Below are 57,671 nucleotides of genomic sequence, written 5' to 3'. Positions count from 1 at the left end.
AGCGCCGTTCGCATCAGAAAGGCTTCGGGTTGCTCGACAGGCTGCCTTTCGTCTTCATAGCAAGCCAGGCGTAACCACGCTTCCTGAACCAGGTCCTCTGCCTCGTTCTCGGTACGCCCGCGACGGCGCAATGCACTGCGCACCGTTGCCAGGACCTCCTGACAGTTCTTCAGGAGCCGGACCGACATGGCGATCCGGCGGCGCCTGCCAAAGAAGCAACAAAAGCGTCTTGACCGAATGGCGCCAGACGCTTGCGATTCCAACGGTCATGCAACAGGTCGCGATCGGCTCTCTGGAATGCCTGGGCGATGAAGTCAGCAGCTGTGACTTGATCAGCAAAAGGGGCTTGGCACTTGGCCACGCGCCCCACGCGATCCTGAAGGTGCCGTCCCGCGGCGTCGGTCCATCGGATCGCACGTTGCATGCGGGGGCCGAAGGCGCCGGACTCAACGAGCGCAGTCGCGCTGCTTCTGCCGGCCTTAGGCCGCAAGCTCGCCATAGCATCGACAACGGGGTCGTCAGCCAAGACGGCCCGGATGCGCTCGATGCCTCTCTCGTGCAGATCCATGGCGATCCTCCCGGGCGTCTCAGCGCAGTCGTCCTGCCACGCCCCGATCACCTTGGACCGGCCGTCCGCAAAGAACCCGAGCGCCCAGTGCCATTCGGACGCCTTGGCGGTACCGTTTTCCAGCATGGGGATCCGCAGCTTCCCGAACCGGACAACGAGGTACCGGCAGCAGAGCGCGCCGCCAAACCATCGATTGGATTCCCAGAAGAAGTTAGACATGGATGGCTCCTTAGTTCATCAACTCGAACTGACTTGCCGCGGACCGCATACGCGGTGCTGACGCAATATGTGAAGCAAACTCCGTAGATGCAAATCTAGCACATCGGCACGCTGGCGGCATGTCAGCGAAGCCCAAGCCGCCAGATGAACTGCCCTCTCCCGACGACGTCCGAGGGGTGCTGGCCTACAACGTTCGGCTCTTACGCGTTCAGAGGGATTGGTCGCAGGAAGATCTGGCGATCGAAAGCGAGCTTGATCGCACCTACGTGTCTGCCGTGGAACGTTCACGCTGGAACGTATCGCTAGCCAATATTGAGCGATTGGCTTTAGCACTTGGTACCGCACCTTGGTGTCTCCTCAAGCCCCCGGATGGCACACGCGGCGGCAAGCGCTGACCGCATCTCTGAATCAGCTGCTGCGGCTCGCTCAGCTAGCCGAGCCTGACTCGTCGCCACGGGAAGCATGTGGTCCTGCAGATGCCGTCCCGCGGCGCCGGACTCATTGAGCGCAGTCGCGCTGCTTCTGCCGGCCTTGGACCGCAAGCTTGCCAGCACATCGCCAACGGGGTCGTCACCCAAGACGGTCCGGATGAGCTCGACGCCTTCCTCGTGAAGATCTGTGGCCATCCGCTTGGCCGCCCAAGCGTGGACGTCTTGCCACGCCCCGACTACCTTAGACCGGCCGTCCGCAAAGAACCCGGGTGCCCAGCGCCATACGGAAGCCCTGGCAGAACCGTTTTCAATCATCGGAACGTGAAGCTTGCCGAACCGGACAACCAGGTACCGGCAGCGGAGCGCGCTGCTAAACCATTGGTTGGATTCCAAGAAGAAGTAGGACATAGGCCTCCAAGCTTGCCGACTCAGATCCAAACCGCCGCCCCCGGTGTGGGAGCAGCGCGCTACAGAGGGTAGCTACGAAAGTCGTAGTAGTCGCATTCTACAAAAGCTACGACTCTCGTAGCAAGATGGCGACTACAAATGAGGGCACATCGGATGTTTGGAGCAAGCGCCTGAAGGAGGCGAGGCTCGCCCTTGGTCTGAGCCAGAAGCAGTTGGGAATAAAGGCCGGGTTGGATGAGTTCGTGGCGTCGACCAGGATCAACCGCTACGAGCAAGGCGTGCACGCGCCCGACTTTCAAATTGCTATGCGCTTGGCAGAAGTGCTGCAGGTTCCGGTCGCGTTCCTCTACTGCGATACGGACGAGATGGCGCAGATGATCCTGGAGTTCCATCGAGCGCCTAAGTCCATGAGACGGCAGGCCCTCGCCGCTTTGCAAAAGCCGGACTAGCTCGACGTTTTCACCAGGTCCGTTTGCTCGCCGTTGGCGACTCTTCGCGCTTTAAGCACAGCCGCCGACATGTAAGGCCCGTCCTCGCTTCCACCTCTCCAGCCTTGGTAGAAATGCCCATCGGTCGTACAGTTATGGGCCGAGGCGCTGTCGCGCTGCCAGCCGCTTTATGCGCTGCACCCCGAACTGCGTGAACTGGTCCGAGCGGCAGACTGCAAAGCCGCTGAAGTGCGTGGGCAACTGACGTGAGCAATCCTTCGACATGGTCCCTTCATTTCCCAGGCTGCTTGGTACGAATTCGTCGTGGCAGCGCTCGAGCGCGCTGACCGCCGGCTCGGCCGCGATCACGCGGCGGCGCAGGCTTTGCGGGATGCCGATCCAACGGCCACCAGGCACGCCCCGCCCCAGGGCGGCGGGGCGCGCATGACGGCATGGGCGTGAGGGGATTGCCATGAGCATCGACTGGCAAAGGGTATTCTCGAAGGTCAAATCTGCGCTGATGCGGCGGGGCCGGTCGGAGCATGATGCGGACGACCTCGTGCAGGAGGCCTGGATACGATTGGCCTGCTATGAGCGCGACAACACCGTAGAGCAACCCGAGGCCTTCTTGATGAGAGCCGCCATCAACCTGTCAATCGATGCCCACCGCCTGAGCGCAACGCGCGGCGAGCAGGTGACGCTGGAGGATCTGGTGCTGATCGACGGCCGGCCCGGCGTCGAGGACGAGCTGCTCGGGCGGGAACGACTGGCGCGGCTGAGCGAGTGCATCTCGCTGTTGAGCGGCCAGACCCGACAGATCCTGCTGGCCCATCGCATCGATGGGCTGAGCTATCAGGAGATCGCGCGCCGGCATGGCATCAGCATCACCACCGTGCACAAGCACATTGCCAAGGCGGTGCTGCTGATCGCGGGAAGGATGGAAGGCTGGTACCCGTGAACGGTGTCCCTTCGGGCAAACCGGACCGCGGCGGCCCTACCGCGCCGCCGGTGACGCGCGAGATCGCCGCCGAGGCGGCGCTTTGGGTCGCCCGCCTGCACGGGCCAGACCGAGACCCGGCCATGGAACGTGAGTTCCAGGCTTGGCAGGCGCGCTCGTCTGCCCATCGCGAGGCCTTTGGCCGCTGCACGGATGTCTGGATGGAGATACCACGCGTGAAGGTGGCGGACGCGTATGCCGCCGTGGCGGCAGAGCGTCAAAACAAAGAGCGCCACGTCTCGCGCGGCTCGACGTGGCGCTGGGCGAGCGCGGGAGTTCTGGCGGTGGTGTTGGCCGCCGGCGTTTTGCAGCTTCAGGACTGGAACCGGCAAGGCAGCTACACCACCGCGATTGGCGAGCAGCGGTCGGTCGTGCTGGAAGACGGCACGCGCATGCTGCTCAATACCGACACGCATGTGCAAGTGCGCATGCACCCGGACCGGCGCACCGTCGATGTCGATGGCGGCGAGGCGCTGTTCGAAGTGGCGAAGGATGCGTCCCGGCCCTTCGTCGTCCGTGTGGCCGGCAGCGAGGTCGTCGCAGTCGGCACGGCTTTCGCGGTCAAGTTCGTCGATTTGCGCAAGAAGGCGAAGGCGCTGGCCGTGACGCTCATCGAGGGCCAGGTGACCGTGCAGCCCGCCAAGGAACTGAATGCAGAAGGACTAGCGCCCGCAAAGCTCGTGACCCTGCAACCCGGGGACCGGCTGCGGATCGACAACGGCGCCAACGGCGGCCGAGGTTCCGTGATCGCCAGCGTCGACCGGCCGAACGTTGAACAGGCGATGGCCTGGAAGCGCAGCGAGGCCGTGTTCCAGGACGCACCGCTCGACGAGGCCGTGAACGAAATGAACCGATATAACCGAACGCCGGTGGTGCTATTGGGTAGCCTCCCAGCAGCCGGCCTGCGCGTCAGCGGGGTATTCCGAACGGGCGACAGCGCCAAGTTCGCGCGCGCTGTCGCGGCTTTGCACGGCCTTGCCGTGCATGAAACGGGCGGACGTTTGGAACTCGAAAACGTTCGCTAGAGAAAGCACTGCCTAAAAGACTCTCGACAACCCCGTCATCTCGTTGTCACTCCTTCGACAACAAAACAAGGGACCGAGATGTTTGGAAACTTCGACACGATGGGCACCATCGGCTTTCGCGCGCGCTGGCTACCTTTTCCTTTGGCGATCTCGCTGCTGCTGGATTGCGGACTGGCGAGTGCGGCCGAGCCGAGTCCGGCTGCGCGCTACGTGATCGAGCAGCCGTCGCAGGACCTGGGCGACGCGCTGCGCGCGATCGGTCGACAGACGAGCACGTCCGTGCTCTTCGATCCGCGCATCGTCGCGGGGCGGTTGGCCAAGCCTGTTTCCGGTCGCCTGTCCGGCGTCGAGGCCATCACCGCAGCGGTGGCCGGCGCCGATCTGGAGGTGCACGTCACGCCGGATGGCGCCGTGGTCGTGCGGTCGTTGGCGGCACAGAAGGCGGTCCCTGCGGGTCCTTCAGCCACGACGGTTCCCGCGATCCCCGCATCGCCCGGGTCCGCCAGCGCGCCGGCGTCGGTCCGCGCGGGCGCTGCCGATGGCGGCGCCGGGCCGGGCGACACCGACGTCGGCGCACAACCGCCCAACAGCGAATCGGTTTACCAGATCACGCGGGTGGAAGTCACCGGATCGCGACTGCGGCGCGTCGACGCCGAAGGTCCTGCCCCGGTGAATGTCTACACGGCCCGAGACATCGAACGCAGCGGCCAGCCCAACCTGCAACGCTTCCTGGCCGGGCTCAACGAGGTCTCTGCTTCCGCGGGCGAAGGCGGGTTCAGCCGCACCCTCGGGCAGGGCACGGTGCAGTTGCGCGGCATGCCGCTGGGGTCCACCTTGGTCTTGGTCAACGGGCGCAAGCTGGAGGCCGTGGGTTCATCGACCGGCAGCGTCTTCAACCTGAACCTGATCCCATTGGCTGCGATTGAGCGGGTCGAAGTGGTGCCGTCAGGATCGTCCGCCGTGTATGGCGGCGATGCACTGGCCGGTGTGGTCAATATCGTGCTGAAGAAGTCCATCGACGGGTCTTCCCTGGCCGCACGGCTGGGCACAGGCCGGGGCTTTCGTGATGGCAGCGTCTCGATCGCCACAGGAGGACGCGACGCCGATGGCAGCTATCTGCTGCTCGGGTCGTTCAGCCGCTCGACGCCGCTGACCATGGTGGAGCGCTCGCGGTTCGCGAACGTGGACTTCAGGGCCATCGGCGGCGCAGATGAGCGCCAGCCTTACTGCGCGCCGGGCAACGTGAGCAGCATCAGCGGCAACCTGCCGGGCCTGGGCGCCAGCGTCGCGGGGATTCCCCGGCTGGCATCGGGTCAGACACCGACGCTCGCTGACTACCAGGCCACCGCGGGCATGCGCAACCTCTGCAACCGCTACGCAACGGGTGGAGGCGCTGCGCTGATCCACGGTACGCAGACGTTCGCCCTGCATTCGCTCGCGGAGCATCGCCTGTCGGGCAGCTGGTCCGCGTTTGGCGAAGCCATGTTCGTCAAGGACCGCACGGAAGCACCAAGCTACGGCGTGACGCTGGCCAGCGTCAAGGTGCCGGCGGCCAACCTCTTCAATCCGTTCGGCGTCGACGTCCGCGTTTCGTCGGTGTTGGGCAACGACAGTGGCATTCAGGGGCTCCTGCGACAGGGCAGATTCACGCGAGCGCTGGCGGGCCTCAAGGGCCAGCTCGGCGAGGACTGGGACGCTGAGCTGGCGGTTTCGACGAGCAGCGACCATGGCAGCTCGTTGTCGCGCAACGACTCGGTGAACGCGACCGCCCTGGCCGCTGCGCTGGCCTCCCAGAACCCGGCGACCGCCTTCAACCCTTTCACGGCAGGCAAGGCGGCGACCGATGAGGTGCTGCGCGGCATCTTGGCAGACACGATCCGCCGCGACCGGGGGCGCAAGGATCAGGCCAGTGCCATCGTGCGCGGCAGCGTGGGCCAGTTGTGGGCGGGCCCGGTGGACGTCGTCGTCGGCGCGGAGGCCGCACGCGACTGGTACGACATGTCCGTTCCCGGCCAGTCCGAAATCCATGGCAACCGCCGCAGTTCCGCCGCATACGGCGAAGCCCGCGTGCCGCTGCTGGCCGGTCGCGAGGAAGGGCGCGTCACCTGGAACCTGGCCGCCCTGACGCTGGCGGCGCGCCGCGACACCTACAGCGATTTCGGCTCGGCGAACACCTTTCAAGGCGGACTCGAGGTGCGCCCCACACGCAACCTACTGATCCGAGGCTCGGCGGCGGGCTCGTTCAAGCCGCCGACGCTCTTGCAGACCAACGTCAGCGACCTTGTCGACGACGCCTCGTTCTATGGCCTCGTCGATCCGGCACGCGGTGGTGAGGCCATCACCTCGGGCTCGCTGGTGCGCACGACGAACAAGGAATTGAAGCCCGAGCGCGGCCAGGCCCGCGGCATCGGCGCCGTGTGGGAGCCGGAAGGGGGTCTTGGCACGCGACTGAGCGCGAGCCACTGGCAACTGAGGGTCCGCTCGATGATCGCGCTTCTGGCGCCCCAGTCGGCGCTGAACTACGAGAGTGCGTTTCCGACCTTCGTGACGCGTGGGCCCGCCGCCAACGGTCTGCCTGGCGTGGTCACGAGCATCAAGGCCGCCGAGGTGAATTACGGCCGCCTCGATACGGCCGGAACCGACGTCGACGCAGCTTACGCCTGGACGACGTCCGCCGGCCGTGCGACGGTTGCGGCCGGGGCGACCCGGGTGAACGAGTACCGGGTTCAACTGACGCCTGGCGCGCCGGTCGTGGATCGCCTCGGACGTCGATTCATCGACTTCTGGGCGCCACGCTGGAAAGGGCGCCTGTCCGTGGGACTGGACGCCGCCACCTGGAATCTCGGGCTGACGAGCCGCTATCTCGGCAACTACAAGGACGCGGGCACCAGCGAGCGGCGACTGGGCAACTACTGGATCCACGACCTGGCTGGCAGCCTGAACCTGAAGAAACTCTGGCCGGAGCTGCTGCCCGGCTTTCGGGCGGCGACGTTCGGGGTCAGCGTCACGAACCTCGCGGATCGTGAACCGCAGTTCGTGCCGGGTGCCCCGAATTTCGACGTCACGCAGGCGGACTGGCGCGGCCGCTACGTCTCTGCGCGTCTGACGCTCGACTGGTAGAGCGCTGCCAGCGCTTACCAGCGCTGCCGACAGGCCTGCGGCCGCAGGCGTCCCATTGACCTGCGCTCCCCGCCCAGCTTGGGCGGTAGGCAGCGCGCTTGCTGAAACTTAATCATGCGTCTTCCCTGGCTCACAGCGGTGTGCGCGTTCCTTGGGCCGCTGCCGCCTGCATGCGCGGCAGCCGCCGCAGGCCCATCGGTGCGCGACATCGTCGCGTTCACGCGGATCGTCCAGCCCGAAGGCAAGGAGCCTGCCGAGATCCGCCGGCAGATCTCGCCGTACGGCACCCGCGCGTTCATCGTCGTGCGCCGGGCCAACATGGCGACCGACTCGAACCGCTACGAGATCCTGCTGTTGTCCCTGCAGCCTGATGCGCTCAGCGGCGATGACCCGCCCGCACCGCAAGCTGTGTTCTCCTTCGATGCGGCCGAGGATCCCTATGACGGCGACCAGGCCGTCCAGCGTGTCCGCTGGCTCGATGCAAACACGCTGGTGTTCACGGGCCGGATCGGCGCCGCCGTCAACCAGGCATATCGGTTCGACCTGCGGACCCGAACCTTGACACCGTTGACGCACGAGGCCGCGCCCGTCGTTTCCTTCGATGTATCGAAGGATGGGCGCCGCATGGTCTACGCCGTGCAGGTGCCCAATCCGCCCATGACGACGGGCGCGCGCAGCATCGTCATCGGCAACCAGTCGTTCTGGACGGTCAAGTGGGGCCAGCAGCGCTTGCAGTCGCAGCTGCGCAAGTACCGCTTCTATGTTGCCGACCTCGGGACGACGGCAAAGCCCCGGCCGCTCGGAGAGCCGTTCTTCGAAGCGAACTTCGCAAAGCCGCAGGTCAGCATCGCCCCGGACGGTCGCTGGGCGCTGCTGCCCCGCTTCGAACCCGAACGCACGCTCGCCTGGAGCCGGGACTACCCCTTGCTGGCCGAGGTCGTCGACCGGTATGCCCCGGCACTGCTGGCCGACCCCTTGCGGTACTACTCCGGGGCACTCGTCAAGACAGCCCGCCGAATGACGGCCTGGCGGCTGGAGGACGGCCGTGAGCAGACCGTCGTGGACGCGCCGGACGATGCGCTGCCAGGGTGGTTCCAGGGCCGCACGGACAGGCTGTGGCAGGGCGGCGGCGCATCCGTGATCCTCGCGGGGACCCATCTGCCCAAGACGAGCGGCAATGACTCGGCAGCGTCCCATGTGATCGAGTACTGGCCGGACAGCGGACGCTGGCAGGTGGTTGCGCGCATGGACGGCCGGGTCAAGGCGGCCGAGCCCACGGCCGACGGTTTTGTCGTCGTCGACGGTGAACGGCGTCGGAGGTTCCAGCGGCGCGATGCGAGCGGCTGGCGCGAAGTGGCCGACGCCGGGAAAGTGGAGGGCGCCGCCGCGGCCTGGTCATTGCGGTTGCAGCAATCCTTGAACGAGCCCCCAGATGTCGTCGCGAACGGGCCGGCCGGACAGGCGGTGCGCCTGACCCGATTGAACCCCCAGTTCAGCACGACAACCTGGGGCGTCATGAAGCCCTACGCTTGGCGCGATGCCAGGGGGCGGGACTGGGCCGGCGGGTTGTTGGCGCCGAAAGACGCGACCCCGCAGGGCAGGCGACCACTGGTGATCCAGACCTATTTCTTCGATCCCGAGGCTTTCTACCTGGACGGACCGAACTTCAACTTCGGCTTCACGAGCGCCTACCCGGGCCGCGCCTTCGTTCGCGAGGGCATCCTGGTCCTGGCCATGGGGCTGCAGCCCGGCAAGGGCAGGGACCCCGGTAGCGATAACCAGGCGAAGCTGACCCAGTTTTACGAAGGCGTGCGTGGCGCCGTCGACGCGCTGGTCCGTGACGGGCTGGTCGACCCTGACCGGGTCGGCATCATCGGATTCAGCACCACGGGCGAGACCACCCTCAACCTCGTCACCTTCTCCGATCTGGCCATCCGTGCCGCGACGCTGGCGGATGGCGACACCAACACGCTGTTTCAGTTCTCGGTGGCGTACGGCGTTGAAGCGTGGCGGCAGATGGAGGACATGAACCGCGGCCTGCCGTTCGGGCCGACCCGGGACGAATGGGTGCGCAACGACCCCTCGCTGAACACCGACTGCGTGCGCGCCGCCCTGCGCATCGAGTCCTATGGCGTGCCTGTCTATGGCAACTACGACATCTACGCGCTGCTGCGCCGCCAGTACAAGCCGGTGGAAATGGTGCTGATCCCGGGCGGTGCCCATTCGCTGGCTCTGCCCAGCGAAAGGATGCTCTCCCTGCAGGGCAACGTCGACTGGTACCGCTTCTGGCTCAAGGGGGAGGAGCGGACCGTCCCGATCCTGGCGGCCGAGACGCCGGCATCGCTGAAGGCGCAGTACGACGGCTGGCACCAGATGGAGAAGATGAAGGCGCAGGTCGACGCCACGCCCCGGTGCGCTCGCGAACCCAGCCGGGGATAGCTCAGACCTGGCTGCCAGTCTGCTGGCGCCACAGCTGCGCATAGAGCCCTTGCTTGGCGAGCAGCTCCGCGTGCCGTCCCTGCTCGTGCACCTGCCCGCCCTCGAGGACGACGATGTGGTCGGCGTGCATGATGGTCGAGAGGCGATGGGCGATGACGAGGGTCGTGCAGCCGAAGGTCAGCTCTTGCAGGGCAGGCAGGATGGCCGCCTCCGTCTTGCCGTCGAGCATGGAGGTGGGTTCGTCCAGCAGGTAGATCATGGGCTTGCGCAGCATCGCCCGCGCGATTGCCAGGCGCTGGCGTTCACCGCCGGACAAGGTCTGGCCGCGCTCGCCGAGCAGCGTGTCGTAGCCGTGGAGCATTTCGCCGACCAGTTGATGGAGCTGCGCGCGCGTGGCTGCGTGCTCGATGCTCTGCTGTGTCGCCCCTGGCAGGCCGAGCGCGATATTGCTTCTGACGCTCGCCTGCAGCAGTCCCGCGTCCTGAGGCACCAGCCCGATCATGGCGCGCAGATCTGCGGTCGGTATCGACTCGATGGGATGGCCATCCACCAGGATGCGCCCCGCCTGGGGTTCGTGCAGCCGCAGCAGCAGCCGCACCAGCGAGGACTTGCCGGAGCCACTGCGTCCCACGATGGCGGTGGTGCGACCGGCGGCGATCTGCAGATCCAGACCGCGAATGACCGGCCTTTGGGTGTCGTATCCGAAGTAGAGGTCCTCGAAGTGCAGCGATGGCGAACTTGCCGGCGGCGTCCACCTGCTGGCGGCGCGGGCGTCCGGTTCGGTCCAGGCTTCGGACGGCTCGGCGAGGATGTCCAGCAAAGGCCGCATGAATCCAATGGCCCGAGCCAGGTCGCGGGCCGCCATGCCGAGCGTTTCGAGCGGCCGCACCAACTGCAGCATGTAGACGCTGGCCAGCACGAACCCACCCACGCTCAGCTGGCCCCGTGCGACGGCTTCAGCGGCAAGCACGAGGCAGGCCGCCAGCGTCACCGCAAACACTGCCGACGCAGCCAGCGCGCCTTGCACGGTCAGTCGATGGAATCGGAGCCATCGTGACGCCAGCAAGGAAGAAGCCCGGCCCAACGACTGCTCGGCTTCGTTCACGGCGCCAAAGCAGCGCAGGGTCTCGACGTGCGCGATGCCGTCGCTGAGTTGGCCGTGCACTTCCAGGCTCCCTGACGACACTTCGCGGATCGCCGGCTGCTGGCGGAGCAGCCCGACCGCGAAGACCGCCAGGTACAGCAGGGACGTCGTGACGAACAAGACCACGAGCCCGGGCTGCTGGAGCTGGCCCAGGACGACGGACATCAGGACCAGCTCGATCAGCGCTGGAGCGATGCCGTTCGCGACGTGAGACATGATGGCCTGCGCGCCAGCGGCCGCGAGATCGGCGCTGTGAAGCAGTTCGCCGCCACGACGGTTGACGAGGTAGGCCGTTGGCAGGCGCAGCACGTGGGCAAAGAAGCGTTGACGGATGTGGGCCAACACGCGTTGCTCCATCGTGCCGGCCAGGAGCGGCCGAACGTCCGCCATGAGCCGGCCTCCGGCCAACGCCATCAAGTAGATCGCACCGGCCAGCAGCATGGCGTTGCCCGCCGGCTGGTCCGCCGGATCCGTGCTTGCGACCGCGTCGACCAAGTGCTTGAGCGCCAGCGGCGAGCCTGCCGCAAGCGCGCCGCTGAGCGTGACCAGCACCAGCATGCCAAAGGCGGCCAGAAGCAGACGGCGGTCCACGGCCTCACGAATCAGGCCCTGCGCGGCTGCGAGCGTCCCCGGCCGTAGCATCAGCGCACGGCTCAAGGTTCACGGCGACGTGCCGCCGTCGTGGCAACCTGCAGCCAGGCTTCCGTGGCGATGCACGAGTGAATCTCGGTGACATGGCCAGTCTGCGAACCCGGCCTGATGGCAAGCGCCGCCTCGACGCGCTGCCTGTCCAGAAGACCCCGCTGAGCGAGCAGCCCGTCTAGCAGCATCTCCCGCGCGAACGGCAGATTGCGCTGCAGCACCGTTGCGATGTAGTTCGCGGTGCCGCCCTTCGACCGGCGAGTGGCGATTTCCGGCGGGATCTCAGATGCGAAGGCTTTGCGGGCCAACGCACGACCGCGGCCGCCGTGGGTCAGCACATACGTCGGCATTGCCAGGCACAGCTCCAGGAGCGGCTGTGACATGAGTGGCTGGACCCGCTCGGGCGATGCCTCGGCCAGGTAGTGGTTGTAGTACTCGAAAGGACAGATGACCATGCCGAGCTGATTGAACTTGCCGATCGGCAGGTCCTGCGCCGCGAGCCAGCACGGGTGAATGAACCGCGGGGCGGTCTTCAATGCGGCGTCCATGACTGCCGTATCCATCAACGTCAGGTGGCGTCCGACGCCACCCATGGGGTCCCCACGCAAGGACCTGTTCACCACGGCCTGTCGCAGCGCCTGCCATACGGAGACCTCGCCGAGGCGGGCCGCGTCAAGGGCGGCTGAAAGAAATCCCCGGTCGAAGCCGCGCAACTTCAAGTAGTCGGCCGCGGGCCAGGTGCAGCGAACCTCGAAGAAGAGTTGGTCGCCACCAGCGCCGTTGAAGACCGCACCGGCACAGCGGGAGGCGGCAACCTCGGCATCGTTGCGACTGGTCCCCATGAAGCCGAGGTAATTGGCCGGAGTCGCAGTCCGCGCGACGTGCAGCACGTCTTCGAGGCGATAGTCATCGTCGATGTTCCCCTCGATAAGTTCAACGTCGTGGCGCTTGGCAGCAAGGCGTGCATAGGAGCGTTCGTCGCTGTCCGTGCCGGGCGAGTGGTAGTTCAGGCAGACGACGTCGCTGGCGATGCGACCAGCTGCAATGGTGCCAAGCAGGATGGCCGAGTCCACGCCGCCGGATAGCCTGAGCACGATGGCGTCGTAGCAAGAAGCCCAGCTCCGTACGCAAGTGGCGACGGTGTCACGCAGCTGCGCGGACGCCTCAGGCGTGGCGAGAGATGAATTGCGCCGGGCGCAATCGACCGCGTTCCAAAGCTGTTTAGGCCGGCCGCTGCCAGCGGCCATGGGCAGCAGTTCGCCGGCAAGGACCTGGGTGACGCCGGTCAGGAGCGTCTGATGGCCGCTCACCTGACCGAGCACCATGTGGGCTGCAACGCCATCCCAATCCACCGGCGGCGCAGGCATGTCCAGCAGTGAAAACAGGTCCTCGAGCCACGACAGGGCGACGGTGAGGCCCTGGAGCTCGATGCGGTAGCAGGGCAAGGTTCCCGTGGGATCGCGCAGCACGCGCGGCACGCCCGTCCATGAGGGCAGAAAGGCGACGTACCTGCCCCAGAAGTGATCGACGAGGCTGCGCCCATCCGTGTGCACGATGCGCTGTGCCTCGACGTCCGTGAGCTCGATGTCACCTTGCCCGCGCGCCGGCGGCTCGCTGCGCCGGAAGAGCCGTCCAAGGACGACGCCCTGGTTGGCGGTCAACAGGTAGGCGTCGTTGACGCCGCGCGCGTTGCCGGTCATGAAGACGCGATGCCCCGACGTGCGAAACGCTGATTGCCAGCCGTGATCGACCAGGGCCTGCTCCAGTCGGTGAGCAAGATCCGCCTGGTCCGGACTGGCGACCTCCCAGCAAAAGGCGATGTAGCGGAACATGATCTGTTGCTCGGGTCAGACGACGAGGATGGGCGTGTAGGTGCGGACGTGCTCATGCACGTCGTTGAGGACCAGCCCATCGCTCTGCACCCAGGAATGCGCAGCGAAAGGCCGGGTTCGCACGCCAATGACCCATGCCGGAAACATCCCGCGCCGGGCAAGAAAACGGATCAGCGTCAGCGAGTCATGCAGGCATTTGTCATGTGCGGTGAACAGGAAGGGGCGAAGCCGCATGTATGCCGACACGGCGTCGCGCAATGCCGCCGTGCTCGCCCCGTCGTCGGTGCTGCGGCTGTGCGGGCGCAGGCGCGCCACGCGGCTCGCGATGTCAGCCAGGCTCAGACGCCGCAGCCAGAATGCAGCACCCGCAGCGGCCCACGCAAGGCACAGGACCTCTCGCACGGCCGCCGGCGGACGCGCGAGGTCGGCATAGGGGTCGACACAGTCCAGCACTTCGGGAAGCAGCGGCCCCGTTCGACGTGGCATGCGCGCTTGAGAGAGCAGCCGTTGATCGAGCAGGGGCTGCAGCCGCTCCGTGGTGGCCGGACTCAGCGTCAAGGCGTTCCCGTGCGCTGCAGGGCAGGGCCAGTCGACGATCACTTGACCCAGCGCATCCAGCTGCGAACCGGCGAAGCCGAGATACTTGTTGCGCCGCATATCCAAAAGCAGGACCTGCTCATCGACGCGACAGGCTCGGACATGGTCAGCCAGCTGGTACGGTGGTGGTGACGCATGGATGCGTTGCATGGCAACTCCCTTCGTTCGATGTGTATAGCCACAGCTGGCTGCATGCCGTGTAGCCTGGCGTGGAAGCAGGACCTTGGATCCCTCCTCGGTCCTGCTCAGCTCAACGATCACGCGTTGCGCCGTTGACGCGCAGTCGGCCGCCTGCACGCCGGAGGTACAGCGCCGTGATCAGGGCTTGTACGGAGCTGCTTCGTTCAGCTCGGGCTCCACGCCCTGGATGCGACCCTTGGTCTCCTCCTTGGCATCGCCCAGGTCAACGATTTCCAGTTGCAAGTCTTCGTTCATCACGTTCTCCTTCAGGTTGAGTTGCCGTTGAATGCCTTCAGCGAAATGCATCAGGCCGGCCAAAGCTAACGGCGCCTGCGCGGGCCATCCATAGCCTTGCTCGAGCCCTGTCTTGCGTTCGGCCTCGACGGGTTGCATGAAGGCGGCAGCGGCCGTTCAGCCGGGCGCCAACGCGCACGACATCCGGGTGCTGTGGCGTGACGGGTTGTTCGTTCGGTTCCCGTGGCGTCGTGAAGCCGGGCAACTTGCTACATCGACGGCGAGTGGGGTTGCATGCGAGGCCTTGCGGCTCATCGGATCACCCGCGCGCCGCTTCAGTTGCGCATCGCCGCCGGTGTCAACGCCGCGGTCGTCCCAGGGCAGGGCCACGGCACCGGGGACGTCCCTGCGCGGGCCGTGCGATGGGCGCCCCGTGCCGATGGAATACCGAACGTTGGCACTGCCATCCGTAAAAACGCGGAGAAAAGGATCAATTCGCTAACGTCATGGAGAGATGGACGCTTCCATCTTCGACGACCGCGCCTTGCGGACTTGGCACGTTTACTGGCAGGCCGCCGTGGGGCGCAGTTTTCTGAGTGCGCCGACGCTGGCTCGCCGAATCCGAACCCGTTTGCTGGAGGCGCACCGCGCTCCCCAGCGCAAGCTGTTCTTTTATCTGCTGACACCTTCTGAGATCCACCTCCTGACGGCATTGCCCGCCGGCGACAAGCCCGACGCGATTGCGCATGGCGTTGCCAACATCGTTGCGCGTTGGGTGCGTGACGCCGACGGCATCCGCGGGCCCGTCTTCGCCGGCGCTTCTCAGGCCCGCCAAATCGACAGCCTTGAGCAGCTCCTCCAAGAGGTCCGGATGCTGGCGTGGCGCCCCGTCTCTTTGGGGCTGTGTGTCGCGCCGACGCATTTTGCGCATTCAGCGTTGCGATGCGCCGTGGGCTTGGACTGGGTGGAGGGGTTTGACTCCTGCGCGCTGCATCGCCTCCTGGGCAACACGGTGCGGGAGGGGCGATCCGCGCTGCGCTCGCGGATCGCACTGCGTCCGGGCGAGGTGGAGATCCTTCAATGGGAACTTGAGCATGGGATCGCCCTTGCGTCCGGCGCGGTCGGCCCTTTTGGGCCGATGTCCCGAGAGGTGCGCGGCGCTGCGGCCGTGCTCGTGGCTGCCAGCGAGACCAAGAACATCGCCGGAGCGCTGGCACTTCTGGAACGCTGGGTGGAGATCAAGCTGCGGGCACGTGGTGCGCAGAGCTTGGTGGTCCGCAAGGACCATCTGGCCGCAACCGCGCGGGCACTGGTGGCCAACCTGGCCGTGCAGTCAGGCCTGTGCTCCGCCAGCGCGGTGGCACGGCACTACGGGCGGGCGAAGGCGACGCTGAGCGAGCAGATGGCGGCGAGCCGAAACCGGCCGCGTGATCGGCAGATTCTGGCCATGCCTACGTCAAGAATTGTCCAGGAAGCCCTCGCTCTGGCCATCGATGAGAAGAAGGTGAAATGAAACAAGGCTATGACTGAGGCATATGCCCGTCGTGTGTTCCAGGTGGCGTATCGACCGGGGCGCCGCCACGTCGAGCGAGATTCTTTGGCGCCGATTTGGCATGCGGCTGCGCGGCACTGCGTCTCCGCGCATCGCGCGGTGTATCAGCGCACCGCCGCTGCCGGCGGCGAAACAACGATCTCGCCGAGGCTGACGCGGGTGTCGATGCGGGCATCGGGCAGGTCCCAGGGGGCCGCGAGCAGCGGGTTCGGGCCGCAGCTGGTTCCGCAGTTCCACGACGAACCGGCGTCGCTGCTCAAGCCGATCACGTGGACGGCCGTGCGGGTCGCGAGCACCTCGCCCATGGAGGGTGCGCCGATGATGTCCTGGTGGATCTTGGATCCGATGACGGTATGGAAGCTGCCGGCCAGCACCACGGCGCTGTGCTTGGGATGCCGGGCCAGGGCCGCGGTGACCGTGTCGGCCATGCCCCGATCCTCCCGGGCCTGCACGACTTTGGAATCGCTGACGGGCGCGGAGGTGGCGGCATCGGGACTCCAGGGCTGCACCATGGCAATCAGTTCCACGGGCAACCCTGCCAGGCGCCAGCGCCGCACCTGTTCCAGCAGCTTGAGCATCGCCGCGCTGCTGCGACCATCCTGCATGGGCGCTGCCCAGTCATGCTCGCGCAGAAGCGCGCGGACGTCGTCGGCGCGACCGGCCGATGCCAGGTAGCGGTCCAGCGCCGGCTGTTCAACGCTGATGCGTTCCACCGCCAGGATGACGGGGCGATCGAGTGTCAGCAGACCGCAGACGAGCCGGGCCACGAAGGCCGGCGATTGCTCGTTGCCATGGGTCTCGCCGACGAGGATGACCCGTTCGGTGATGCGGTCGAACTGCAGCTGCGGCTCGGCTTCGCAGTTCGGCGCAGCGGCGCGGGCCACCGCAGCGAGCAACGCGAGGGCCGTGGTGCAAAGGATCTTGTGCAGGTGCGAGTTCATTGAGGTCCGAGTTCGCGAACGGCGTCAGTGATGATCCCGTCGATGCCGTCGGCAATGAGCCGCTCGGCGATCGCTGCATCGTTGACCGTATAGACCAGCGCCCGCCAGCCCTTGGCATGCAGGCGGGCGATCAGCGCACGGTCCATCAGCCGGTAGTTGGTGATGACGGCGACAACGCCCAGCGCCTGGGCGCCCTCGGGCCATCCGTCCCAAAGCTTGTCCAGCAGCAAAGCGCGCGGCAGCGCCGGTTCGGCATCACGAGCTGCCGCCAGGGCGTCGGGCTTGAAGCTGCTCAGCAGCGGCGGCAGCGCGCCGGCCCACAGGCGCGCCGCCTCACGGGCCACGGCAGCGCCGGTACGGGCTTCTTCGCCGGGACAGGGCTTGATCTCGACGTTCAGTGCGCAGCCGTTGGCCTGGCAGAAGGCCGCAATCTGGGCAAAGCGCGGCAGCGGTTCGGCGGCAAACGGCGGGCTGTGCCAGCTGCCGGCGTCGAGTCCGGCCAGTTGCGCCCAGTCCGCTGAAGCCGGCGATCCCTGCCCGCTGGTCGTGCGATCCAGCGTGTCGTCGTGCAGCAGGAACGCTTGGCCGTCGCGGCTGAGCTTGACGTCGCACTCAAACGCACGAAAGCCGAACCCGGCGCCCATGCGGAAGGCGGCCAGCGTGTTCTCCGGCGCGAGCTTGCCGGCGCCGCGATGGGCCAGCCACAGCGGATAGGGCCAATGCGCCTTCACAGCCTTTGCCCCGTCTTGGCGTCAAAGCGGTGCAGATGCATGGGGCTGAAGGCCAGGTGCAGCCAGTCGCCCGGCTGGGGCGGGGGCAGGGTGGCGTCCAGTCGCAGCGTGAAGGGCGTGGCGCTGCCGAGCTTGCCGTAGACCAGCCGCTCGGCGCCCAGCATCTCGATCATCTCCACGCGCAGGGGCCAGCCTCTGTCGGCCAGCTGCGCATGCTCTGGGCGCAGGCCGAGCGTCAGTTCACCTTCCACGCCCGGCGGCACGTCGAGCTCGGCGCCGTCGATGAAGAACTGCCCGCCGTGCTGTCGGCCTGGCAGCAGGTTCATCGCTGGCGAGCCGATGAAGCTGGCGACGAAGGTCGAGGCCGGCTGGCCGTAGACCTCTTCGGGCGTGCCCATCTGCTCGATGCGGCCGCCGTTCATGACGATGATGCGCTGCGCCAGCGTCATGGCCTCGACCTGGTCGTGGGTGACGAACAGTGAGGTGACGCCCAGCTCCCGGTGCAGCTTCTGGATCTCGAGCCGCGTCTGCACGCGCAGCTTGGCGTCGAGGTTGGACAGCGGTTCGTCGAACAGGAACAGCTGCGGGTCGCGCACGATGGCGCGGCCCATCGCGACGCGCTGGCGCTGGCCGCCGGACAGCTCGCGCGGCTTGCGCTCCAGCAGGTGGCCCAGCTCCAGGATCTTGGCGGCGCGCTGCACACGCTCGTCGATCTCGGCCTTGGGCATCTTGCGCAACTTCAGACCGTAGGCCATGTTCTGGCCCACGCTCATGTGCGGGTACAGGGCGTAGTTCTGAAACACCATGGCGATGTCGCGGTCTGCCGGCTCGACGTCGTTGACGACGCGCGAGCCGATGGCGATTTCGCCCTCGCTGACCTCTTCCAGCCCCGCCACCATGCGCAACAGCGTGGACTTGCCGCAGCCCGACGGGCCGACGATGACGACGAACTCGCCGTCCTTGACCTCGGCGTCGACGCCGTGGATGACCTGCACGGCCTTAGGCCCGTGACCGTAACGCTTGATCAGTTTTCGAATAGAGATCGCAGCCATTTATTTCTCGGTATCGACCAGACCCTTGACGAACCAGCGCTGCATCAGGATCACCACCAACGCGGGCGGGATCATGGCGAGCAGCGCCGTGGCCATGACCAGGTTCCAGTCGTTGGCGGCCTCGCCGCCGCTGATCATGCGTTTAATGCCGATGACGACGGGGTACATGGATTCGTCGGTGGTCACCAGCAGCGGCCAGAGGTACTGGTTCCAGCCGTAGATGAACTGGATGACGAAGAGGGCGGCGATGCTCGTCCTGGACAGCGGCAGCAGCACGTCCTTGAAAAAGCGCAGCGGTGAGGCGCCGTCGATGCGCGACGCCTCCACCAGTTCGTCCGGCACCGTCAGGAAGAACTGGCGGAACAGGAAGGTCGCTGTGGCCGAGGCGATCAGCGGCACGGTCAGGCCGGCGTAGCTGTTGAGCATCTGCAGATCGGCCACTACCTGGTAGGTCGGGCCGATGCGCACCTCCACCGGCAGCATCAGTGTCACGAAGATGGCCCAGAAGAAGAACTGCCGCAGCGGGAAGCGGAAGTAGACGATGGCAAAGGCCGACAGCAGCGAGATGGCGATCTTGCCGACGGCAATGACCATGGCCGTCACGAAGCTGACCCACATCATGCGGGCCACCGGCGCGCTGGAGCCTGAGCCCGTGCCGCCGCCCAGGGCCGTGGCCATGTTCTCGATCAGGTGGCCACCCGGCACCAGCGGCATGGGCGCATGCAGGATGGCCTCGGCTGTCTGTGAGGCGGCGATGAAGGTGACGTAGAGAGGGAACGCCACCACCGCCACGCCGAGCAGCAGGATGGCGTGGGCCAGCCAGTCCAGCCAGGGCTTTCTTTCGACCATCAGTATTGGACCTTCTTCTCGACGAAGCGGAACTGCAGCACCGTCAGGCTGACGACGATGACCATCAGCACGACGCTCTGCGCCGCCGAGCCACCCAGGTCCAGGGCCTTGAAGCCGTCGTGATAGACCTTGTAGACCAGGATGGCCGTCTCCTTGCCCGGGCCACCCTGCGTGGCGGCGTCAACGATGCCGAAGGTGTCGAAGAAGGCATAGACGATGTTGATGACCAGCAGGAAGAAGCTGGTGGGCGTCAGCAGCGGGAAGGTCACGTCCCAGAAGCGCCGCCAGGGGCTGGCGCCGTCGATGGCCGCGGCCTCGATGAGCGAGCGCGGGATGGACTGCAGGCCGGCCAGGAAGAACAGAAAGTTGTAGGAGATCTGCTTCCACACCGCCGCCATCACGATCAGCGTCATGGCGTGGTCGGGGTTGAGCAGGTGGTTCCAGTCAAACCCCAGGGCGCGCAGGCCGTAGGCCACGATGCCGATGGACGGCGCGAACATGAAAAGCCACAGCACGCCGGCGATGGCCGGCGCGACCGCATAGGGCCAGATCAGCAGGGTCTTGTAGACGCCCGCGCCACGCACCACCCGGTTGGCCATGACGGCCAGCAGCAGCGATATCGACAGACCCAGGACCGCGACCAGCACGGAGAAAAAGGCCGTGGTCTTGAACGAGTCCAGGTAGCTCGCATCAGCCCATAGCGCCCTGAAATTCTCGAGGCCGACCCATTCGGTCGACAGCCCGAAGGCGTCCTGCTGCTGCAGTGACTGCAGCAGCGCCTGGGCCGCGGGCCAGAAGAAGAACACGCCGATGACCGCGGCCTGCGGCGCCAGCAGCAGCCAGGGCAGCCAGCGGGACCGGAATACGACGCGTTTTTCTTGCGCCATGTCAGCGGGTCACAGCTTCGCGGTCTTGGCGAACTTCTCCAACTGCTCGTTACCGCGTTTGACGGCCGCGTCCAGGGCTTCCTTGGCGGTCTTCTTGCCGGCCCAGATCAGTTCGAACTCTTCGTCCACGATGGTGCGGATCTGCGGGTGGTTGCCCAGGCGCACGCCGCGCGACTTGTCGGTGGTCTTGCGGATCATCTGGTTGACGGCCACGTCGCTGCCTGGGTTGGCCTTGTAAAAGCCGCTGGCCTCGGTGGCGGCAAAGGCGGCCTTCGTGGCCGGCAGGTAGCCGGTGCGCTTGTGGCTTTCCGAGGCGACATCGGCGCGCGCCAGGTATTCGAAGAACTTGGCCACGCCCTTGTATTCGGCCGGCTTCTTGCCCGCCATCGCCCACAGACTGGCGCCGCCGATGACGGTGTTCTGCGGTGCGCCGGGCACGTCGGGGTAGTAGGGCAGGGCGGTGATGCCGAAGGCGAACTTGGCGCTCTTCTTGACGTCGCCGTAGATGCTCGACGAGGCGGTCGTCATCGCGCATTCGCCCGAGACGAAGGTCGCGTCCGACGCGTTGCCGCGGCCCTTATAGACGAACAGCCCCTGCTTGGCCATGTTGGCCAGGTTCTCGATGTGACGCAGGTGCAGCGGCGTGTTGAAGGCCAGGCGCGCGTCCAGCCCGCCGAAGCCATTGTTCTTGGTCGCGAACTCGACGTTGTGCCAGGCCGAGAAGCTTTCCAGTTGCGTCCAGCTCATCCAGGACGTGGTCAGCGGGCATTTGCTGCCGTTGGCCTTGAGCTTGGCGGCCGCCGAGGCCACCTCGGGCCAGCTGGTGGGCGGCTTGTCGACGCCAGCGGCTTTGAGCGCGTCCTTGTTGTAGAAGAAGACGGTGGTCGAGCTGTTGAAGGGAAAGCTCAGCATCTGGCCGTTGGGGGCCGTGTAGTAGCTGGCCACCGCGGGCACATAGGCGCTGGGGTCGAAGGGGATGCCGGCCTCCTTCATGATGTCGGCGGCCGGCTTGATGGCCGCCTTGCTGGCCATCATGGTGGCGGTGCCGACCTCGAAGACCTGCAGGATGTGCGGCGCATTGCCGGCCCGAAAGGCAGCGATGGCCGCGGGCATGGACTCGTCGTAGCTGCCCTTGAAGGTGGGCACGACCTTGTAGTCCTTCTGGCTGGCGTTGAAGTCACGCGCCAGGTCGTTGACCCATTCGCCCCGTGCCCCGCCCATGGCATGCCACCACTGGATCTCGGTCTGGGCCCGGGCCGGGCTGGCCAGACCGAAGGCAGCGCCCAGCGCCATGACATAGGCGAACGACTTCATTGCTGTGTCTCCTTGCGATGTTTTGCGGGTCAGCATAGCGCCGCTTGATGAGCCGCGAATGGCGGGCAAATACGGTGGCGCACTGGGGGCACCCCCCCTCGGTTAGGATTCCGACCCTTGCCGCGAGGGGCCGTGGCCACAAGCCGGGTAGTCCTTGCCCGCCCTGCTGCCAACCCGCGCCGCTGCCCGCCCGAACCAGCCTGAGAAGGCTTCTTTTCCGGTCACGCCGGTTGCCATGAACGCTCCGCATCCCCTGATGCCCACCGCTGAAGCGGCTGACAGCGCAGCCCCCCGGTTGCGCGAGATTCCCTACAACTACACGTCGTTCTCCGACCGTGAGATCGTCATCCGCCTGCTGGGCTCCCGGGCCTGGGAACTGCTGGATCAGTTGCGGCTGGAGCGCCGCACCGGCCGGTCGGCGCGCATGTTGTACGAGGTGCTGGGCGACATCTGGGTGGTGCAGCGCAACCCATACCTGCAGGACGACCTGCTGGACAACCCCAGGCGTCGCGGTCAACTGATCGAGGCTCTGCACCACCGCCTCACCGAAGTTCAAAAGCGCCGTGACCCGGCAAGCGACCCGCAGCGCGATGCGGCCGTCGGCGAATTGCTGGAAGCCGCGCGCGGCGCTGTGGCCGAGTTCGCCAAGTTCTTCGACAGCGTGGCCGGATTGCGCAAGCGTGCCGCCAAGACGCTGGCCCGCCACACGGCCAAGGACAACATCAAGTTCGACGGCCTGTCACGCGTGTCGCACGTGACGGACGCGACCGACTGGCGCGTCGAATACCCGTTCGTCGTCTTGACGCCCGACACCGAGGCCGAGATGGCCGGCCTGGTGGGCGCCTGCTTCGAGCTGGGCCTGACCGTCATCCCGCGTGGCGGCGGCACCGGCTACACGGGCGGGGCGATCCCGCTGGTCTGGAACAGCGCCGTCATCAACACCGAGAAGCTCGAAGCGCTGCGCGGCGTCGAGATGCTTCGTCTGCCTGGCCTGGACCGCGAGGTGCCGACCATCTTCAGCGAGGCTGGCGTCGTCACGCAGCGCGTGGCGGACCTCGCCGAGGCCAACGGCTTCGTGTTCGCAGTGGACCCGACCAGCGCCGAGGCCAGCTGCATTGGCGGCAACGTCGCGATGAACGCCGGCGGCAAGAAGGCCGTGCTCTGGGGCACGGCGCTGGACAACCTGGCCAGCTGGAAGATGGTGACGCCCGACGCCAAGTGGCTGGAGGTCATCCGCCTGAACCACAACCTCGGCAAGATCCATGACGTGGAGGTCGCCAGCTTCGAGCTGCGCTATTTCGACGCCTCCGGCACCAAGCTGGAGAAGACCGAACGCCTTGACATTCCGGGTCGCGTCTTCCGCAAGGAGGGCTTGGGCAAGGACGTGACGGACAAGTTCCTCGCCGGCCTGCCGGGCATCCAGAAGGAGGGCTGCGACGGCCTCATCACCAGCGCGCGATGGATCGTGCACAAGATGCCGGCCCATGTGCGCACCGTCTGCCTGGAGTTCTTCGGCAACCCCAAGGACTGCGTGCCCAGCATCGTCGACATCAAGGACTACATGTTCTCGATTGCCGGCACCGGCGTGCTCCTGGCAGGCCTTGAGCACCTGGACGACCGCTACCTGAAGGCGGTGGGCTATGCCACCAAGAGCAAGCGCGGCGGCCTGCCCAAGATGGTGCTGGTGGGCGACATCGTCGGCGATGACGCCGATGCGGTCGCGCGCGCCACTTCAGAAGTCGTGCGCCTGGCCAACGGTCGCTCGGGTGAGGGCTTTGTCGCCGTCAGCGCCGATGCGCGCAAGAAGTTCTGGCTGGACCGCAAGCGCACTGCGGCCATCAGCAAGCACACCAATGCGTTCAAGGTGAACGAGGACGTCGTCATCCCGCTGCACCGCATGGGCGAGTACACGCTGGGCATCGAGCGCATCAACATCGAGCTCTCCCTGCACAACAAGCTGGCGCTGGTGACGGCGCTGCAAGCCTTGTTCCTGACGGGCAAGCTGCCGCTAGGCAAGAGTGACGACGCTGGCGAGATCCCGAGCGCGGAGTTGCTGGAAGACCGCGTGCAGCAGGCGCTGGCGCTGCTGCGCGAGGTGGGGGGGCAGTGGCAGCAATGGCTGGACGGCCTGGACACCCAATTCTTCGACGGCCTGCAGACGCACGAGTTGCGCGCGTCGTGGAAGACACAGATCTTGAAGCCCCTGCAGGGCATCTTCAATGGCGCGGCCTTCGAGCCGCTGATCGCCGAACTCAAGCGCATCCACAAGGAGGTGCTGCGCGGTCGCGTCTGGGTGGCCCTGCACATGCATGCTGGCGACGGCAATGTGCACACCAACATCCCCGTCAACAGCGACAACTACGAGATGCTGCAGACGGCCCACGCGGCCGTGGCTCGCATCATGACGCTGGCGCGTTCGCTGGACGGCGTCATCTCCGGCGAGCACGGCATCGGCATTACCAAGCTGGAGTTCCTGACCGACGAGGAGCTGGCCAACTTCACGGCCTACAAGCAGCGCGTCGACCCCCAGGGCCGCTTCAACAAAGGCAAGCTGCTGCGTGATGCCGCGCACCCAGCCGATCTGCGCAACGCCTACACGCCGTCCTTCGGCCTGATGGGGCATGAGTCGCTGATCATGCAGCAGAGCGACATCGGCGCGATCAGCGACTCGATCAAGGACTGCCTGCGCTGCGGCAAGTGCAAGCCCGTCTGCGCCACCCACGTGCCGCGCGCCAACCTGCTCTACAGCCCGCGCAACAAGATCCTCGCCACCTCGCTGCTGGTCGAGGCCTTCCTGTACGAGGAGCAGACGCGCCGCGGCGTGTCGATCAAGCATTGGCAGGAGTTCGAGGACGTGGCCGACCACTGCACGGTCTGCCACAAGTGCCTGTCGCCCTGCCCGGTCAAGATCGACTTCGGCGACGTGACGATGAACATGCGCAACCTGCTGCGCAAGATGGGCCAGAAGACCTGGCGACCGGGCAATGCGGCGGCAATGTTCATGCTGAACGCGACCAACCCCGAGACGATCAAGTTCATGCGCACGGCCATGGTGGGCATCGGCTTCAAGGCGCAGCGATTTGCGGTCGACCTGTTCAAGCTCGCGGGGCGCAAGCAGACCAACGCGCCGCCGGCGACGCTGGGCGCAGCGCCGATCAAGGAACAGGTGATCCACTTCATCAACAAGAAGCTGCCCGGCGGCCTGCCCAAGAAGACGGCGCGGGCGCTGCTGGACATCGAGGACAAGGACTACGTGCCCATCATTCGCCCGCCGTCGATGGCGAGCGAGACCGAGGCGGTGTTCTATTTCCCCGGCTGCGGGTCGGAGCGCCTGTTCAGCCAGGTGGGTCTGGCCACGCAGGCCATGCTCTGGCATGCCGGTGTGCAGACGGTGCTGCCGCCCGGCTACCTGTGCTGCGGCTACCCGCAGCGCGGCTCGGGCCAGTTCGACAAGGCCGAGAAGATGATCACCGACAACCGGGTGCTCTTCCACCGCGTCGCCAACACGCTGAACTACCTCGACATCAAGACCGTCGTGGTGTCATGCGGCACCTGCTTCGACCAGCTGCAGGGCTACAAGTTCGAGGACATCTTCCCGGGCTGCCGCATCATCGACATCCACGAGTACCTGCTGGAGAAGGGCATCACGCTCGGCTCCAAGACCAGCTACCTGTACCACGACCCCTGCCATTCGCCGATGAAGCTGCAGGAGCCGATGAAGACGGTGAAGGCGCTGGTGGGTGACAACGTCGTGAAGAGTGAACGCTGCTGCGGAGAGAGCGGCACGCTGGGCGTGACGCGACCGGATATCTCGACGCAGGTGCGCTTTCGCAAGGAAGAGGAGCTGCGCAAGACCGAGACGCAACTGCGCGAGGCAGGCAAGGTCGGCGCCAACGACAACCTGAAGATCCTGACCTCCTGCCCGAGCTGCCTGCAAGGGCTCTCCCGCTATGGCGACGACCTGCAGAACGGGCTGCTGGAAGCCGACTACATCGTCGTCGAGATGGCCAACCAGATCCTCGGCCCCAACTGGATGCCGGAGTACGTGGCTAAGGCCAACAACGGCGGCATTGAGCGGGTGTTGGTGTGACGACGCTCCCGGGCTACCTGCGCACCGCCTTCCGGTGGCAGCGCGGGCGCCAGGGCAGCGGCTACGACAAGATGTTGCTTCTCACGGCGCGGTGGCCTTTGCCGTTCGACAGCTACCTGATCCGCTACCCCGATGGCAGTGCCATACCGCCGCACACCGACCCCGTGCAGGCGGGGCAGCACTACCGGCTCAACGTCGTTTTGAAGGCCTCGCCCCGCGGTGGCGAGTTCGTTTGCGCGACGCCTATCTGGCAGAGCCGGCGCATAAAGTTCTTCCGACCCGATGCCTGCGAGCACAGCGTGACGCGCGTGGAGGGCGGCAGCCGGTATGTGCTGTCGGTCGGCTGGATTAGGAAAGGGTGATCCCATGCCTTGCCCGCTGTGCTCCACCGACGGCGGCTTCGTCGTCGCGCGCACGCCGCAGTTCCGCGTCGTGCGCGTCACCGACGGCGACGAGGCACGACGTTTTCCGGCCTTCTATCGACTCATCTGGAACGCCCATGTCGCCGAGTTCAGTGACCTCTCGGTCACGGATAGACACGCCTGCATGGACGCTGTCACCGAGATCGAGCGGACCTTAAGGTCTTTGCTCGCGCCGACCAAGGTCAACATCGCCAGTCTCGGCAATGTCGTGCCGCATCTGCACTGGCATGTCATCGCGCGTTTCCAGAACGACAGCCACTTCCCGGCACCGATATGGGCGCCCGCCCAGCGGGAGACCGCGCCTTCGCTGGCGCGGCCCCTGGAGGCCGTTGACGCTGCAATAGCGCAGGCGCTCAGCGGCTGATCAGCGCGACACGCACGCCCCTGGACTTGTTGCCGGCTGTCGCTGCGTCTGATGACGGCGCGCGCGGGTTGATGAAGTTGACATTGAAGCGGTAGATCTGCGCGTCGGCCGTGAGCTGCGGGCCGCACTGAAGACGGTTCACTGCAGTGCGCACATTTCGAGCCACGAGGTTGGATATGCCCTTGGCCTGCACGGCGCCGACCTCGCCGTTCTTCATGACGAATTGCACATTCACCTCGCCGTAGCGGCCCTCGACAACCCAGGTGCGCTCCAGTGCGCTTTGCAGCTGGCCTTCGAGATCGGCGCAAGCCGCGTGCACGTCGTAGCGCGCCGGCGCCTCGACGACGCGGCCATTGATTTCAACGCGCTCGAGATCACCCGGCTCGGCCAGCGCGGGCCCGGCGGTGAGGGTCAGCGTGACGGCGCAGGCGATGCCGGCGAACAGGCCGTTGAGCAGGGGTGTGCGCTGAGCCAGAGAGTAGCGGTTTGACATGACGAGCTCCTGTTGGGGTTGTGTGGACAAGGGACGCAAAACGCGTCGACCTGTGCTCAGGCTAGGCGCGCGAATGAGCGGTCCCAAGTCGTAAGTGATGAGTTGCCGGTGGCATGCGACGACCCGCTGAAAACCGCGACCGAATTGCAGCCGGGTCGAATGGCATGCTCGAGCGTGCGCATGCCATTGGTCACGGGCACTGTCATCCGTGATTCCCCGCTAGGGTTACTTCCGTCACTGCGGCCGGCGACAAGGCTGCCTTCGCGTCACGAAGACACTGCGGCCCGCTTCGGATGCGCCATGTCGGCCAGGACCGTTTTGTTGTTGGGTTGAGTCCTGTCGACGAGCTGAACACAGTGGTGCTCCTCGTGGAGATCCCGCGGGCCGAGCCGGTGCGCCGTCCGCCACGGTGACTTTTCCGGAACCACCACAAATGAGTTTTGCTTTTGCCAACAAGAGAACCCTGCTCGCACTGGCCTGTGGCCTGCTGACGGCGGGTGCCAGCCAGGCTGGCGTATCCAACAGCCAGGTTGACGCGGGCGTTGCCAGCCTGGTGCGTGCCAGCAGTACCGACCGCCTCATCGTCAGCTACCGCGACGCCTCCCAGGTTGATGCCCAGGACGCCACCGTGCTGCGCGCCGTTGGCATCACTGCCAACGCACTGGAAGCTCGCCTGAATGCCGTCAACTCGACCCTGGCCCTGCGCGGCGCCAAGGCCCGCGTGCTGCGGCAGATGGGCACTGGCGCCCACATCTACAAGCTCGACAAGGCGCTCTCGCACGGCGAGATGCAGAGCCTGGCCAACCAGCTGAAGGCGGCCGACCCCAACATCGCCTACGCGGAACCAGACCGCAAGATGTACCCGATGTTCACGCCCAACGACACGAGCTACAGCTCCCAGTGGGACCTGTACGAGACGACCGGCGGCATCCGCGCCCCAGCGGCCTGGGACCTGTCCACCGGCTCGGGCGTCGTCGTGGCCGTCATCGACACCGGCTACCGCCCGCACGCCGACCTGTCCGGCCAGATCGTGGCCGGCTACGACATGATCAACGACACGGCCGTCTCCAACGACGGCTCTGCGCGCGACAGCGACCCGAGCGACCCAGGCGACTGGGTGGCCGCGGGCGAATGCGGCACCGGCGAGCCGGCCAGCAACTCCAGTTGGCACGGCACCCATGTGGCCGGCACCATTGCGGCCAAGACCAACAACGCCACCGGCGTGGCCGGCATCGCCTTCAACGCCAAGGTGCAGCCTGTTCGCGTGCTCGGCAAGTGCGGCGGCTACACCTCCGACATCGCCGACGGCATGGTCTGGGCTTCCGGCGGCAGTGTCTCGGGCCTGCCCACCAACGCGACGCCGGCCAAGGTCATCAACATGTCCCTGGGCGGCGGCGGCGCGTGCGACACGACCTCGCAGAACGCCATCAACAGCGCGCGTTCGCGCGGCACCAGCGTCATCGTCGCGGCCGGCAACGAGAACCAGAACGCAAGCAACTCCAACCCGGCGAACTGCTCCGGCGTGGTTGCCGTGGCGGCCACAGACCGCAATGGTGCCCGCGCCTACTACTCGAACTACGGCTCCATCGTGACACTGGCGGCACCCGGTGGTGATGTGCGCTCCAGCAGCAGCAACGGCATCCTCAGCACGCTGAACGCCGGTACCAAGGCGCCGGGTTCGGACAGCTATGCCTACTACCAGGGCACGTCCATGGCCACGCCCCACGTGGCCGGTGTCGTCGCACTGATGATGAGTGCCAAGCCGACCGCCACGCCCGACCAGATAAAGGCCGCGCTGATCAGCAGCGCCCGCGCCTTCCCCGGTAGCTGCTCGCAATGCGGCGCCGGCATCCTGGACGCGGCGGCTGCGGTGGCGGCCATCACGGGCACGGGCGGCCTGCCGACGGTCAACGAGACCGAGTCCAACGGCTCGATCTCGGCGGCCAACACCGTCTCGGCACCGGCCAACGTGGCCGGCACGATCAGCTCGACCAGCGACACGGACTACTTCAAGGTGACGCTGCCGGCCGGCAAGACGCTGTCCGCGACGCTGACCATGGGCAGCAGCAGCAATGATTTCGACCTCTACGTCAAGAACAGCTCCGGCACGACGCTGGCCAAGAGCGAGAAGGCGGCGGGGCAGGTCGACAGCGCGAGCTACGCCAATGGCGGCTCGGGCTCGGTGACGCTGTATGTGCAGGTGCTGCGCTACAGCGGTACCGGCGCGTACACGCTCAAGCTGCAGTGGTAAGCGGTTTGGTCTGTTGAATGGGGACGGGGCTTCGGCCCCGTTTTTTGTTGCCGGATGCTTTTGTCGGGCGCGAACCCCATCTCACCACACCGTCAGCGGATCGCTCGCCACCATCGCACTCTCCGCCTTGCACGAGAACGCCTGCGCGAAGTACGCCGTGTTGCTCATCGGCGTCAGCACGCGGTACTTGGCCGGCGAGTGCGGATCGGTTCGCACCTGGTTGATGAGGAACTCGGTGCGCACCTTGGATCGCCACACCAGCGCGTTGCTGATGAAGAAGCGTTGTGCCGGCGTGTAGCCGTCGATCTTCTTGTCAGCGCCACCGCTGCGCTTGAGCGCGCGCTGCAGGCCTTCGTAGGCGATAGGCAAACCCGACATGTCGGAGATGTTCTCGCCCAGCGTGAGTCGGCCGTTGATGTTGTAGCCGGGCAGCGGCGAGATTGCGGCGTAGCGGTCGGCCACCTTGTCGGCGCGGGCCTTGTAGCCGGCGGCGTCGGCCGGCGTCCACCAGTCGGTCAACGAGCCGATGGCGTCGAAGTTGCGCCCGCTGTCATCGAAGTGGTGGGTGATCTCGTGGCCGATGACCGCGCCGATGCCGCCGTAATTGGTCGCGTCGTCAGCCTTGGCGTCAAAAAACGGCGGCTGCAGGATGCCGGCCGGAAGGGTGATCTCGTTGAGGCCGCCCGCCTGCGCATTGACGATATGCGGCGCCATGCGCCAGCGCCCACGCTCCACCGGCGCATCCAAGTCCTTGACCTGCTGGCCGCTGTGCCACAGCGAGACCCTGAGCCAGTTGCCGGCATAGTCGTTGGCGCTGAGCTGCAAACCCTCGTATTGCGGCCACTTCTCGGGCGCACCGATCTTGGCCTGCATGTTGGCCAGCTTTTCCAGCGCCTTGGCCTTGGTGCCGGGCGTCATCCATTCCAGCTTCTCGATGCGCTCCTTCATGCTGGCGCGCACGTCTTCCACGAGCAGCCCCGCGCGCTTTTGTGCTTCGGGCGAGAAGGCGCGTGTGACGAACACTTCGCCCAGTGCCAGGCCCATCGGCTCGCCGCCGGTGCGCCCGCCGATCTGCAGGATGACGTCCTCACTGCGCGGCGGCGGGGCCTGCAGGCCGGTGATGGCCTTGCCGCGGTACTCGAACGAGGCCGTGGCGTAGGCCTTGGGCAGGCGGGTCGACAAGGTGTCCAGTACGCGCACCGCCAGGTAGCGGCGCCAGAGGTCCAGCGGCGCATCGGCGGCCAGCTTGGCCAAGCGGGTGGCAAATTCCGGCTGGCCCACGAGGAAGCGCTGCGGCGGCTTGGCGCCCGCGGTCAGCACGGCCAGATAGGCGCTCCAGTCCACCCCCGGTGCGGCTGCGGCCAATTCCGCCGGGCTCATCGGGTTGTAGCTGGCGTTCGGATCGCGCAGCCTGGCGCGCTCGCGGGTGGCCTCGGCCAGTTGAGCCTCGAAGCCGATCAGCGCGTCCAGCTCGGCATCGCCGGCCGGCCGGCCGGCGGTGGCGAGCAGGGTCTGGGCGAAGCTGCGGTAGGCGGCGCTGACTGCGCGTGTGCGCTCGTCGCTGCGGAAGTAGTCGTCACGGTCCGGCAGGCCCAGGCCCGACTGCGAAAGCGCCAGCACGTTGCGGCGCGTGTCCTTGCGGTCAGCCTGCACGCTGAAGTTCAGGGGCGCGTGTATGCCGCTGCGGTTCAGCAGTGCCAGCAGGGTCGGCAGGTCTTCGCGGCGCTGCAGGCCGTCAATCCGGTTCAGCAGCGGCGTGATCGAGCTGATGCCGCGCGCCTCGATGGCAGCGTCGTCCATGCCGCTGGAGAAATACGCCGCGATGAGCTTCAGGCCCGGTGAGTTCTGCAGCGCGGGCTTTTCGGCCAATTCCTTCAGCGCTCTGTCCAGCACCGCGTCGTTGTTCTGGCGCAGTTGATCGAAGTTGCCGATGCGGCCGCGGCTGGGGGGCACCTCGGTGGCGGCCTCCCAGTTGCCGTTTACGAAGGCGTAGAAGTCATCACAGGGGCTGACTTCCTTGGACAGGCCGCTCAGGTCTAGGGCTTGGACGGTGGCGGCCAGACCGAGCAAGGTGGCTGCAACGGCCAGGCGGTGACGGGTGAAACGGGGCATGGAGATGACGAGCTGGAAGCCGTGAAACTAGGAGATTAGAGCGGCCGCCGTCCTCGCGGGACGGAAGACACAGGGCATGATTGCGGGTTTTCACCAAGTCACCCGCTCCTGGTCATGCCCGTTTTCCTGCGCCCGATGCTGGCCCTCGCTGCCTCACTTCTGCTGTCCTCAGCGGCCTTCGCCCAGCCCGTGCAAGGGCAGGGCGCCACCTTTCCGTCCAAGGTCTACGAGACCTGGGCGCGCGCCTTCCAGAAGGCCGGCGGCGGCGCTGTTGCCTACAAGGGCACCGGCTCGGGCGACGGCATCAAGCAGATCGGCGCCCGCAAGGTGGACTTCGGCGGCACCGACGCGCCGCTGCCACCGTCCGAACTGGCCAAGCAGAAGCTCGTGCAGATCCCGATGCTGATCGGTGGCGTCGTGCCGGTCGTCCATCTGCCGCTGGCCGCGCCGCTGCAGCTCGACGGCGAGGTGCTGGCCGACATCTTCCAGGGCCGCATCAAGGTCTGGAACGATGGCCGCATCGCGGCGCTGAACCCAGGCGTCGGCCTGCCGAGCCTGGCGATCAAGCGCGTCGTGCGTGCGGAGAAATCGGGCACCACCGAGGGCTTCAGCCGCTATCTCGCGGGCGTTTCGGCCGCGTTCAAGAGCGATGTCGGCATCGGCCAACTGCCCGCCTGGCCGAGCGACCCACTGAAGGCGGAGGGCAACGACGGCATGGTGCAGACGCTGCGCGCCACGCCGGGGGCCATCGCCTATGTCTCCTACGACCGCATGCTGCGCGACAAGCTGGCCGCCGTGAAGCTGCGCAACGCGGCCGGCCGCTTCGTGCTGCCGACCGAGCAGGGCTTTCGCGCCGCCGTCCTGGAGAGCGACGTGCACCGCCAGGGCGACGACCTCGCCACGCTGCTGGACCGCCCGGGCAACGACGCCTGGCCGATCACCTTGACCAGCTTCGTGCTCGTGGATGCCGAACCCGCCACGGCGGCCAGGGCGCTGGGCGCGCTGAAGTTCCTCTACTGGTGCTTCATGCATGGCGACGACCTGACGCGTGGGACGGGCTTCGCGCCGCTGCCCATCAGCGTGCAGTCCCGCCTGGCGGCGCGTTTCACGCAGGTGCGCCCCAGGGACGGCCTGCTGCCGGCCTACCAGGCGTTCTGAGCGAAACTCGGCGGATGCCCGCTCCCACCGACCTTACCGTCCACCAGCACTCCCGCGTGCTGGAGATTGCCTTCGACGACGGCGCGCGCTTTCGCATCCCCTTCGAGCTGATGCGCGTCTACAGTCCTTCGGCCGAGGTCATGGGCCATGGCCCGGGCCAAGAAGTGCTGCAGACGGGCAAGCGCGACGTGGGCATCAGCAACCTGGAGCCGGTCGGCCACTACGCCGTGCGGCCCGAGTTCTCTGACGGCCACGCCAGCGGCCTGTTCACCTGGGACTATCTCTACAAGCTGGGCAGCCAGCAGGACGCCCTCTGGCTCGACTACGAGGCCCGCCTTGCCGCTGCTGGCAAGAGCCGCGACGACGCCATGCCTGTCAAAGGCGGCGGCAGCTGCCATTCGCATTGAATCCCGGCACTGAATCCATGACTCAAACCCATTTCGGTTTCCAGCAGGTCGACGAGAACGAGAAGGCCACCAAGGTCCGTGGCGTCTTCGACTCGGTCGCCTCCAAGTACGACCTAATGAATGACCTCATGTCGGCCGGCATGCACCGGGCCTGGAAGGCCTACACCGTGCAGGTCGCCAACCTGAAGCCGGGCGAGCGAGCCCTGGACATCGCCGGCGGCACCGGTGACCTGTCGCGCGCCTTCGCCCGCAAGGTCGGCGAGAACGGCCTCGTCGTGCACACCGACATCAATGAGGCCATGCTGCGCCAGGGCCGCGACCGGCTGCTGGACGAAGGCCTGATCCTGCCCACCAGCCTGGCCGACGCCGAGAAGCTGCCCTTCAAGAGCGAGAGCTTCGACCTCGTCAGCGTTGCCTTCGGCCTGCGCAACATGACGCACAAGGAGCAGGCCCTGGCCGAGATGTGCCGCGTGCTCAAGCCAGGCGGCCGGCTGCTAGTGCTGGAGTTCTCCCGCATCGCCGAGCCGCTGAAGAAGCCCTACGACTGGTACTCCTTCAACATCCTGCCCAAGCTGGGCTCGCTGTTCGCTGGCGACGCCGAGAGCTACAAATACCTGGCCGAGTCCATTCGCATGCATCCCGACCAGGCCACACTCAAGGCCATGATGAAGACGGCGGGCTTCGGTCATGTGGACGTGCACAACCTCAGCGCCGGCATCGTCGCCCTGCACGCCGGGATCAAGTGCTAAGACTTGCTGAATAGACAGCCATCAATGGCATGACCGGTTTTTGACAGAGGCTGGCTACTCCTGAACGGCGATTTGCTGGGGACGTGCGGCCGAATTCGTCCGTGGGAGTGTGTGCGCTTAGCCATGGCCCATGGACTTCCGGGCGACTACTCTCAACTGCTCGACGTGCTTCGCGATGCAGGTTTGTGACCGCACGTGCGGCGCACCCTTGTCGATGTCCCGAGCAGAAGTAAGCCGCAAGCAATGAGGCCCGCTGTCGTCGGTTCGGGGACTTCCGAAACAGTATGGTACGCATAAGTATTAAGATAGATAGACATCGGTTGTGATCTATTCCAATCGTTCTCCATCGTTACGGAGAGGGTCTTTTCGCGAATTTCCGAAAAGGTTAAGAGATTCCCCGGCGCAAAGTATTCGATCTTGTCCGATCCATATATTCCGGCGTAGACCCTGAGTTCTGCTCCGATTTCTGCTTGGTTGTAGTTCTCAGGGTGAATCATCGTCAAGTTCGAGAGAGCCTCAATTTTTCCTGTCGCGGATACTTTCAACAGGGTATTGGCGGAAACTTCCATATTTAATCGCCATGTTGTCCCAGACAACGCTTCCGGGTTCTCCCCGTACGCGATAACGTCGAGGTCGGAGTGGATGCTGGTGCGCGTCGCAAACGCTCCAATATTGCCTCCTTCAAAACTGTATTGACCCGATAGCGGGCCAGTTACCAAGGAGCGGTTAATCTCAGTAAATGCCCCGATATCTGACTTGAGCGTTTCGTTAATTTGGGCTGTGTGAAGGTGGATGCCGCCGGCGCCCCAACCATAACCAAAACTAATAGAGGGTGATATACCGTCGTTGAGGTCTAAGTCGATGAGTTCGAAGTTCAACCCGCTGATCGAGACGTGTGCATCGAAGTCCGCATGAGCGGACAGGCTGAGTACAAGAAGGCTGATTGCCGAGAGAGCACGTTTCATAGGAACCTCCGTGGAGTAGCTGCGGCGCAGCTAACTCCTTGGTAGGTTGGCTGAACTCATGCCGGGAACCAATCCCTAGGGAAGGTCTGCAAAACCCGTCCACGACGGTCGGTAAGGTTGCAAGCGCGTCGTGATGTGGAAGTCACGGGTTGATTGAGCCTCATCAGCGCCTGACGCGCCGCGAATTCGTTGCCCGCGGCGGCCTCCAGCCGGATCGCGGACGCGCTCATTCCGTCGCTCCCAGGAGTTGGCGTCGCACCATCCGCCCCGGCTCATAGAGCATGAAGCTGCCAGGGGCATCCAAGGCATCGAAATCAGCGAATGACTGCCCCGCTTCGGAAGGGTAATAGGGAGTGGCAAAGGCCGGCAACAGCGTCGCCGAAAGCGTGGCAATGACTGCAATTAGACCAAGCAGCTTGGTGCGCCTTACGGACGACGAGCGCGCCAGGCAATAGCAGCAAGACCGCTGCCGAATATCAACATTGTTCCTGGCTCTGGCACAGACGGTAGCGGATCCACAGCGAACTGCGCATCCAAGTTGGCAAGGGGAGCCGTGCTGGACCAAACCCCCCCAGCGTTCGTGTTGCCGTACTGAACTTCATAGAACTGCGCAGCGAAATCGAAAGTCGCTGGAATGCCCCATGGATGGTGCGCCGCAGTCCAAAAGGACAGCGAATGGAAATTTATCTGAGCTTGCGCGTTGAGGCTCCATCGAATCGGTTGACCGGCTGCGTCAGTCGTCAAGCTGAAGCGCACGTACTTGTCCGCGCCCGAGTTGGTCAGCTCTCCAATGTTGACCTGACCCATGCTCCAGCTGAGCAGCTCAGTTCCGTCGTCAGTGAGCGTCAGCGACGCGTAGACACCGGGTTTGATGTAGCCCTCCTCAGGATTCCCCTCGTCGCGCAATGGGTTGCCCATGTAGGTGTAGGTCACTGACGCGGCCGCGGTGAGCGTCGACGTTGCAAGAAGTGCAGCAGCGAAATGTTTCAAGGGATTCATTGAGCGAGCCCAGAGTTGAGGAGCTAGATTCTTGTTTCTAACTCCTCGATCAAGCGATCCCTAAGGAAGCACTTATCTCCATCCCACGAATCGGAATAAACGGCGCCAACCTGATAAATCGCGGGCCGGCAATCAAATATGCGTTTGGACTGATCCGCAAGGAAGGGAACATAGGCCTGACGGCGACTCAACAGTTAGGTGTAGACAAGCTTCATTAGGAGTTCAGACTGATTGGCTCACCCGCCTTGTCGGAGACTTTCATGAATGAGCTTCGTTGTGCCCTCCGTCGAGCGGCGGCTTTGATGGCCCTCGCCGTCACATCCCTCCCCGCCCTCGCCACTTGGCACCCCATCACCGAGGGCGAATACTTTGCGGACTACGACGCCCCCGGCGCGCCGCTAAGCTTCAACGTCTTTTCAGCCGGCATCTACGATCCCACGGTCAACTTCGTCGGGTATGTCGACTGGCAGGGCGACACGTCCGACACGATCTACTTCAATATCGGCTATCCAGGCAGCGTAGGCTATGCGCTGCGGCAATTTCGAGCCAGCTTCGCGACCCACCCGAGCCCCGCCTCAGGCAATCTGGGCCTGCATCTGCTGCTGCGCTCGGCTGCGTCGCCAAGCCAGCCGATTCTTTCAACGGACGTCATGGCCGGGCCGTCGGGCGGCGCCGGCATCACGGACGATACGCTGCAGCTGAACTCCGGTGAGCTCTACGCGCTGACCATCAGCTCTATCGGCTCGGCCAATTCCGGCGTCGTGGGGACCTATTACGTGGGGCTTTCGATCACCGAACCCGTGCCAGAACCCGCAAGCTGGGCGCTGCTGCTGCCCGGCATCGCCTTGCTGGCCCATGCGGCGCGTCGGCGCGCGCGCTCCCATCACGTTTGAACTCGCGGCGGCGTGCGCATTACCTAGATTGAGTGCCGGCGCTCAATCCGCAGATCTACGCCAACCTGGCATCCAAGGGCTGCGCGAAGAGCGCGCGACGCTGCAGTCGCCAACTCCATTCAAGGCTGACCGGGGCTATCAAAACACTGGCGTGCAGCTCATGGGCACTGGATTTGCCTGTGATCGTCGATAGGTCGAAATCTCGGTTTGCGCTGCGTTGACACGCAGTTCCTGGGGGGTTGGCGATCACCGCCGATGGCCACCAACGACTTTTTCGCGCGCCTGCAGCAGACGATCATGCGCCGCGCGCTGGCAGTGCTGGTCACGTCCATGCCGTTGACGCAGATCTCTGCGGCGCGTTGCAGTGACGCGTGACTGTGGGTCTGTCGTCTATCCTTGGCCCTCCGTCAGTCTGCATGGTGGGCGTCGGCATGCATGTGGGGAGCATCCGTTACGACAAGCTGCCGGCCTGAGGACGCCCCCCCAAGAACGTGGGGGCACGGGAACTTGCTGCTTGAATTCGCTCTAAGTCTGAGCCGCTGACGAAGCCGGTATCGGCTTCGTGCTGGCCCTAGAAGCGACATATCCCGCCGCTACACTCGTCCGCGCTTTTGGACGGGGATCTTTCCTCTACATAACAAGGACCTTCATCAGATGGCAACGCGACTCATCAATCACCGGGCTTGCTTGCTGCTCACCCTCGTTGCAGCTGCGGCGCTGCTGACAGCCTGCGGCGGCGACAAGGGTGACAAGGCGTCTCAGACCGCTGCCAAGGTCAACAAGGAAGAGATCACCGTCCACCAGATCAACTTCGTACTGCAGCGCCAGCAGGGACTCAAGCCCGAGCAGGCCGAGGCAGCCAGCCGCCAAGTGCTGGAGCGTCTCATCGACCAGGAACTGGCGGTCCAGAAGGCGCAGGAACAAAAGCTCGACCGCGACCCGCGCGTCGTGCAGCAGATGGAAGCCGCCAAGCGCGAGATCATTGCCCGGGCTTACGCCGAGCGCGTTGGCGAAAGCGTTGCCAAGCCCAGCAACGAAGAAATTGCCAAGTACTACAACGACAAGCCGGCCCTGTTCAAGGACCGCCGCATCTACAGTCTGCAGGAACTGCAGATCGAGGCCAAGCCGGAGCAGTTCGAGGCCATCCGCGCCAAGCTAGCTGCCGCCAAGAACCTCAACGAGTTCGCCGAGTACCTGAAGTCCGCCGACATCCGCTTCAACGGCAACCAGGCCGTGCGCGCCGCTGAACAATTGCCGCTGGCCGGCCTGGACGCCATTGCCAAGATGAAAGACGGCGACTCCGTGGTCAGCCCAAGCCCCAACGGGTTGACGGTGCTCTTCCTCGTCGGCTCACGCAGCCAACCCGTGGATGAGGCCCGCGCCCGCCCGGCCATCGAAGCCTTCCTGCTGAACCAGCGCAAGGCCGAAGTCGTGCAGAAGGACATCAAGGCGCTGCGTGACAGTTCCAAGATCGAATACGTCGGCAAGTTCGCGCAGGCAGCGTCGGCGGCTGGCGGTGTGACCCCCGCGGCAATTGCGCCGGTCGATCTCGCGCCGTCGGCTGTGGCAGTGCCAACACCCGCTCCCGCTCCCGCTCCTGCCCCCGCGGCAAGCGGCATGGACGCTGCCACCATTTCCAAAGGTATGGGCCTGAAATGATGCAATCACTCCGTTTTTCGGCAATGGCTTCTGGCTTGCTCCTGGGGCTTGGCGTAGCGTTTTCATCTGCCGCCACTGCTCAGACCGCGCCCGCAGCACCGGCCGCGGCTGCCGAGTACCGTCTTGGTGCAGGCGACGTGGTGCGGATCAACGTCTATCAGAATCCCGATCTCACGCTAGAAGCCCGCGTTTCGGAGACGGGGGTCATTTCCTATCCCCTGTTGGGCAACATCCAGATCGGTGGTCTGGGCGTTTCCGCGGCGGAACGCCTCATTGCTGACGGCCTGAAAAAGGGTAATTTCGTCAAGCAGCCGCAGGTCAGTTTGGCACTGCTGCAGGTGCGCGGCAATCAGGTCAGCGTGCTGGGCCAGGTCAATCGCCCCGGCCGCTACCCGCTCGAAGTTGCGGACACCCGCCTGACCGATCTGCTCGCTACGGCCGGCGGTGTCGCCGCGACCGGCGGCGAGGTGTTGGTCATTACGGGCACCCGTGACCGGAAACCTTTCAGGACTGAGCTGGAATTGCCGAGTCTGTTTGCGCCGAATGGGCGAAGTCAGGATTTCGTGCTTCAGAACGGCGATGTGATCTGGGTTGATCGCTTTCCGCTGCTGTACATCTATGGCGAAGTCCAGCGGCCGGGCCAAATACGCCTGGACCGCGGCATGACACTGATGCAGGCCTTGGCTGCCGGCGGCGGCCTCAATCAGCGTGGCACTGAACGCGGCATTCGCGTTCACCGCAAGGGTGCTGACGGAAAGGTCCAGGTGCTGCAGCCGAGCATGGACGAACCACTGAAGGACGGCGACATCGTCTACGTCCGTGAGAGCCTTTTCTAAAGCCGGGGCGTTATGACTTTCAGTCAATTCATTTCCATCCTCCGGGCCCGCCGGCTCCTCTTCATCGCGGTGCTGCTTGCGGTTCTCGTGCCCGTGGTCGTGGCGAGTCTCCTCTGGCCCAAGAAGTATGTGGGCTCCGCCAGCGTGGTCGTGGACATCAAGCCCGATCCCATCAGCGGTCTGAGTCAAGCGCTGATCAATCCTGGCCTGCTCGCGACCCAGGTCGACATCATCTCCAGCGAGCGTGTCGCGCGACGCGTGATCCGTTCTCTGAAGCTGACCGAGGTGCCATCGATCCGCGATGACTGGCAGAGCGACACGAATGGTGAAGTCGACCTCGAAACCTGGCTGGTCGTTCTGCTGCAAAAGCAGCTCGATGTGAAGCCCGCCCGTGAATCGAGCGTGATCAGCATCGAGTACAGCGCGCCGGAGCCGAAGTTCGCCGCCGGCATGGCCAACGCCTTTGCGCAGGCCTATCTTGATACCGTGCTGGACCTTCGCGTCGACCCGGCCAAGCAATTCAACACCTTCTTCGACGCCCGCGCCAAGGATGCGCGTGACGTGCTTGAAAAAGCACAGAACCGTCTGAGCGAATTCCAGCGGCAAAGCGGCGTGGTGATGACCGATGAGCGCATGGATATCGAGAACCAGCGTCTCAACGAGCTCAGCAGCCAGTATGTGTTGGTGCAGTCGCTGTCCGCAGAGTCGGGCAGCCGCCAGTCCCAGGCGGCCGGCGGTGCGGCCGACAAGATGCAGGAGATCAACAGCCATCCCGTTGTGGCCGCCTTGCGTGCCGACCTGTCTCGTGCCGAGGCCCGACTGCAGGAGCTCAACGCCAAGTTTGGCGACAGGCATCCGCAGGTGGTTGAACTCAAGGCCAACATCAACGAGTTGCGCAGCCGCATGGAAACCGAGATCAGGCGACTCACCGCGGGTGTCGGCGTCACCAACACTATCACGCGCCAGCGCGAGGCGCAGGTTCGCGCCGAACTCGACGCGCAGCGCGCCAAGGTGCTGAAGATGAAGCAGGTGCGCGACGAAGGCATGCTGATCCAGCGGGATGTGGAGGCTGCGCAGCGTGCTTTCGAGCAAATTCAGATGCGCCTGACCCAGACCAGCTTGGAGAGCCAGGTCACGTCCACCAATATCAGCCTGCTCACGCCTGCCTCGCCGCCGCCCAAGCACTCGAGCCCGAAGCCGGTCCTGAACACCATCCTTGGCCTGTTCTTCGGCCTGCTCATCGCGACCGGCTGTGTGTTGGTCGCCGAGCTGCGCAATCGGCGGGTTCGTGATGTCAGCGACATCACCGATGTGCTCCGGCTGCCCGTGCTCGGGATGTTGCCGGGGACGAATGCAAAAGCGCGCAAGTCCGGCAAGGCTTTTGGCCTGCGCAGGGGTTTGATTGGCCACACGAGCAAGGCGTGAAGATTCATGAACCAGCCTGACAACAACACGCAAACGGCCAACGCCCCGCAAGGGGTGCTTCACGACCAAAGCATTGGTCGGATCATCGCCGCGGCCAACAAGCTGACGGCAGAGCAAGTCGAGCAGATCCTGGCGCACCAGAAGAAGCTGGGCGTGCGTTTCGGTGAAGCTGCCGTGGCACTCGGCCTTGCCAACGGCGAAGACGTGATGTGGGCGCTGAGCCAGCAGTTCCACTACCCCTATGCGCCGGGCAGTGCCACGCAGCTGAGCCCCGAGCTCGTGCTGGCCAGCAAGCCCTTCAGCGAGCAGGCCGAGGCCTTCCGCATCCTGCGCAGCCAGATCAACGTGCGGTTGTTCGCCGCGGGCCAGCAAAAACGCGCGATCGCCGTGATCAGTCCGGAGCAGGGCGACGGCAAGAGCTTCTTTGCTGCCAACATGGCCGTGGCGTTGAGCCAGCTTGGGGGCCGCACGCTGCTGGTGGACGCCGACATGCGCAATCCGCGCCAGCACGAGATCTTCGGCCTGCCCGAACCGCGTGCCGGCTTGTCCGGCATCCTGTCCGGCCGCTCCGAAGCGAACGTCATCCGCACCATTCCTGACCTTCCCAGCCTGTTCGTGATGCCCGTGGGCACCATTCCCCCGAATCCGACCGAACTGCTGGAGCGGCCCGCATTCGGTTTGCTGATGAAGGAAGTGCTCAGCAAGTTCGACTACGTCATCGTCGACACCCCAGCGGCGGAACTCGGTGCTGACGGCGCCATTGCGGCGGCGCACTGCGGTGCGGCCCTGGTGATGACGCGCAAGGACGCCACTCGCGTCGCTGCCGTCCAGGACCTGGTGGACAGCCTGGCAAACGGCCCAGCCGAATTGGCAGGCGTCGTTCTCAACGCGCACTGAAGGCAGGAGTGGGCCGGGCAAGTGGCCGCATAGGGGCATTTTGGTGACTGCGATCCGGAACATCCTGCGAGACAGGCAGGGCGATTTGATGCTCGGCCTGGGAATCCTGCTGTTGCTGATTCCTACCTATGTCGACCTTGAAAGGGTCGTCTGGGCGTCTGACGATCAAGGCCATGGGCCGATCATCATCGCCGTGGCGGCATGGCTGCTGTGGCGGCTGAGAGAGCGCCTGTTTGCACTCCCGGTTGCGCCGTCCAACGTTGGCGGCGGCATCTTGTTGGCCAGCGCCTTGGCGATCTACGCGCTGGGGCGTTCGCAGAGCATCGTCCAGCTGGAAGCCGGCAGCCATATCCTGATCCTGGCGGCCGCACTGTTGCTATGGCGAGGCCCGGCAGCGCTGAAGATGGCCTGGTTTCCGCTGTTTTTCCTGATCTTCATGGTGCCGCTGCCGGGCGTGTTCGTGCAGGCAATGACCGTGCCGCTGAAGTCCGCCGTGTCCTATGTGGCCGAAGCGCTGCTGCACAGCTTCAATTACCCGGTGGCGCGCGCCGGCGTGGTCATTCAGGTGGGCCAATACCAGCTGCTGGTTGCGGATGCCTGTGCCGGCCTGAACTCCATGTTCACGCTCGAGTCACTGGGCTTGCTTTACATGAACATCGTTTCGCACGCATCGCGCTGGCGCAACATCCTGCTGGCAATTCTCATCATCCCCATTTCGTTCGTTGCCAACGTGGTGCGAGTGGTCATCCTCATCCTCGTCACCTACCACTTCGGCGACGCGGCCGGGCAAGGCTTCGTGCACGGATTCGCCGGCATGGTGCTCTTCCTGGTCGCGCTGACGCTCATCCTCGCGGTGGACACACTGCTGGGCCGGTTCGACGCCGCCTCGCTGACGAAACGACAAGGAGCCGTGCATGCCTGAGCCCTTGATGACCCGGCGCCGTGGCGTGATCCTTTTGGGCGCCATGGCCGGCACGGCGTGGGCATCCGAAGCCATGAAGCCGACGCAGCGCCTGTCGCTCACCAAGGCGCCCATCCTGCTGGAGCAGCAGGTGCCGCGCGTCCTCGACGGCTGGGCCGTCGATGCCAGCATCATTCCTCTGCTGCCCGATGCGTCGCTGCAGGCCCGGCTCGATGTGCTGTATTCGCAACTGCTCGCGCGCACCTACGTCAACAGGGCGGGGCAGCGCGTCATGCTGTCCATTGCTTACGGCGCCGACCAGAGTTCCGAGGCCACGGCCGTGCATCGGCCCGAGTTTTGCTACAGCGCACAGGGGTTCCGTGTGCGGGGCGCCGGTCGACACATATTGAGCTTTGGCGCACAGCAGGTCCAGGTTCAGCGCCTCATCGGGGAAATGGGCGGGCGCTTCGAGCCCATCACCTATTGGGTGACGCTCGACGAGCACGCCACCTTGCCCGGCCTGTCCCGCAAGCTGGATCAGCTTCGTTTCGGCCTGAAGGGCCAGATCCCCGACGGCATGTTGCTGCGGGTTTCGACGGTCGGGCTGCCACAGGAGCAGTCGTTTGCCGTCCAGCAGGAGTTTCTCGAAACGCTGTACAGAGCGATCTCACCTTCGGTTCGATCGCGTTATTTTGGAAGTTAAGGAACTTTGATGTCTACGAATAGGAAAGTCGCACTGATCACCGGCGTGACGGGCCAAGATGGTGCCTACCTCGCCGAGCTTCTGTTGTCCAAGGGCTATGAAGTGCACGGCATCAAGCGCCGCGCCTCGTCCTTCAACACCGATCGCGTCGACCACCTCTACCAGGACCCGCACGTCGACAACCAGCGCTTCAAGCTCCACTACGGCGACCTGACCGACAGCACCAACCTGATCCGCATCGTCCAGGAAGTGCAACCCGATGAGGTCTACAACCTGGGCGCGATGAGCCATGTGGCCGTCAGCTTCGAGAGCCCCGAGTACACCGCCGATGCCGACGGCATGGGCACGCTGCGCTTGCTGGAAGCCATCCGCATCCTGGGCCTGGAGAAGAAGACTCGCTTCTATCAAGCGTCCACCTCCGAGCTGTACGGCCTCGTGCAGGAAATCCCGCAGAAGGAGACCACGCCCTTCTACCCGCGCAGCCCTTACGCGGTGGCCAAGATGTATGCCTACTGGATCACGGTCAACTACCGTGAGGCCTACGGCATGTACGCCTGCAACGGCATCCTCTTCAATCACGAGAGCCCGCGCCGCGGCGAGACCTTCGTTACCCGCAAGATCACCCGCGCCATCTCCCGCATTGCGCTGGGTCTGCAGGACTGCCTGTACCTCGGCAACATGAGCGCGCTGCGCGACTGGGGTCACGCCAAGGATTACGTCGAGATGCAGTGGCTGATGCTGCAGCAGGACGTCGCCGACGACTTCGTCATCGCCACCGGCGTGCAGTACAGCGTGCGCCAGTTCGTCGAGTTCGCCGCTGGTGAACTCGGCGTCAGTCTGGCGTTCGAAGGCGAAGGCGACAAGGAAGTCGGCCGCGTCACGAAGGTCACCGGCGACAAAGCCAAGTGCAAGGTCGGCGACGTCATCGTGCGAGTCGACCCGCGCTACTACCGCCCCACCGAAGTCGAGACCCTGCTGGGTGACCCCACCAAGGCCAAGGAAAAGCTCGGTTGGGTGCCCAAGACGACGCTGCGCGAGCTGGTCGCCGAGATGGTGCAGGCCGACTACACAGCCGCCCGCCGCGACAGCCTCGTCAAGATGGCCGGCTTTCAGGCCTACGACTACAACGAGTGATCGGCGGACTCACCTCTCATGGAAAAGAACGCCAAGATCTACGTCGCCGGCCACCGGGGCCTGGTGGGTTCCGCCATCGTGCGCAACCTGCGCCAGGCGGGCTATGACAACCTGGTGCTGCGCACTCATGCCGAACTTGACCTGACCCGTCAGGCCGACACCGAGGCCTTCTTCGCCCAGGAGAAGCCCGACTATGTCTTCCTCGCGGCCGCCAAGGTCGGCGGCATCCTCGCCAACAACATCTACCCGGGCGAGTTCATCCGCGACAACCTCGCCATCCAGGCCAACATCATCCACGCCGCCTACCTCAACCAGGTGCGGCGCCTGATGTTCCTGGGCTCGAGCTGCATCTACCCGAAGTTGGCGCCGCAGCCCATGAACGAAGCCTCGCTGCTGACCGGCCCGCTGGAACCGACCAACCGGCCCTATGCGCTGGCCAAGATCGCCGGCATCGAAATGTGCTGGAGCTACAACCGGCAGTACGGCACCAAGTACCTGTCGGCGATGCCGACCAATCTCTACGGGCCGGGTGACAACTACCACCCCGAGAACAGCCACGTCATTCCGGCGCTGCTGCGCAAGTTCCACGAAGCCAAGCTGGCCCAGGCCAAGCAGGTCGTCGTCTGGGGCACCGGCACGCCGCGCCGCGAGTTCATGTACAGCGAAGACATGGCCGCGGCTTGCATCCACCTGATGCAACTGCCCGATGACCGCTACGAAAGCATGCTCGGCAGCGACGAATCCAAGACCGGCAAGTTCGAGCCGCCGCTGGTCAACATCGGTGTCGGCCACGACGTGACCATCGCCGAACTGGCCGCGACGGTGCAGCGCGTTGTCGGCTACGAGGGCGAGATCGTCTTCGACACCACCAAGCCCGATGGCACGCCGCGCAAGCTGATGGACGTGAGCCGGCTTGCTGGCATGGGCTGGCAGGCTCGCACCAGCCTCGCCGACGGCCTGGCTGTCGCCTACGCAGAGTTCGCGGCGCAGTAAGGGCTGCAGCGGCGACGGCGATGAACGATCGACTTCAATGGGCGTTGGTGCGCCGCCGCCGGCTGGCCCGGACTCTCGACGGCTTCAGTGCCTCGTTGCTGTCGTATGCAACGGCGGATTGCCGCTTTGAAGGGCGCAACCGGCTGAGCGGATCGGCCGCTTTGCAGGCGAGCAACCTTGGCCGCGGTAGCTACGTTAATGCAGCGCGTCTCAACAATGTGCGCGTTGGCCGTTTTTGCAGCATTGGATTTGAGGCGTTGGTCGGTCTAGGAGAACATCCAGTCGACCGCTTCGCGACTCATCCCGCGTTCTATTCGCCTAACAATCCGGTCGGGCTACGGTGGACGTCAACGCCACTGTTTCAAGAGATGCAGCCGGTAAGCTTGGGTTCCGATGTATGGGTCGGTGCGCGCGCCACGATCCTCTCTGGAGTCTCCATCGGTGACGGCGCCATCGTGGCTGCGGGCTCCGTAGTAACTAAAGACGTCCCTTCTTTTGCGATAGTCGCCGGGGTCCCTGCACGTTTGATTCGCCTACGGTTTCCACCTGAGTTGTGCGAAGCGTTGTCGGCGCTCAAGTGGTGGGATTGCCCACTGGAACAGCTACGTCACTGCGTTTCGCAAATTGAGCAGCCCATGGACCACGCGGTTTTGGGCGAATTGAAGGAGCGCCTCGGCGCATCCAGAGACGCTGCATCATGGTAGCCGGCCCGCCCGCGCGGTCGGCCAAGGTCTGGGCCCTGGCGGACCAGGCCTGCCAATCCGCCACCAATTTCCTGACCATGGTGCTGGCGGCCCGCTACCTGTCGGTCGGGTCGTTCGCGCAGTTTTCGCTGGCTTACCTGGCCGTGCTGTTCGCCGCCTCCTTCCACCGCACCTGGGTCACCCAGCCCATGAACGTGCTGGGTGCCCAGGCGCCCGGCAACCTGCCGGCGCGCGTTGCCGCGTTGTGGCGGGCTCACGGCTTCCTGATACCGGCGGGTGTGCTGCTGGTGCTGGCGGTGTCTCCCCTAGGTTTCGCGGAACCCTGGCTGCTGCTGGCCACCTGCACCTATCTGGCCCTGTTCTTCCTGCAGGAGATGCAGCGCCGGCATGCCTACACGCGCTTCGTGATCCGGCCGGCCAGCGCGGTGAGCCTGGTCATGGGCCTGACCCAGTTGGCCGGCCTGGGCGCGCTGGTTATGCTGGGTCAACGCCACGCCGCTTTCTGGATGGCGGCGCTGGCCCTGGCGCAAGGGGTAGGCGTGTTGCTTGGCCAGGTGCTGCTGCGCGCTGAAGCGCCGGCCGGCGAGGCGCGAAGCGCGCGCGACGTGCTGACCGAGCAATTCAACCATTCACGCTGGGTCGTGGCCAGCCAGTTGGTGTACTGGGGCAGCAGCCAGGTCTACCCATTTGTGGTGGCCGGGCTGGGGGCGGCCCATACGGCCACCTTCAACGCCGGCATGTCCATCCTCAACGCGGTGAATGTGTTGCGCATGACGCTGGCAAATTTTCTGCCGGCACAGGCCAGCCGCATCCGCGCCAACCACGGCGAGGCGGCCGTCTGCGCCTATGCGCGCCGCCTGCTGGCCCGGCTGGCCCTGGCCGGCCTGGTGGCCTGGGGCGCTCTACTGTTCCTGGCCGACCCGCTCGTGCATCTGCTCTACGGCGACAAGTTTCCGGCCGCCGCGGACGTGCTGCGCTGGTTGTCGCTGGGCATCTGGGCCAGCGTGCTCAGCGTGGTGTTGAACGCGTTGGCGCTGGCCTTGAACAGCACCGAGAATATATTTTTCAGCAACGCGGTCGGCACCTGCTTCACGCTGACGGCAGGCCTGTATCTGACGCACCGCTTCGGCTTGACCGGGGCGATCTGGAGCAACGTGGTGGGCTATGTGATTCCCGCGTTGTACCAATTCATCCGACTGTGGCCGCGCTTGCGCTCCCCGACCTGAGGTTTCGATCATGGCTTCCAGCTTGACATATCGACGACCGGTCGCCTTTGGCGAGCGCAGCGTCCTCAATCTCACCGACCTTGGCATTCTGTTCGGGCTGTTCCTGGCGGTCATGTACGCCATGGACCCGTTCAGCATCTATATCGACAAGCGGACGGTCTTCAAGCATTTCCATCTGATGCTGATCATCCCGTTCTTCGTGCTCGCCTGGTTCGGCGTACGTTTGAACGTGGCGCGCCCGACCTTCGAACCCGTGACGCCCATCCTGTGGCCGCTGATGCTGCTGGCCGTGTGGATCATTGGCGGGGCGCTGTATGCACGCCTGCACAGCAAGATCATCGAGACCTTCCTGATCATGGGCTCCTACATGCTCGTGACGGCCGGTGCGGCGCGTTTCATTGCCGATCACCGCGACCCCGAGCGTCTGCTCAACCGCTATCTGGCCTTGTTGTTCGGCGCGATCCTGATCGGCGCAGCCTGGCAGGCCGGCTATCTGCGCCTGTGGAGCAAGTTCCATGAGATGGAAGCGCTGACGGTGCCGCTGGCGGCGTTCTTCTTCGTGCGCGCCAAGTCGCCGATGGGCCGCGCGATGTCGCTGGTACTGATGCTGGTGCTGATGCTGCTGGTCATCAAGAACACGTCGTTCCTGGTTACCGGCATTGCCCTGGCCTACCTGTGGTGGTGCTTCGTTCGCCCGAGGCTGCGAGACACCTATGCACTGGGCCGCATGCTGCATTTCTATGGGCTGGCGGTGTTGGGCGTGCTGGTGGTGGCCAGCTACGCGGCCATCAAATGGCTCAAGCACGATGCGCTGCCCGACGGCAATCCGAAGTACCGCCTGTTCACGTATGAGCGGACCTGGGCCGACTTCACGCATTCGCCCATCTGGGGCAAGTCCTTCTCGGGCGCTGGCGCCGAGCAATTTGGTCAGTTCCAGGTTGCCGCCTCCACGCAGGTCCTGCCGTCACACAGTGACTTGCTCGACATCCTGGGCCAGGGTGGCCTGATCGGCATGCTGCTGTTCGGCTTTGCGCTCTGGCGCATCGGGCGCTACGTCTACGTGAACTACCGCGCCCGCAGGCCTGACACCCTGTCCCGGACGATGGAGGCCCATTTTCATTGGCTGGCCTTGAGCTGCCTGGCCAGCATCCCGGTCGTGGCCTTCAATCCCATCATGCTGCAGCCGGGCAAGGCGTTCCTGCTTTGGATGAATGTCGGCATCGTGCTGGGCATTGCTATGCGCTGCCGGGCGAACCGCGAGGCTGTGAATCCAACGTGAAGTTGCAGCAAGCCGCGGCGCCGGACATTTCGATCATCACCTGTTCCTTCAACCAGAACAGATTCCTGCCGACCACCATCGCCTCGGTGCTGGCCCAGACCGGCGCCGACGTGGAATATCTGGTCATCGATGGCGGATCGACCGATGGCAGTGTCGCGACCATCGAGCGCCATGCCGAGCGGCTGGCCTATTGGGTTTCTGAGCCGGATGCTGGGCAGTCCGAAGCGCTGAACAAAGGGTTGCACCGCGCGACCGGCGAGATCGTCGGTTGGCTGTGTTCCGATGACGTGCTGTTGCCGGGTGCCTTGAGCCGTGTCGTGCAGATCTTCAAGGAAAACCCCGGCGTCGATGCGATGTACGGCAATGCCGTGCTGATCGATACCACAGGCACCATCGTGCGGCCCAAGCGGGAGATCAACTTCCACCCTTGGTTGCTGGTGGGTGACCACAATTACATCCCCCAACCCGCGATGTTCTGGCGCCGCCGCGTGCATGAGCGCATCGGCTATCTGCGGGAGGATCTGCACCTCACCATGGACCTGGAGCTCTGGCTGAGATTCGGCGAACAGGGTTGCCGCGTCCTGCATGTAGATGAGTATTTCGCCGGCATGCGTTGCCATTCCCAGCAGAAGGTGCTGATCCATCCGGCGGAACTGGCCGCTGAAAACGAGGGCTTGCGCGCCACCTATCAGCCCGGCTGGTCGCGGTGGCTTCCGCACCGCCTGCTGCACATGATGGCAAGGACCACCCGCATCCTTCTGCGCAGCTCGATCGGTGGTTACTCGAGTCGCGCGCCGGCGGCGCTGTCGGCAAGCCTGCGCCAACTGCATGACGGCGTCGACCTATGACTGAACAAACGAAATCCCCGCGCACGATCGTTCTGGTGGAGCCGATCTGTCGCGGCAGCCGCCTGCAGATCCTGGCCAACACGCTGTCGGCGCTGCGCGGCAGCGCCGAAGTCATCCTGGTGACCCGGCGTGACTACCAGACACCGCATTTCCACGAGTTGGTCGATGCAGCGGGACTGACGCCGCGCGTCGTTGCTGTAGATACGGATCTTGGCGGCGCCTGGATGAGGAACCTGAGCGAAGCCGAATTCGCGCTGTTCGTCCAGGCGCTGAAGGGCATCGAAGCCGAGTTGGCGCCGCGAGGGCGCTACGGCCTGGTCTTCATGGCCCTCGATGACTATCTGAAGGCCTATGCGCTGGCCGCACTCCAGCTGCGCAGGGCGCTGCCACGCGCCATCATTCGCTGCGTCAAGTACCGGGTCGAATACCTGTTTTCCATCCGGCCAGGGGCGCGCCTGCGCGGGTTGGTGCTGCGCACGCTGACGCGCTGGGCCATCCATGCGTCGGGCGCCCGGCTGATCGCCTTCGATGAACGCCTGGCCCATCAGGCTGTCTCCTATTTCGCCGGCCTGCTGCCGGACCCCTGGTTCGGACCTTTCTCGCCGGCATTGCGAGCTGAAGGCCGGGCTCTGCTGGGCGTGGGCGCGGACGATTTCGTCCTGCTTTCGTTGGGCAAGCAGGACCGCCGCAAAGGCATCGACTTCCTGATCGACGTGTTCCCGCGGGCGGCCCAGGATCCGCGGGTCAAGCTCGCCGTGGTTGGCACGATTGCTGCTGACTTTGCCCAAGCTTTCGAGGGACTGAAGCGCCGCTTTCCGGCGCAGATCGTTCACGTGAACAGCTTTGTGCCGGAGGCCGACCTGCCCAAATACTTCTCTGCTGCCAACGCTTTCCTGCTGCCTTACAGCGCGGATTTCACCGCGACCAGCGGCACGCTGGCTCGGGCCGCCGCTTCTGGCGTGCCGGTGCTGGCTACTGATCATGGGCTGGTGGGCTACCGCGTGAAGACTTATGGTCTGGGTGCAACCTTCGGCGTAGGGGACACGAACTCCTTCATCGAGGCGCTGCGACGTCTGCGCTCACGCAGCGCGGATCAGCAGGACGCGCTCCGAACGGCAGGTTTGCAGTTCGCTGACCGTTGTTCCCTGCAGTGCTTTGAGGCCTCGATGCGCTCGGCACTCTCTATTTAACCCGAGGCTGAATTGAACGTACTGATATTGCATGGCTATTCGGATTCCAACAAAGGCGATCTCGCGATCGTCGTTGGGATGGTGCAAGGTATCGCGACCACACGTCCGGGAGCAGGAATCCAACTCCAGTCGGTCTACTCCGAGAGCGATCCGGAGTTCGATTTCCATCATCGCTTCGTCAGAAAGATGGGCGTGAAGGTGCAGCAGATGGCGGTGCCCTCACCCTATGTGGATTCTGCGGACCAAAGCCGGTTTCGCAATGTCGTCGCGGTTCGAAACCTGATTTTCAGCGCCTGTGCTGAAGCTTGCGCGCGGCTGCTACCTCCCTTGAAGGGGCTGCTCCCCCGCCAGACCGCAGCGTTGGATGCCATGCGTGGCAGCGACATTGTTTTGCTGAAGGGCGGGCAGTACATCTACAACGACCAGCGAGGCCTTCGCGCTTTGTTGTATCTCTGGCGCATCCTGCATCCGATCTATGTTGCTGCTGGCATGAAGAAGCCGGTGGTGATGTTGGGGCAGAGTGTTGGCCCGCTGGTGGATGACCGCGGCCGTCGCATGACCGCGAGGGCTTTGGGGCTGTGCAAGCGGTTGGTTGTGCGGGAAAAGAAGTCGCAGGCCCTGATGGCCGAACTGGGCTTGCAGGCGACAACCGAATTGGCGCCTGACTTTGCGTTTTTGATCGAGCCCAAGCGCCCCGATGCATTTCCTGCCACGGCCGAACGAATCGAATCGGGCCGCTGGCTGGGCATCACGGTTGTCAAATGGTCTTTTCCCGATGCCGCGGATCCGCAGGCCAAACGCGCGGCCTACCTGGATGCATTTACGGAGGTCGCCAAGCGAGTGCATGCCAAGAGCGGCCTGAGCATGGCGTTGTTCCCGCAGGTGACGGTTCAGCACCACGGCGAGAGCGATCTCGATCTTCTGAAGCAACTCGCGGAGCGGCTTGAGCAACTTGGCATTCCGTACGTGCTGGTCACCGACGATCTGGCGCCTGAGGAATTGAGTTATCTATACGGGCGTTGTGAAGTTCTGCTGGGCACCCGCCTGCATTCCTGCATCCTGGCCGCCTGCGCGGCCACGCCGGTGGTTGCTATTCGGTATCAGGGGTTCAAGACCGAAGGCATCATGGCCGAGCTTGGTCTGGGCGACGCGGTTTTCGATATTGGTGCGATGGATGTTGACGGTATCGAAGCCGCCATTCATCGGTCGAGCGAATCCCGTGCGCGTATCTCTTCACTGATTGAGCAGCGCGTGGCAGGCTTTCGCAAGCAACTCATTGAAGTGCTGAATCGGGTGCTGCCGAAGTAATTTCTTTCCGGGGTATTTTCCTGGGCTTTTAATCAGTTCTGAAGGTCTTTCTGCATGGGATCGCCGTTGCGAGTCTTGGTGTGCCACAACCGTTACCAACTGCGTGGCGGCGAGGATTCCGTTTGTGAATCGGAGGTCGCCTTGCTGCGCGAGCACGGCCATGACGTGCAGATGTTCGAGCGCAGCAACACAGAGCTCAACGAGGGTTCAAAGCTGGCCGCGGCGATGGAAACGATCTGGTCGCGGGACAGTGGTCGGGCATTCCGCGCTGCTTTGGCGGAATTTCGGCCCCAGGTTGTCCATGTGCACAACACCTTCGCCAAGATTTCCCCGGTCATTTATTGGGAGGCGGCGCGTGCAGGCGTGCCCATCGTCCAGACGCTGCACAACTTCAGGCTGCTCTGCCCGCAGGCTATGTTCCTGCGCGAGGGCAAGGTCTGCGAGGACTGCCTGGGCAAAGTGCCGTGGCGAGGGGCTGTCAGGGCTTGCTACAGAGGTTCAGTCGCGCAGAGCACGGTGCTGGCTTCCATGGTGACCGTGCATCGTGCGGCGGGTACTTGGAGCAACAAGGTCACCCGCTATATCGCGCTGAATGAATTCTGTCGCCGCAAGTTCATTGAAGGTGGCCTACCCGCAGATCGGATCGTCCTCAAACCGAATTTTGTCGATTTCGACGCGCCGCCGGCGGGCAGTCGCGAGGGTTTTTTATTTGTTGGCCGCTTGTCTACAGAGAAGGGGATCGAAACCCTCGTCGAAGCGGCGAAAAAGATAGGCAGTGCGCTGATAAGGGTCGCTGGTACAGGGCCCGAGGCGCATCTGCTGGAGGGCGTCCCCGGCGTCCAGGCGCTGGGAGGTCTTGACGGTGACGCGGTACGCAGGCAAATGTCCGCCAGCGCAGCGCTGATTCTGCCCAGCATTTGGTACGAGAACTTTCCGCGTACCCTGGTCGAGGCCATGGCCTGCGGTCTGCCCATCATCGCCAGCAGCATTGGAGCCTTGGCGGAACTGGTGGAGGAGGGCGTTTCTGGCTTGTTATTCGAGCCTGGCAATGCTGCCGATCTGGCCGCGAAATTGATTTGGGCGCAAGACAATCCCGAGGCGATGGCGGCGATGGGTCTCCGCGCCAGAGCTATTTATGAAGATAAATTCACTGCGCGGCGCAACTATGCGCAGCTGATCGAAATCTACGAGGATGCCATCGATCAGGCGATGAAGGATGGCCTGCAATGATGAACACAAGCCGCAATACCGTTCCCGTTTTGAAAGCGAATATCGATGCATTGAGCTGGTCAGACGCGTTGGGTCGTATTTCGCAATGGGCGGCGCGCCATGAAAGCCGCTATGTCTGCATTTGCAACGCTCATTCGGTCGTGACGGCCGGCTTGGACGCCAAGTTCGATAGCGTGGTTGCGGGAGCGGATATGGCCACGCCGGATGGCGCGCCGGTCGCCTGGATGATTAGAAAGCTCGGATATCCGCACCAGCAACGGATCAATGGACCCGATCTGATGTGGAAGTACTGCGAGTTGGCCGCGCAAAGAGGTAACGAATCAATCTACCTCTACGGAGGTACCGCCGAGACTCTGCAAATACTGCAAGGTGTCTTGGCTCAGCATTTCCCTGCGTTGAGGATCGCCGGCGCCGAGTCCCCGCCCTTTCGCGCTGCAACGGACGAGGAGGACGCTCAGACGGTCGCACGTATCAATGCGTCGGGCGCAGGCACCGTTTGGGTCAGTCTGGGTTGTCCGAAGCAAGAGAAGTGGATGGCCGCGCATCGGGGGCGAGTCAACGCCGTGATGATCGGCGTAGGGGCTGCCTTTGACTACCACGCGGGAACCATTCAGCGTGCACCCCAATGGATGCAGAACGCGGGGATGGAGTGGCTGCATCGCCTGTGTTCGGAGCCTCGTCGCCTTTGGCGACGTTATCTCGTGACGAACACGCTCTTCGTGATCGGGGCCGGTGGCCAATTGCTACGCGTCTTGACCGGCAAGCGGTGATGAAAAAGCCGTCGGGTGCTAAGCACCCGACGGCCTGTTTGGTCTCGAAGATCCAAGGGATCAGAGCGGCGGCGTATTGGTGGCCTTGAGCGATGCCATGCAAGGCTTAGAAGTCGTGGCTGCATCAGACACGAAGCCCAGCCAGTTCAATTTGCGCCAGCCGGAATCCTTGAACGTCAGATTGTCGACGACCGTGGTGCCCGCGCCGTCTTTCGTGACCTCAAGTTTCCACTTGCCTGTGCTGTTGCCGCCCAATGAGGTGGTGATGCGGAACTTGGTCAAAGCGCCAATCGTGATTGGTGCCACGATGCTTCCACCCACACTCACGCCAGCTGACGTAATTTGCATCGTGGGCCCGGTCAAATACGACGCGGCGTTGTCGCGCCACTCGTTGCGCAAATTCGTCGTGGAGTCAATCCTCAACTCGAATTCGACAACCGTTGTGCCGGAAAGGTGCATCAGTTCGGCGTATGCAAACGGCTCCCAACGATTGGCGTAAGTCGCTGCGTCATTGAACACCAAGCATTTGCCGGACGGTACCTCGGGCCGCAGTTCCACGCGAATTGCCGTGGTATTTCCTCGTGGAATATAGACCATGTTGGCAGGGCGCGCACCCTCGGCGGAGCCGGCGATGTCGGCAACATAAGGCACGATAATCGCGGTCGGCGCGTCCTCCACTGGGGGCAGAGTCAATGCGCTTATCCTGACCGCCTGTTGCGCACTGTCTGTGGATCCAGACCAAGCGTTCGCTGCATTGGTAATCACGGCGCTGAACGTTGCGCTAGAAGAGCGAACGTCTGTCGGACTGGTGGTGGATTGAATGGAAGAGCTACCAAGCGTACACCCCGTGCCGCATTTGCTCAGCAGCAGTCCAGGGCCGCTCAATGTCGGCGTCGCTTCATTGCCCTGGAATGTGACTTCCGGAGCTTCGGCATAACGATCAAAGGGCTGTAGAGTTTTGGGCGCAAGCAGGTTGTTCAGAACCGACAGATTCGTACCGGTTTCATATGCAGTTACTCGCACTTCGGCCGTATCCCCGCCAGACATCACATTGGTGCGCAGAACATTATCCTTGCCGTAATGTAGGTGATAAGCACCAGAATCCGTGCTGAGAATCACGTTCTGCTCCATCACGACGCCCGACGTTCCTTCGTCGTTGTAGATGCCCCAGGCGCCGGCACCATATCCAATATAGCCTCGCACTGAGCGAATAATATTATTCGATATTACCGTTCCGGGTGATACGCCCAGCGTATAGATGGCGGCCATGTCGGATAGTTTGCGCTGACCGATATTGTAGAGCAAATTGCCTTGAACCAAGTTGCGGCCAGAAGATGCAGTTTGATAGCCCCAGCTCCATCCCATCGAAATGGCGGTATACGAAGTGTTGTAGATTGTGTTGCGGAGAACCTGATTGTCCCAGGTCTGCCCAAGCCACAGGGCGACGGCTCCAGGCAAGATATTTCCAGTGTCCGCGATGACCGTGTTGGCAATGACGTTGTTGCCGGTCGCATTTGGGTCGGATGCCGCCTGACTCGCAAGGCCAACCTTGATGCCGCCGGCACCTAGGTCCCGCAAGCTCGAATTGATGACCTTGGAGTCGCGCACGCCATCGCGCAGCCAGATACCCCAGCCACCGGTGCGATAAACTGTGCACCCGTCAAAGATGATATCTCGCGCCTTATCCACCGTGATCGCGGCGGTGACGGTCAATACGCCTTGGCCGTCGGTGAAGCCGCCATCCGGAGTAAGGTATCGCGTATAGCCAAAGGTAAGCCCGCGGAAGTAAAGACTTTGAACGGTCTTGGTGTTGTCCCCGGCGATCACGAACAGCTTGTCCAGTACCGGAAGGGTGGCGTTGATCTGTGTCCCCGCCTCGTCGCTACGGCGCATGTAGCGAATTGAGGCGTCTTCGTAGATCCATTCACCCGGGGCATCGAATGCCGCGACCACGTTCTCAATGAAATATCGTTGCGATACGCCGAAATTCAGAAACGGCCAACGCGCCTTGGGCGCCACTCGCACGCTGCCGGCTGGCGTACTGGCCGTGGAAATGCGGTGCTGGCCGCTGGACCATGCCTGCATCACTTCAACAACGCCTCGCTTCTTGTCGCTAGCGCTGAGGCCATTGATCCATGACAGGTCGCTCGCGGCGGGGGCGAAGGCCTCGGTTCCCTGGCTTCCTGCTGCTTCCGTGCTTAACGTGACGGGCTTCTGGACGAACCAGGCGGCGCCAGCGTTCGGGTGACGCGCAAGAACGGCTCTTCGACCATTGACGAAAAATTGGGCGGCCCCATTGACTGCCGTCGCGTCTGTAGGCGCCGTGAAGCTGACCGCCGTTGCGCTGGTCGGAGCAGCCTTGCTGCCAAGATCCAACGCCCCGCTGATCAAGACCGTGCCGGCCTGGCGCGCTTCATAGATCACGGGAAAGTCTTTTACGCCCGCATCGGTCGGACCGAAATACAGAGTGCTCGGGAGCCGATATTCGCCCGGCCCAACAATGATTCTGACGGCGGTACGAGCGAGCGTGCCTGCCTGCATCGCGATGAGTTTGGAGCGTGCCAACTGTTGAGCGCGAGCAAAAGTCTTGACTGGCCCGTCATTTCCCGTCGGCGCCTGAGCAGCACCGTTCGCACTATCGTTGCCGGTGGTTTCGACATAGAGCTTCAGTTCGGCAGGGGCGACAGCAGCTAGGGTTGCCGTTGCCGTTGCCGTTGCCGTTGCCGTCGGTGTTGCCGTTGCTGTTGCTGGGGATGTTGCTCTGCCGGTGCTGCCCATCGCCTTGGCCAGCGATGAGGCCATGGTCGCACTTACCGTTGACGAGCTCGTCCCGTCAAAGGCAACGGTGCCCGCTAGGGCCTTCGCATTGGGCTGGACCTGAGTCGCAGGGGCGGATTGGTCAACTTTTGGCGCAATGCCAGTGCCGGAGCTCTTCGCCGCTGAGTTTGGAGCTTGCGAGGCGGCAGCAGCGGGCGCAGAGCTCGCATCACTGGCAGCGCTGGCGGGCTCAGAAGCGCTTTGCACGGCAGCGGACGCTGGCGTTGAAGGAGTCACCATGGTGGGCGATTTCTCGCCGTCCTTGTTGCCGCCGCCGCCGCCGCACGCCGTCATCAACGCGCATGAAACCAAGGAGATGGTGATTGGTGTGAGGCGAAAGTTGCGGTACTGCATAAGTGCGCTCGCTCGAAAGGTAAAATCAAGTAGGACGATACACGTCGTACTGGCTTGATCGCATTGTCGGCACGAGTGCTAACTTTTGAGCGCAACGGATTTGGCAAGGTGCCAAGCTGCGGGGTAACGCTTGGCAACGAGCGTGTCGTAGTTCCGCCCCGCGGCTTCGACGTCAATGTTCCACTTTGAAGGTAGATTTGTGAAAGTACTCGTCACCGGCGCTGCCGGCTTCATCGGCATGCACGTCAGCCAGATCCTGCTGGCGCGTGGCGACCAGGTCGTTGGCCTCGACAACCTCAACGATTACTACAGCCCCCAGCTCAAGCACGATCGCCTTGCGCGACTGACGTCTAAGCCCGGCTTCAGCTTCGTTCAAATGGATGTAGCTGACCGCGCCGGCATGGCCAAGCTGTTTGCCGACGAACGCTTCGACCGCGTGGTGCACTTGGCTGCCCAGGCCGGTGTGCGCTACTCCATCGAGAACCCGCACGCCTACATCGACAGCAACATCGTTGGCTTCACCAACATCCTGGAAGGATGCCGCCACAGCGGCGTGCAGCATCTGGCTTATGCGTCCAGCTCCAGCGTCTATGGCGGCAACACGCTGATGCCCTTCTCGGAGCATCACAGCGTCGACCATCCCATCAGCCTCTACGCTGCGACGAAGAAGGCCAACGAGCTGATGGCCCACACCTACTCGCACCTTTTTGGGTTGCCGACGACGGGGCTGCGCTTCTTCACGGTCTACGGCCCCTGGGGCCGGCCGGACATGGCGCTCTTCCTGTTCACCAAGGCCACCATCGAAGGGCGGCCCATCAACGTGTTCAACCACGGCAAGATGATTCGCGACTTCACCTACATCGACGACATCGCCGAGGGAGTGGTCCGCGTGCTGGACCGTACG

Annotated in this window: 49 protein-coding genes (2 of these 49 only partly in view); 32 read left to right on the top strand and 17 right to left on the bottom strand. The window is 64.4% G+C overall.

From position 1 onward, the window contains the following. Window positions 1-188 carry the start of an RNA polymerase sigma factor gene (locus ASC95_RS27895; RefSeq protein ID WP_057300964.1) on the bottom strand. 307 nt of this gene lie to the left of the window's left edge, so only the first 188 of its 495 coding nucleotides appear in the window; its start codon is at window positions 186-188; its stop codon lies off the left edge, out of view. After that, window positions 170-787, bottom strand: a complete 618-nt coding sequence (locus tag ASC95_RS27890; RefSeq protein ID WP_057300963.1) for a hypothetical protein — start codon at window positions 785-787, stop codon at window positions 170-172. The genes ASC95_RS27895 and ASC95_RS27890 overlap by 19 nt, the downstream gene beginning before the upstream one ends. A gap of 119 nt (window positions 788-906) precedes the next feature. On the opposite strand from ASC95_RS27890, the gene ASC95_RS30245 reads away from it, so the two are divergent. From ASC95_RS30245 to ASC95_RS27855, 6 genes are all read left to right on the top strand, one after another. Then, a complete protein-coding gene (locus ASC95_RS30245; protein ID WP_157256543.1) occupies window positions 907-1,182 on the top strand; it encodes a helix-turn-helix domain-containing protein in 276 nt (91 codons plus the stop codon). A gap of 569 nt (window positions 1,183-1,751) precedes the next feature. After that, window positions 1,752-2,075, top strand: a complete 324-nt coding sequence (locus ASC95_RS27880) for a helix-turn-helix domain-containing protein (protein ID WP_057300961.1) — start codon at window positions 1,752-1,754, stop codon at window positions 2,073-2,075. Between the two features lie 451 nt (window positions 2,076-2,526). Continuing rightward, window positions 2,527-3,012, top strand: coding sequence for an RNA polymerase sigma factor (locus tag ASC95_RS27870; protein WP_057300959.1), 486 nt, complete (start codon window positions 2,527-2,529; stop codon window positions 3,010-3,012). After that, the gene (locus ASC95_RS27865; protein ID WP_235538076.1) at window positions 3,009-4,076 is read left to right on the top strand and encodes a FecR domain-containing protein; all 1,068 of its coding nucleotides are present in this window, start codon (window positions 3,009-3,011) and stop codon (window positions 4,074-4,076) included. The genes ASC95_RS27870 and ASC95_RS27865 overlap by 4 nt, the downstream gene beginning before the upstream one ends. Before the next feature lie 99 nt (window positions 4,077-4,175). After that, a complete protein-coding gene (locus ASC95_RS27860; RefSeq protein ID WP_082568206.1) occupies window positions 4,176-7,196 on the top strand; it encodes a TonB-dependent receptor plug domain-containing protein in 3,021 nt (1,006 codons plus the stop codon). A 114-nt stretch (window positions 7,197-7,310) separates the two neighbouring features. Continuing rightward, a complete protein-coding gene (locus tag ASC95_RS27855; protein ID WP_162250865.1) occupies window positions 7,311-9,635 on the top strand; it encodes a S9 family peptidase in 2,325 nt (774 codons plus the stop codon). A gap of 1 nt (window position 9,636) precedes the next feature. On the opposite strand, the gene ASC95_RS27850 is transcribed toward ASC95_RS27855, so the two are convergent. From ASC95_RS27850 to ASC95_RS32130, 4 genes are all read right to left on the bottom strand, one after another. Further along, window positions 9,637-11,436 carry an ABC transporter ATP-binding protein gene (locus ASC95_RS27850; RefSeq protein ID WP_057300957.1) on the bottom strand — a complete coding sequence of 600 codons (1,800 nt, stop codon included), beginning with the start codon at window positions 11,434-11,436 and terminating at the stop codon, window positions 9,637-9,639. Then, the gene (locus tag ASC95_RS27845) at window positions 11,433-13,253 is read right to left on the bottom strand and encodes an asparagine synthase C-terminal domain-containing protein (RefSeq protein ID WP_057300956.1); all 1,821 of its coding nucleotides are present in this window, start codon (window positions 13,251-13,253) and stop codon (window positions 11,433-11,435) included. Before ASC95_RS27845 ends, ASC95_RS27850 begins: the two co-directional genes overlap by 4 nt. 15 nt (window positions 13,254-13,268) lie before the next feature. Continuing rightward, a complete protein-coding gene (locus ASC95_RS27840) occupies window positions 13,269-14,000 on the bottom strand; it encodes a lasso peptide biosynthesis B2 protein (RefSeq protein WP_157256542.1) in 732 nt (243 codons plus the stop codon). 168 nt (window positions 14,001-14,168) lie between these two features. Then, the gene (locus ASC95_RS32130) at window positions 14,169-14,423 is read right to left on the bottom strand and encodes a rubrivinodin family lasso peptide (RefSeq protein ID WP_235538075.1); all 255 of its coding nucleotides are present in this window, start codon (window positions 14,421-14,423) and stop codon (window positions 14,169-14,171) included. Window positions 14,424-14,778: 355 nt separating this feature from the next. On the opposite strand from ASC95_RS32130, the gene ASC95_RS27830 reads away from it, so the two are divergent. Continuing rightward, window positions 14,779-15,777, top strand: a complete 999-nt coding sequence (locus ASC95_RS27830; protein ID WP_057300953.1) for a hypothetical protein — start codon at window positions 14,779-14,781, stop codon at window positions 15,775-15,777. A 143-nt stretch (window positions 15,778-15,920) separates the two neighbouring features. On the opposite strand, the gene ASC95_RS27825 is transcribed toward ASC95_RS27830, so the two are convergent. From ASC95_RS27825 to ugpB, 6 genes are read right to left on the bottom strand one after another with little or no spacing between them, the layout of a single operon-like run. After that, window positions 15,921-16,757 carry a ChaN family lipoprotein gene (locus ASC95_RS27825; protein ID WP_057300952.1) on the bottom strand — a complete coding sequence of 279 codons (837 nt, stop codon included), beginning with the start codon at window positions 16,755-16,757 and terminating at the stop codon, window positions 15,921-15,923. Next, window positions 16,754-17,488 carry a glycerophosphodiester phosphodiesterase gene (gene ugpQ, locus ASC95_RS27820; RefSeq protein ID WP_057300951.1) on the bottom strand — a complete coding sequence of 245 codons (735 nt, stop codon included), beginning with the start codon at window positions 17,486-17,488 and terminating at the stop codon, window positions 16,754-16,756. The genes ASC95_RS27825 and ugpQ overlap by 4 nt, the downstream gene beginning before the upstream one ends. Further along, on the bottom strand, window positions 17,485-18,540 hold the full coding sequence (locus tag ASC95_RS27815) for a sn-glycerol-3-phosphate import ATP-binding protein UgpC (RefSeq protein ID WP_057300950.1): 1,056 nt from the start codon (window positions 18,538-18,540) through the stop codon (window positions 17,485-17,487). Before ASC95_RS27815 ends, ugpQ begins: the two co-directional genes overlap by 4 nt. Beyond that, entirely contained in the window at window positions 18,541-19,389 is an 849-nt protein-coding gene (ugpE, locus tag ASC95_RS27810) for a sn-glycerol-3-phosphate ABC transporter permease UgpE (protein WP_057300949.1), read from the bottom strand. Next, complete coding sequence (gene ugpA, locus ASC95_RS27805) at window positions 19,389-20,276, bottom strand: sn-glycerol-3-phosphate ABC transporter permease UgpA (RefSeq protein WP_057300948.1); 888 nt, start codon at window positions 20,274-20,276, stop codon at window positions 19,389-19,391. The genes ugpE and ugpA overlap by 1 nt, the downstream gene beginning before the upstream one ends. 9 nt (window positions 20,277-20,285) lie before the next feature. Next, window positions 20,286-21,590: a sn-glycerol-3-phosphate ABC transporter substrate-binding protein UgpB gene (ugpB, locus tag ASC95_RS27800; RefSeq protein WP_057300947.1), complete on the bottom strand. Its 1,305-nt coding sequence runs from the start codon at window positions 21,588-21,590 to the stop codon at window positions 20,286-20,288. Between the two features lie 235 nt (window positions 21,591-21,825). Between ugpB and ASC95_RS27795 the strand changes: the two genes are divergently transcribed. The 3 genes from ASC95_RS27795 to ASC95_RS27785 are packed head-to-tail and all read left to right on the top strand — an operon-like array spanning window position 21,826 to window position 26,466. Continuing rightward, window positions 21,826-25,680, top strand: coding sequence for a DUF3683 domain-containing protein (locus ASC95_RS27795; protein WP_057300946.1), 3,855 nt, complete (start codon window positions 21,826-21,828; stop codon window positions 25,678-25,680). After that, window positions 25,677-26,042, top strand: a complete 366-nt coding sequence (locus ASC95_RS27790) for a 2OG-Fe(II) oxygenase (RefSeq protein ID WP_057300945.1) — start codon at window positions 25,677-25,679, stop codon at window positions 26,040-26,042. Before ASC95_RS27795 ends, ASC95_RS27790 begins: the two co-directional genes overlap by 4 nt. 4 nt (window positions 26,043-26,046) lie before the next feature. Continuing rightward, complete coding sequence (locus ASC95_RS27785; protein ID WP_057300944.1) at window positions 26,047-26,466, top strand: HIT family protein; 420 nt, start codon at window positions 26,047-26,049, stop codon at window positions 26,464-26,466. On the opposite strand, the gene ASC95_RS27780 is transcribed toward ASC95_RS27785, so the two are convergent. Then, window positions 26,456-26,959 (bottom strand): hypothetical protein, encoded by a 504-nt coding sequence (locus ASC95_RS27780; protein ID WP_057300943.1) that lies wholly within the window; start codon window positions 26,957-26,959, stop codon window positions 26,456-26,458. The genes ASC95_RS27785 and ASC95_RS27780 overlap by 11 nt on opposite strands. A gap of 433 nt (window positions 26,960-27,392) precedes the next feature. Between ASC95_RS27780 and ASC95_RS27775 the strand changes: the two genes are divergently transcribed. Next, window positions 27,393-29,210, top strand: coding sequence for a S8 family peptidase (locus ASC95_RS27775; protein ID WP_082568177.1), 1,818 nt, complete (start codon window positions 27,393-27,395; stop codon window positions 29,208-29,210). Between the two features lie 81 nt (window positions 29,211-29,291). On the opposite strand, the gene ASC95_RS27770 is transcribed toward ASC95_RS27775, so the two are convergent. Next, window positions 29,292-31,322, bottom strand: coding sequence for a M13 family metallopeptidase (locus tag ASC95_RS27770; RefSeq protein WP_057300942.1), 2,031 nt, complete (start codon window positions 31,320-31,322; stop codon window positions 29,292-29,294). A gap of 114 nt (window positions 31,323-31,436) precedes the next feature. Here ASC95_RS27770 and pstS point away from each other — a divergent pair, with 114 nt between their 5' ends. From pstS to ubiE, 3 genes are read left to right on the top strand one after another with little or no spacing between them, the layout of a single operon-like run. Continuing rightward, entirely contained in the window at window positions 31,437-32,480 is a 1,044-nt protein-coding gene (gene pstS, locus ASC95_RS27765; protein WP_057300941.1) for a phosphate ABC transporter substrate-binding protein PstS, read from the top strand. A gap of 14 nt (window positions 32,481-32,494) precedes the next feature. Then, on the top strand, window positions 32,495-32,887 hold the full coding sequence (locus tag ASC95_RS27760; protein WP_057300940.1) for a gamma-butyrobetaine hydroxylase-like domain-containing protein: 393 nt from the start codon (window positions 32,495-32,497) through the stop codon (window positions 32,885-32,887). Window positions 32,888-32,904: 17 nt separating this feature from the next. After that, the gene (gene ubiE / locus ASC95_RS27755) at window positions 32,905-33,636 is read left to right on the top strand and encodes a bifunctional demethylmenaquinone methyltransferase/2-methoxy-6-polyprenyl-1,4-benzoquinol methylase UbiE (protein ID WP_057300939.1); all 732 of its coding nucleotides are present in this window, start codon (window positions 32,905-32,907) and stop codon (window positions 33,634-33,636) included. A 152-nt stretch (window positions 33,637-33,788) separates the two neighbouring features. On the opposite strand, the gene ASC95_RS30990 is transcribed toward ubiE, so the two are convergent. Together ASC95_RS30990 and ASC95_RS27750 are read right to left on the bottom strand one after the other, a co-directional pair. Further along, window positions 33,789-34,601, bottom strand: coding sequence for a hypothetical protein (locus ASC95_RS30990; RefSeq protein ID WP_157256541.1), 813 nt, complete (start codon window positions 34,599-34,601; stop codon window positions 33,789-33,791). 426 nt (window positions 34,602-35,027) lie between these two features. Next, window positions 35,028-35,591, bottom strand: coding sequence for a PEP-CTERM sorting domain-containing protein (locus ASC95_RS27750; RefSeq protein WP_235538074.1), 564 nt, complete (start codon window positions 35,589-35,591; stop codon window positions 35,028-35,030). 269 nt (window positions 35,592-35,860) lie between these two features. Here ASC95_RS27750 and ASC95_RS27745 point away from each other — a divergent pair, with 269 nt between their 5' ends. The 17 genes from ASC95_RS27745 (at window position 35,861) to ASC95_RS27670 (ending at window position 53,596) form a co-directional block, all read left to right on the top strand. Continuing rightward, window positions 35,861-36,493, top strand: coding sequence for a PEP-CTERM sorting domain-containing protein (locus ASC95_RS27745; protein WP_157256540.1), 633 nt, complete (start codon window positions 35,861-35,863; stop codon window positions 36,491-36,493). A gap of 687 nt (window positions 36,494-37,180) precedes the next feature. Further along, entirely contained in the window at window positions 37,181-38,152 is a 972-nt protein-coding gene (locus ASC95_RS27740; protein ID WP_235538073.1) for an EpsD family peptidyl-prolyl cis-trans isomerase, read from the top strand. Then, window positions 38,149-38,988, top strand: coding sequence for a polysaccharide export protein EpsE (gene epsE / locus ASC95_RS27735; RefSeq protein WP_369820642.1), 840 nt, complete (start codon window positions 38,149-38,151; stop codon window positions 38,986-38,988). The genes ASC95_RS27740 and epsE overlap by 4 nt, the downstream gene beginning before the upstream one ends. Window positions 38,989-39,000: 12 nt before the next feature. Beyond that, window positions 39,001-40,413 (top strand): chain length determinant protein EpsF, encoded by a 1,413-nt coding sequence (gene epsF, locus ASC95_RS27730; RefSeq protein WP_057300935.1) that lies wholly within the window; start codon window positions 39,001-39,003, stop codon window positions 40,411-40,413. Window positions 40,414-40,419: 6 nt separating this feature from the next. Then, a complete protein-coding gene (locus ASC95_RS27725; protein ID WP_057300934.1) occupies window positions 40,420-41,310 on the top strand; it encodes a polysaccharide biosynthesis tyrosine autokinase in 891 nt (296 codons plus the stop codon). A gap of 88 nt (window positions 41,311-41,398) precedes the next feature. Further along, a complete protein-coding gene (gene xrtB / locus ASC95_RS27720) occupies window positions 41,399-42,232 on the top strand; it encodes an exosortase B (protein WP_082568176.1) in 834 nt (277 codons plus the stop codon). Continuing rightward, on the top strand, window positions 42,225-42,914 hold the full coding sequence (epsI, locus tag ASC95_RS27715) for an exosortase-associated protein EpsI, B-type (RefSeq protein ID WP_082568175.1): 690 nt from the start codon (window positions 42,225-42,227) through the stop codon (window positions 42,912-42,914). Before xrtB ends, epsI begins: the two co-directional genes overlap by 8 nt. Window positions 42,915-42,923: 9 nt before the next feature. Further along, entirely contained in the window at window positions 42,924-44,048 is a 1,125-nt protein-coding gene (gmd, locus tag ASC95_RS27710) for a GDP-mannose 4,6-dehydratase (protein ID WP_057300932.1), read from the top strand. An 18-nt stretch (window positions 44,049-44,066) separates the two neighbouring features. Then, window positions 44,067-45,041 carry a GDP-L-fucose synthase gene (locus tag ASC95_RS27705; protein WP_057300931.1) on the top strand — a complete coding sequence of 325 codons (975 nt, stop codon included), beginning with the start codon at window positions 44,067-44,069 and terminating at the stop codon, window positions 45,039-45,041. Window positions 45,042-45,061: 20 nt separating this feature from the next. Further along, complete coding sequence (locus tag ASC95_RS30240) at window positions 45,062-45,745, top strand: CatB-related O-acetyltransferase (RefSeq protein ID WP_082568174.1); 684 nt, start codon at window positions 45,062-45,064, stop codon at window positions 45,743-45,745. After that, window positions 45,739-46,971, top strand: a complete 1,233-nt coding sequence (locus ASC95_RS27700) for a polysaccharide biosynthesis C-terminal domain-containing protein (RefSeq protein ID WP_057300930.1) — start codon at window positions 45,739-45,741, stop codon at window positions 46,969-46,971. Before ASC95_RS30240 ends, ASC95_RS27700 begins: the two co-directional genes overlap by 7 nt. 22 nt (window positions 46,972-46,993) lie before the next feature. After that, the gene (locus tag ASC95_RS27695) at window positions 46,994-48,250 is read left to right on the top strand and encodes an O-antigen ligase family protein (protein ID WP_162250864.1); all 1,257 of its coding nucleotides are present in this window, start codon (window positions 46,994-46,996) and stop codon (window positions 48,248-48,250) included. Beyond that, window positions 48,247-49,098 carry a glycosyltransferase family 2 protein gene (locus ASC95_RS27690; protein ID WP_057300928.1) on the top strand — a complete coding sequence of 284 codons (852 nt, stop codon included), beginning with the start codon at window positions 48,247-48,249 and terminating at the stop codon, window positions 49,096-49,098. The genes ASC95_RS27695 and ASC95_RS27690 overlap by 4 nt, the downstream gene beginning before the upstream one ends. Window positions 49,099-49,256: 158 nt before the next feature. Beyond that, the gene (locus tag ASC95_RS27685; RefSeq protein WP_162250863.1) at window positions 49,257-50,288 is read left to right on the top strand and encodes a glycosyltransferase; all 1,032 of its coding nucleotides are present in this window, start codon (window positions 49,257-49,259) and stop codon (window positions 50,286-50,288) included. A 12-nt stretch (window positions 50,289-50,300) separates the two neighbouring features. Continuing rightward, the gene (locus ASC95_RS27680; RefSeq protein ID WP_157256539.1) at window positions 50,301-51,596 is read left to right on the top strand and encodes a polysaccharide pyruvyl transferase family protein; all 1,296 of its coding nucleotides are present in this window, start codon (window positions 50,301-50,303) and stop codon (window positions 51,594-51,596) included. A 54-nt stretch (window positions 51,597-51,650) separates the two neighbouring features. Next, window positions 51,651-52,826, top strand: a complete 1,176-nt coding sequence (locus ASC95_RS27675; protein ID WP_057300925.1) for a glycosyltransferase — start codon at window positions 51,651-51,653, stop codon at window positions 52,824-52,826. Next, window positions 52,826-53,596 (top strand): WecB/TagA/CpsF family glycosyltransferase, encoded by a 771-nt coding sequence (locus ASC95_RS27670; protein WP_057301101.1) that lies wholly within the window; start codon window positions 52,826-52,828, stop codon window positions 53,594-53,596. Before ASC95_RS27675 ends, ASC95_RS27670 begins: the two co-directional genes overlap by 1 nt. Window positions 53,597-53,656: 60 nt before the next feature. Here ASC95_RS27670 and ASC95_RS27665 read toward each other — a convergent pair whose 3' ends face one another. Beyond that, window positions 53,657-56,767, bottom strand: coding sequence for a right-handed parallel beta-helix repeat-containing protein (locus ASC95_RS27665; RefSeq protein ID WP_082568172.1), 3,111 nt, complete (start codon window positions 56,765-56,767; stop codon window positions 53,657-53,659). 199 nt (window positions 56,768-56,966) lie between these two features. Between ASC95_RS27665 and ASC95_RS27660 the strand changes: the two genes are divergently transcribed. After that, window positions 56,967-57,671 carry the 5' portion of an NAD-dependent epimerase gene (locus tag ASC95_RS27660; protein ID WP_057300923.1) on the top strand. It continues 303 nt past the right edge of the window, so 705 of the gene's 1,008 nt are visible here — the first part of the coding sequence; it begins with the start codon at window positions 56,967-56,969; its stop codon lies off the right edge, out of view.

Origin of the sequence: Pelomonas sp. Root1217 (assembly GCF_001425705.1) — a bacterium.
GTDB lineage: Bacteria > Pseudomonadota > Gammaproteobacteria > Burkholderiales > Burkholderiaceae_C > Pelomonas.
The sequence above is the reverse complement of the archived record's forward strand: the minus strand, read 5'-3'. Positions and strand labels throughout refer to the sequence as shown.

What these genes read in the sequence shown, in the direction of transcription:
- ASC95_RS27770 (WP_057300942.1), bottom strand. Translation starts at nt 31,322, where the DNA reads ATGCCCCGTTTCACCCGTCACCGCCTGGCCGTTGCAGCCACCTTGCTC.
- ASC95_RS27775 (WP_082568177.1), top strand. Translation starts at nt 27,393, where the DNA reads ATGAGTTTTGCTTTTGCCAACAAGAGAACCCTGCTCGCACTGGCCTGT.
- ugpE (WP_057300949.1), bottom strand. Translation starts at nt 19,389, where the DNA reads ATGGTCGAAAGAAAGCCCTGGCTGGACTGGCTGGCCCACGCCATCCTG.
- epsI (WP_082568175.1), top strand. Translation starts at nt 42,225, where the DNA reads ATGCCTGAGCCCTTGATGACCCGGCGCCGTGGCGTGATCCTTTTGGGC.
- ASC95_RS27830 (WP_057300953.1), top strand. Translation starts at nt 14,779, where the DNA reads ATGGACGCTTCCATCTTCGACGACCGCGCCTTGCGGACTTGGCACGTT.
- ASC95_RS27780 (WP_057300943.1), bottom strand. Translation starts at nt 26,959, where the DNA reads ATGTCAAACCGCTACTCTCTGGCTCAGCGCACACCCCTGCTCAACGGC.
- ASC95_RS27675 (WP_057300925.1), top strand. Translation starts at nt 51,651, where the DNA reads ATGGGATCGCCGTTGCGAGTCTTGGTGTGCCACAACCGTTACCAACTG.
- ASC95_RS27705 (WP_057300931.1), top strand. Translation starts at nt 44,067, where the DNA reads ATGGAAAAGAACGCCAAGATCTACGTCGCCGGCCACCGGGGCCTGGTG.
- ASC95_RS27840 (WP_157256542.1), bottom strand. Translation starts at nt 14,000, where the DNA reads ATGCAACGCATCCATGCGTCACCACCACCGTACCAGCTGGCTGACCAT.
- ASC95_RS32130 (WP_235538075.1), bottom strand. Translation starts at nt 14,423, where the DNA reads ATGCAACCCGTCGAGGCCGAACGCAAGACAGGGCTCGAGCAAGGCTAT.
- epsE (WP_369820642.1), top strand. Translation starts at nt 38,149, where the DNA reads ATGATGCAATCACTCCGTTTTTCGGCAATGGCTTCTGGCTTGCTCCTG.
- ASC95_RS27795 (WP_057300946.1), top strand. Translation starts at nt 21,826, where the DNA reads ATGAACGCTCCGCATCCCCTGATGCCCACCGCTGAAGCGGCTGACAGC.
- ugpB (WP_057300947.1), bottom strand. Translation starts at nt 21,590, where the DNA reads ATGAAGTCGTTCGCCTATGTCATGGCGCTGGGCGCTGCCTTCGGTCTG.
- gmd (WP_057300932.1), top strand. Translation starts at nt 42,924, where the DNA reads ATGTCTACGAATAGGAAAGTCGCACTGATCACCGGCGTGACGGGCCAA.
- ASC95_RS27700 (WP_057300930.1), top strand. Translation starts at nt 45,739, where the DNA reads ATGGTAGCCGGCCCGCCCGCGCGGTCGGCCAAGGTCTGGGCCCTGGCG.
- ASC95_RS27870 (WP_057300959.1), top strand. Translation starts at nt 2,527, where the DNA reads ATGAGCATCGACTGGCAAAGGGTATTCTCGAAGGTCAAATCTGCGCTG.
- ASC95_RS27785 (WP_057300944.1), top strand. Translation starts at nt 26,047, where the DNA reads ATGCCTTGCCCGCTGTGCTCCACCGACGGCGGCTTCGTCGTCGCGCGC.
- ASC95_RS27760 (WP_057300940.1), top strand. Translation starts at nt 32,495, where the DNA reads ATGCCCGCTCCCACCGACCTTACCGTCCACCAGCACTCCCGCGTGCTG.
- ASC95_RS27890 (WP_057300963.1), bottom strand. Translation starts at nt 787, where the DNA reads ATGTCTAACTTCTTCTGGGAATCCAATCGATGGTTTGGCGGCGCGCTC.
- ASC95_RS27745 (WP_157256540.1), top strand. Translation starts at nt 35,861, where the DNA reads ATGAATGAGCTTCGTTGTGCCCTCCGTCGAGCGGCGGCTTTGATGGCC.
- ASC95_RS30240 (WP_082568174.1), top strand. Translation starts at nt 45,062, where the DNA reads ATGAACGATCGACTTCAATGGGCGTTGGTGCGCCGCCGCCGGCTGGCC.
- pstS (WP_057300941.1), top strand. Translation starts at nt 31,437, where the DNA reads ATGCCCGTTTTCCTGCGCCCGATGCTGGCCCTCGCTGCCTCACTTCTG.
- ASC95_RS27880 (WP_057300961.1), top strand. Translation starts at nt 1,752, where the DNA reads ATGGCGACTACAAATGAGGGCACATCGGATGTTTGGAGCAAGCGCCTG.
- ASC95_RS27670 (WP_057301101.1), top strand. Translation starts at nt 52,826, where the DNA reads ATGAACACAAGCCGCAATACCGTTCCCGTTTTGAAAGCGAATATCGAT.
- xrtB (WP_082568176.1), top strand. Translation starts at nt 41,399, where the DNA reads ATGCTCGGCCTGGGAATCCTGCTGTTGCTGATTCCTACCTATGTCGAC.
- ASC95_RS27845 (WP_057300956.1), bottom strand. Translation starts at nt 13,253, where the DNA reads ATGTTCCGCTACATCGCCTTTTGCTGGGAGGTCGCCAGTCCGGACCAG.
- ASC95_RS27665 (WP_082568172.1), bottom strand. Translation starts at nt 56,767, where the DNA reads ATGCAGTACCGCAACTTTCGCCTCACACCAATCACCATCTCCTTGGTT.
- ASC95_RS30990 (WP_157256541.1), bottom strand. Translation starts at nt 34,601, where the DNA reads ATGAAACGTGCTCTCTCGGCAATCAGCCTTCTTGTACTCAGCCTGTCC.
- ASC95_RS30245 (WP_157256543.1), top strand. Translation starts at nt 907, where the DNA reads ATGTCAGCGAAGCCCAAGCCGCCAGATGAACTGCCCTCTCCCGACGAC.
- ASC95_RS27815 (WP_057300950.1), bottom strand. Translation starts at nt 18,540, where the DNA reads ATGGCTGCGATCTCTATTCGAAAACTGATCAAGCGTTACGGTCACGGG.
- ASC95_RS27855 (WP_162250865.1), top strand. Translation starts at nt 7,311, where the DNA reads ATGCGTCTTCCCTGGCTCACAGCGGTGTGCGCGTTCCTTGGGCCGCTG.
- ugpA (WP_057300948.1), bottom strand. Translation starts at nt 20,276, where the DNA reads ATGGCGCAAGAAAAACGCGTCGTATTCCGGTCCCGCTGGCTGCCCTGG.
- ASC95_RS27860 (WP_082568206.1), top strand. Translation starts at nt 4,176, where the DNA reads ATGGGCACCATCGGCTTTCGCGCGCGCTGGCTACCTTTTCCTTTGGCG.
- ubiE (WP_057300939.1), top strand. Translation starts at nt 32,905, where the DNA reads ATGACTCAAACCCATTTCGGTTTCCAGCAGGTCGACGAGAACGAGAAG.
- ASC95_RS27825 (WP_057300952.1), bottom strand. Translation starts at nt 16,757, where the DNA reads ATGAACTCGCACCTGCACAAGATCCTTTGCACCACGGCCCTCGCGTTG.
- epsF (WP_057300935.1), top strand. Translation starts at nt 39,001, where the DNA reads ATGACTTTCAGTCAATTCATTTCCATCCTCCGGGCCCGCCGGCTCCTC.
- ASC95_RS27725 (WP_057300934.1), top strand. Translation starts at nt 40,420, where the DNA reads ATGAACCAGCCTGACAACAACACGCAAACGGCCAACGCCCCGCAAGGG.